General features: G+C 67.4%; 43 protein-coding genes (1 of these 43 running past the window's edge). 21 read left to right on the top strand and 22 right to left on the bottom strand.

The annotated features are described in order from the left end of the window. From EEY80_RS13465 to EEY80_RS13440, 6 genes are all read right to left on the bottom strand, one after another. Positions 1 to 450 (bottom strand): electron transfer flavoprotein subunit beta/FixA family protein (locus EEY80_RS13465; protein WP_164738256.1); only part of this gene is annotated, 450 nt, incomplete at its 3' end. A gap of 4 nt (positions 451 to 454) precedes the next feature. Continuing rightward, positions 455 to 1,192: an alpha/beta fold hydrolase gene (locus EEY80_RS13460; RefSeq protein ID WP_126977163.1), complete on the bottom strand. Its 738-nt coding sequence runs from the start codon at positions 1,190 to 1,192 to the stop codon at positions 455 to 457. Between the two features lie 3 nt (positions 1,193 to 1,195). Continuing rightward, positions 1,196 to 2,008: an HpcH/HpaI aldolase/citrate lyase family protein gene (locus tag EEY80_RS13455; protein WP_126977161.1), complete on the bottom strand. Its 813-nt coding sequence runs from the start codon at positions 2,006 to 2,008 to the stop codon at positions 1,196 to 1,198. Then, positions 2,002 to 2,844, bottom strand: a complete 843-nt coding sequence (locus tag EEY80_RS13450) for an FAS1-like dehydratase domain-containing protein (protein WP_126977159.1) — start codon at positions 2,842 to 2,844, stop codon at positions 2,002 to 2,004. The genes EEY80_RS13455 and EEY80_RS13450 overlap by 7 nt, the downstream gene beginning before the upstream one ends. Positions 2,845 to 2,846: 2 nt before the next feature. Then, entirely contained in the window at positions 2,847 to 3,968 is a 1,122-nt protein-coding gene (locus EEY80_RS13445) for a CaiB/BaiF CoA transferase family protein (protein WP_126977157.1), read from the bottom strand. After that, positions 3,968 to 5,131, bottom strand: coding sequence for an acyl-CoA dehydrogenase family protein (locus tag EEY80_RS13440; protein WP_126977155.1), 1,164 nt, complete (start codon positions 5,129 to 5,131; stop codon positions 3,968 to 3,970). Before EEY80_RS13440 ends, EEY80_RS13445 begins: the two co-directional genes overlap by 1 nt. Positions 5,132 to 5,252: 121 nt before the next feature. On the opposite strand from EEY80_RS13440, the gene EEY80_RS13435 reads away from it, so the two are divergent. Then, entirely contained in the window at positions 5,253 to 6,257 is a 1,005-nt protein-coding gene (locus EEY80_RS13435; protein WP_164738255.1) for a LysR family transcriptional regulator, read from the top strand. On the opposite strand, the gene EEY80_RS13430 is transcribed toward EEY80_RS13435, so the two are convergent. The 3 genes from EEY80_RS13430 to EEY80_RS13420 are packed head-to-tail and all read right to left on the bottom strand — an operon-like array spanning position 6,214 to position 8,848. Beyond that, positions 6,214 to 7,698: an aldehyde dehydrogenase gene (locus tag EEY80_RS13430; protein WP_235829842.1), complete on the bottom strand. Its 1,485-nt coding sequence runs from the start codon at positions 7,696 to 7,698 to the stop codon at positions 6,214 to 6,216. The two genes, EEY80_RS13435 and EEY80_RS13430, sit on opposite strands and share 44 nt — an antisense overlap. A gap of 23 nt (positions 7,699 to 7,721) precedes the next feature. After that, positions 7,722 to 8,318 (bottom strand): thiamine pyrophosphate-dependent enzyme, encoded by a 597-nt coding sequence (locus EEY80_RS20495; protein ID WP_126977151.1) that lies wholly within the window; start codon positions 8,316 to 8,318, stop codon positions 7,722 to 7,724. Continuing rightward, the gene (locus EEY80_RS13420) at positions 8,306 to 8,848 is read right to left on the bottom strand and encodes a thiamine pyrophosphate-binding protein (RefSeq protein ID WP_126977149.1); all 543 of its coding nucleotides are present in this window, start codon (positions 8,846 to 8,848) and stop codon (positions 8,306 to 8,308) included. Before EEY80_RS13420 ends, EEY80_RS20495 begins: the two co-directional genes overlap by 13 nt. Positions 8,849 to 9,128: 280 nt before the next feature. On the opposite strand from EEY80_RS13420, the gene EEY80_RS13415 reads away from it, so the two are divergent. From EEY80_RS13415 to EEY80_RS13400, 4 genes are all read left to right on the top strand, one after another. After that, a complete protein-coding gene (locus tag EEY80_RS13415; protein WP_205749117.1) occupies positions 9,129 to 10,061 on the top strand; it encodes a C4-dicarboxylate TRAP transporter substrate-binding protein in 933 nt (310 codons plus the stop codon). Positions 10,062 to 10,185: 124 nt separating this feature from the next. Beyond that, the gene (locus tag EEY80_RS13410) at positions 10,186 to 10,722 is read left to right on the top strand and encodes a TRAP transporter small permease (RefSeq protein WP_126977145.1); all 537 of its coding nucleotides are present in this window, start codon (positions 10,186 to 10,188) and stop codon (positions 10,720 to 10,722) included. Continuing rightward, the gene (locus tag EEY80_RS13405) at positions 10,715 to 12,025 is read left to right on the top strand and encodes a TRAP transporter large permease (RefSeq protein WP_126977143.1); all 1,311 of its coding nucleotides are present in this window, start codon (positions 10,715 to 10,717) and stop codon (positions 12,023 to 12,025) included. The genes EEY80_RS13410 and EEY80_RS13405 overlap by 8 nt, the downstream gene beginning before the upstream one ends. 12 nt (positions 12,026 to 12,037) lie before the next feature. Next, positions 12,038 to 12,841 (top strand): SDR family NAD(P)-dependent oxidoreductase, encoded by an 804-nt coding sequence (locus EEY80_RS13400; protein WP_126977141.1) that lies wholly within the window; start codon positions 12,038 to 12,040, stop codon positions 12,839 to 12,841. A gap of 7 nt (positions 12,842 to 12,848) precedes the next feature. Here EEY80_RS13400 and EEY80_RS13395 read toward each other — a convergent pair whose 3' ends face one another. Further along, the gene (locus EEY80_RS13395) at positions 12,849 to 13,757 is read right to left on the bottom strand and encodes a LysR family transcriptional regulator (RefSeq protein WP_126977139.1); all 909 of its coding nucleotides are present in this window, start codon (positions 13,755 to 13,757) and stop codon (positions 12,849 to 12,851) included. 163 nt (positions 13,758 to 13,920) lie between these two features. On the opposite strand from EEY80_RS13395, the gene EEY80_RS13390 reads away from it, so the two are divergent. The 6 genes from EEY80_RS13390 to EEY80_RS13365 are packed head-to-tail and all read left to right on the top strand — an operon-like array spanning position 13,921 to position 20,454. After that, positions 13,921 to 14,658: an NIPSNAP family protein gene (locus EEY80_RS13390; protein WP_126977137.1), complete on the top strand. Its 738-nt coding sequence runs from the start codon at positions 13,921 to 13,923 to the stop codon at positions 14,656 to 14,658. 23 nt (positions 14,659 to 14,681) lie between these two features. Further along, entirely contained in the window at positions 14,682 to 16,052 is a 1,371-nt protein-coding gene (locus tag EEY80_RS13385; RefSeq protein ID WP_126977135.1) for an MmgE/PrpD family protein, read from the top strand. Further along, the gene (locus tag EEY80_RS13380; RefSeq protein WP_126977133.1) at positions 16,045 to 16,935 is read left to right on the top strand and encodes an isocitrate lyase/PEP mutase family protein; all 891 of its coding nucleotides are present in this window, start codon (positions 16,045 to 16,047) and stop codon (positions 16,933 to 16,935) included. Before EEY80_RS13385 ends, EEY80_RS13380 begins: the two co-directional genes overlap by 8 nt. A 51-nt stretch (positions 16,936 to 16,986) precedes the next feature. Continuing rightward, complete coding sequence (locus EEY80_RS13375; protein ID WP_205749116.1) at positions 16,987 to 18,144, top strand: M24 family metallopeptidase; 1,158 nt, start codon at positions 16,987 to 16,989, stop codon at positions 18,142 to 18,144. A 2-nt stretch (positions 18,145 to 18,146) separates the two neighbouring features. Then, complete coding sequence (locus tag EEY80_RS13370; RefSeq protein WP_164738254.1) at positions 18,147 to 18,980, top strand: sugar phosphate isomerase/epimerase family protein; 834 nt, start codon at positions 18,147 to 18,149, stop codon at positions 18,978 to 18,980. A 49-nt stretch (positions 18,981 to 19,029) separates the two neighbouring features. Continuing rightward, positions 19,030 to 20,454: an amidohydrolase family protein gene (locus EEY80_RS13365; RefSeq protein WP_205749115.1), complete on the top strand. Its 1,425-nt coding sequence runs from the start codon at positions 19,030 to 19,032 to the stop codon at positions 20,452 to 20,454. A gap of 129 nt (positions 20,455 to 20,583) precedes the next feature. On the opposite strand, the gene EEY80_RS13360 is transcribed toward EEY80_RS13365, so the two are convergent. The 5 genes from EEY80_RS13360 to EEY80_RS20120 all read right to left on the bottom strand — a co-directional run bounded on the left by EEY80_RS13360 (position 20,584) and on the right by EEY80_RS20120 (position 24,854). After that, positions 20,584 to 21,207 carry a 3,4-dihydroxy-2-butanone-4-phosphate synthase gene (locus EEY80_RS13360; protein ID WP_126977125.1) on the bottom strand — a complete coding sequence of 208 codons (624 nt, stop codon included), beginning with the start codon at positions 21,205 to 21,207 and terminating at the stop codon, positions 20,584 to 20,586. An 85-nt stretch (positions 21,208 to 21,292) separates the two neighbouring features. Next, positions 21,293 to 22,327, bottom strand: coding sequence for a C4-dicarboxylate TRAP transporter substrate-binding protein (locus EEY80_RS13355; RefSeq protein WP_126977123.1), 1,035 nt, complete (start codon positions 22,325 to 22,327; stop codon positions 21,293 to 21,295). A gap of 59 nt (positions 22,328 to 22,386) precedes the next feature. Next, a complete protein-coding gene (locus EEY80_RS13350; RefSeq protein ID WP_126977121.1) occupies positions 22,387 to 22,905 on the bottom strand; it encodes a flavin reductase family protein in 519 nt (172 codons plus the stop codon). A gap of 8 nt (positions 22,906 to 22,913) precedes the next feature. Next, positions 22,914 to 24,251, bottom strand: a complete 1,338-nt coding sequence (locus tag EEY80_RS13345) for an NtaA/DmoA family FMN-dependent monooxygenase (protein ID WP_126977119.1) — start codon at positions 24,249 to 24,251, stop codon at positions 22,914 to 22,916. 183 nt (positions 24,252 to 24,434) lie between these two features. Beyond that, positions 24,435 to 24,854, bottom strand: coding sequence for a nuclear transport factor 2 family protein (locus EEY80_RS20120; protein ID WP_164738252.1), 420 nt, complete (start codon positions 24,852 to 24,854; stop codon positions 24,435 to 24,437). A gap of 129 nt (positions 24,855 to 24,983) precedes the next feature. Between EEY80_RS20120 and EEY80_RS13335 the strand changes: the two genes are divergently transcribed. From EEY80_RS13335 to EEY80_RS13325, 3 genes are all read left to right on the top strand, one after another. Further along, positions 24,984 to 25,613 carry a TetR/AcrR family transcriptional regulator gene (locus EEY80_RS13335; RefSeq protein ID WP_126977115.1) on the top strand — a complete coding sequence of 210 codons (630 nt, stop codon included), beginning with the start codon at positions 24,984 to 24,986 and terminating at the stop codon, positions 25,611 to 25,613. A 310-nt stretch (positions 25,614 to 25,923) separates the two neighbouring features. Then, positions 25,924 to 27,579 (top strand): GMC family oxidoreductase, encoded by a 1,656-nt coding sequence (locus EEY80_RS13330; RefSeq protein ID WP_164738251.1) that lies wholly within the window; start codon positions 25,924 to 25,926, stop codon positions 27,577 to 27,579. 43 nt (positions 27,580 to 27,622) lie between these two features. Next, on the top strand, positions 27,623 to 29,194 hold the full coding sequence (locus tag EEY80_RS13325) for an aldehyde dehydrogenase (protein WP_235829841.1): 1,572 nt from the start codon (positions 27,623 to 27,625) through the stop codon (positions 29,192 to 29,194). A gap of 127 nt (positions 29,195 to 29,321) precedes the next feature. Here the strand turns inward: EEY80_RS13325 and EEY80_RS13320 are convergent, their stop codons facing one another. Continuing rightward, a complete protein-coding gene (locus tag EEY80_RS13320) occupies positions 29,322 to 30,065 on the bottom strand; it encodes an SDR family NAD(P)-dependent oxidoreductase (protein WP_126977111.1) in 744 nt (247 codons plus the stop codon). Between the two features lie 84 nt (positions 30,066 to 30,149). Between EEY80_RS13320 and EEY80_RS13315 the strand changes: the two genes are divergently transcribed. Continuing rightward, a complete protein-coding gene (locus tag EEY80_RS13315) occupies positions 30,150 to 30,725 on the top strand; it encodes a TetR/AcrR family transcriptional regulator (protein ID WP_126977109.1) in 576 nt (191 codons plus the stop codon). Between the two features lie 36 nt (positions 30,726 to 30,761). Here the strand turns inward: EEY80_RS13315 and EEY80_RS13310 are convergent, their stop codons facing one another. Beyond that, positions 30,762 to 31,184, bottom strand: coding sequence for a hypothetical protein (locus tag EEY80_RS13310; protein ID WP_126977188.1), 423 nt, complete (start codon positions 31,182 to 31,184; stop codon positions 30,762 to 30,764). A 2-nt stretch (positions 31,185 to 31,186) separates the two neighbouring features. Continuing rightward, complete coding sequence (locus EEY80_RS13305) at positions 31,187 to 32,389, bottom strand: pyridoxal phosphate-dependent aminotransferase (protein WP_126977107.1); 1,203 nt, start codon at positions 32,387 to 32,389, stop codon at positions 31,187 to 31,189. 80 nt (positions 32,390 to 32,469) lie between these two features. On the opposite strand from EEY80_RS13305, the gene EEY80_RS13300 reads away from it, so the two are divergent. The 3 genes from EEY80_RS13300 to EEY80_RS13290 are packed head-to-tail and all read left to right on the top strand — an operon-like array spanning position 32,470 to position 33,742. Then, a complete protein-coding gene (locus EEY80_RS13300) occupies positions 32,470 to 32,883 on the top strand; it encodes a helix-turn-helix domain-containing protein (protein WP_126977105.1) in 414 nt (137 codons plus the stop codon). Beyond that, positions 32,880 to 33,188 (top strand): FAD assembly factor SdhE, encoded by a 309-nt coding sequence (locus tag EEY80_RS13295; protein ID WP_126977103.1) that lies wholly within the window; start codon positions 32,880 to 32,882, stop codon positions 33,186 to 33,188. Before EEY80_RS13300 ends, EEY80_RS13295 begins: the two co-directional genes overlap by 4 nt. Positions 33,189 to 33,244: 56 nt before the next feature. Continuing rightward, positions 33,245 to 33,742, top strand: a complete 498-nt coding sequence (locus EEY80_RS13290; protein ID WP_126977101.1) for a MarR family winged helix-turn-helix transcriptional regulator — start codon at positions 33,245 to 33,247, stop codon at positions 33,740 to 33,742. Positions 33,743 to 33,853: 111 nt separating this feature from the next. Here the strand turns inward: EEY80_RS13290 and EEY80_RS13285 are convergent, their stop codons facing one another. The 3 genes from EEY80_RS13285 to EEY80_RS13280 form a co-directional block, all read right to left on the bottom strand. Continuing rightward, positions 33,854 to 36,973, bottom strand: coding sequence for a valine--tRNA ligase (locus tag EEY80_RS13285; protein WP_126977099.1), 3,120 nt, complete (start codon positions 36,971 to 36,973; stop codon positions 33,854 to 33,856). Between the two features lie 84 nt (positions 36,974 to 37,057). Further along, positions 37,058 to 37,234, bottom strand: coding sequence for a hypothetical protein (locus tag EEY80_RS20115; protein WP_164738250.1), 177 nt, complete (start codon positions 37,232 to 37,234; stop codon positions 37,058 to 37,060). Positions 37,235 to 37,330: 96 nt separating this feature from the next. Then, the gene (locus tag EEY80_RS13280; protein WP_126977097.1) at positions 37,331 to 37,762 is read right to left on the bottom strand and encodes an Lrp/AsnC family transcriptional regulator; all 432 of its coding nucleotides are present in this window, start codon (positions 37,760 to 37,762) and stop codon (positions 37,331 to 37,333) included. A gap of 227 nt (positions 37,763 to 37,989) precedes the next feature. On the opposite strand from EEY80_RS13280, the gene EEY80_RS13275 reads away from it, so the two are divergent. Together EEY80_RS13275 and EEY80_RS13270 are read left to right on the top strand one after the other, a co-directional pair. Continuing rightward, positions 37,990 to 39,135 (top strand): type III PLP-dependent enzyme, encoded by a 1,146-nt coding sequence (locus EEY80_RS13275; RefSeq protein ID WP_126977095.1) that lies wholly within the window; start codon positions 37,990 to 37,992, stop codon positions 39,133 to 39,135. A gap of 229 nt (positions 39,136 to 39,364) precedes the next feature. Further along, positions 39,365 to 40,447: a DUF2235 domain-containing protein gene (locus EEY80_RS13270; protein ID WP_126977186.1), complete on the top strand. Its 1,083-nt coding sequence runs from the start codon at positions 39,365 to 39,367 to the stop codon at positions 40,445 to 40,447. A 26-nt stretch (positions 40,448 to 40,473) separates the two neighbouring features. On the opposite strand, the gene metF is transcribed toward EEY80_RS13270, so the two are convergent. Further along, complete coding sequence (gene metF, locus EEY80_RS13265; protein ID WP_126977093.1) at positions 40,474 to 41,343, bottom strand: methylenetetrahydrofolate reductase [NAD(P)H]; 870 nt, start codon at positions 41,341 to 41,343, stop codon at positions 40,474 to 40,476. A gap of 86 nt (positions 41,344 to 41,429) precedes the next feature. Between metF and EEY80_RS13260 the strand changes: the two genes are divergently transcribed. After that, positions 41,430 to 41,678 carry the 5' portion of a LysR family transcriptional regulator gene (locus EEY80_RS13260; protein WP_126977091.1) on the top strand. It continues 657 nt past the right edge of the window, so only the first 249 of its 906 coding nucleotides appear in the window; its start codon is at positions 41,430 to 41,432; its stop codon lies off the right edge, out of view.

Raw genomic sequence — 41,678 nt, 5'->3', positions numbered from 1 at the left:
GACCTTCGAGGCGAAGGTGGCGAGGCTCCAGCCCAGGAGCGCCGACAGCATCTGCCCGGTCGCGTTCATGTCGTTGTCGATCGCCTGCTTGCCGGCGATGACCAGCCCGGGCTGTTCCGCCTCGATCACCCGGGCGAGGATCTTCGCCACCGCCAGCGGCTCGATGTCCTGATGCACGTCCGAGGCCGCCTCGACCAGGATCGCCCGGTCCGCGCCCATCGCCAGCGCCGTGCGCAGCGTCTCGGACGCCTGCCTCACGCCGACCGACACCACCACGACCTCTTCCGCCGCGCCCTTCTCCTTCAGCCGGATCGCCTCTTCCACCGCGATCTCGTCGAAGGGGTTCATCGACATCTTCACATTCGCAAGATCGACGCCCGAACCGTCCGACTTCACCCGGACCTTCACGTTGTAGTCGATCACCCGCTTCACGGGTACGAGGATCTTCATCGGTTCATTCTCCTTCTGCCGCGATGTCGCGGGTGGACATGCCGGCCGGCTGGCCCAGCAGGCGCAGCAGTTCGCGCGCGACCTCGGGCCCCTTCTCCATGGGGGAGAGGTGCCCGGCGCCGGGCAGCACCACGAGCCGTGCATCGGGCAGCAGACCGGCCATTTCCCGATGGAGCCCGGGCGGGGTGATGCTGTCCTCCGCCCCGCACAGCACGAGGCTCGGGCAGCGGACGGCACGCAGCGACCTCCGGCTGTCGGGGCGCTGGACGAGGCTTTGCCTGACAAAGACCTCGGGGCCGAGCCGCGTGGTCATCTGCCGGATGCGCCGGACAAGGTCTTCGTTCGCCGCATTGCCGGCGGACAGATAGGCCCGCGCGATCCTGTCCCCGAAGCCGTGGAAATGGCCCGGCCGGCGGGCCAGAGCGGTCAGGCGGGCGCGCTCCTCGCGGCGGGCGTCGTCGTCCGGCCGGGCGGTGGTATCGAGCAGGGCGAGATGCGTCACCCGGTCGGGCGCCTTGCGCAGCACCTCCTGCGCGACGATGCCGCCCAGGGAAAAGCCCGCCAGCGCGAACCGCGGCCCGCCCGTCTCCAGCACCGCGTCGGCCAGGGCGGACAGCGTGTCGCCGCGCGTGATGTCGGCGACCACCGGATGCGCGACCCGGGCCAAGGCGGGGATCTGGTCGCGCCAGAGATCCGCGTCGTTCATCAGGCCGGGAACCAGGACGATCCGGGGAGGGGTCATCGGTCACTCCCGCCCGGCCGCGGCCAGAATGGCCCGGGCGCGGCGGCGGACGGGTTCGTCGATCATCTCGCCCTCCAGCGCGACGGCGCCGTCACCGGCGGCGAGCACCTTCCGCGCCCAGTCGAGCATCGCCTGGTCCGGCGCGAAGGCCTGACGCACCGGCTCGACCTGTCGCGGATGGATGCAGAGCTTGCCGGTCATCCCCAGCATTTTCGCGTGGAGCGCATCCCGGCGTGCCGCCTCGGACGAGCTGACATCCGTCGTCACGCCGTCGAGGGGCGCGGCACGCCGGGCCAGGCGCGCGGCAAGGACCAGTTCGCTTCGCGCCGCAAGCAGCGCCTCGGGGGTATGGGCACAGCCGAGATCGGCGCAGAAGTCGACCGACCCGAAGGCGAGGCGCGCGACGCAGGGCAGCGCGGCGATCGCCCGGGCCCGGGCCAGCCCGCAAGCCGTCTCGATCAGCGCGACAAGCGGCAGGACGGGCAGGGCATCGGCGACCTGCGCCAGAACCTCGGGGGTTTCGGCCTTGGGCAGCATGACCCCCGCCAGCGGCAGGTCGCGGACGGACGCGAGATCCTGCGCGTGCCAGGGCGTGCCCGCGGCGTTGATCCGCACGATGAGCGGAAGATCGGCGACCGGAAGGTCGGCGATGGCACGACCGAGCCCGGCGCGCGCTGCATCCTTGTCGGCAGGGGCCACGGCATCCTCGAGGTCGAGGATCACCGCGTCGGCGCCCGAGGCCGCCGCCTTGGCGAACCGTTCGGGACGGCTGGCGGGCACGAATAGCGGCGCGCGGATCAGGTCGAGCCCTACCATTCCGCCCGTGCCTCCATCGCCACGGGACCGTCCGCGGCTGCGGTCCACAGGTCCAGTCCGCCGCCGCTTTCGCTGGCGTTCAGGGTGAATCGGCCCGTGTCATGGATCGGCGACAGGCTGCGAAAGCTGAACCGGTGCGGCGGGACGCCCCGCAGATCGGTCGCGAACTGCGCCAGCAGCGTCGCCTGCAGCGGTCCATGCACGACCAGGCCCGGATAACCCTCTTCCCCGGTGGCATAGGGGCGGTCGTAGTGGATGCGGTGGCCGTTGAAGGTCAGCGCCGAGTAGCGGAACAGCAGGACCGGATCGGGGCGGATCGTCCGGACCTGCTGCCCCTGCGGCGCCCGGACCGGGGCGGGCGATGTGCCGGATGACGGCCCCCCCGGCGGATCGCGGTAGACGATGTCCTGCCGCTCCGTCACGAGGGCGCGGCCGTCCGCGCTCAGCTCATGCGCGACGGTGATGAAGCAGAGCCGGCCCGAGCGGCCCTCCTTGAGCGTCACATCCGCGATGGTCGACCGGCGGGTGATCGTCTCGCCCGACCGGGGCGCGGCGTGAAACTCGAAGACGCCGCCGGCCCACATCCTTCGGGGCAGGGGGACCGGAGGCAGGAAACCGCCCCGCGCGGGGTGGCCGTCATCACCAAGCGCGGCGGTCGCGGCGGCGGGCTGGCACAGGCACAGATGGATCAGAAGCGGCGCGTCGGTCCCGGGTTCCGACGGTCCGGTGCGGTCGAAGGTGGCGTTGAACCGGTCGATCAGCGCCGGCGTCAACGTCTCGTGCTGCAACTGGCTGCGGCCGATCCAACTCCGCAATTCGTCGATGTCGATGTCCATGCTCAATCGTCCCCTCCGCCGCGGTTCGCATTGCCCAGTGCCGGAACCGGACCGTAGGCCCGGCTTTCGCCCTTCCAGCGCGCGCCGGGCGCCGGGTACGAGACCGGCCCGTTCGGTGTCCCGACCTGGATCCGGCGCAGGTGGGGATGCCCCGCCAGCCCGGCCATGTCGTTGACGGCCGCCAGCGCGACATCCGCGCGCAGCAGGGCGGCAATCGCCTCCTCGCCCGTGCGGCGGGCGAAGCCTTCGGCGACCGCCGCATCTGTCGCGGCGCGATTGGCGACCCGCGCCACATTGGTGGCAAAGCGGGGATCCGTGCCCAGATCGCGCTTGCCCAGGAACGTGTCGCAGAGATTGCGCCATTCGCGGTCGCTTTGCACCGATATCAGCACAAGCGCACCGTCGCTGGCCTCGAAGACACCGTAGGGCGCGATGGAGGGGTGAGCCATCCCGACGCGCCGGGGCGACTTGCCGCCCTCGTGGTTCAGCAGCGGCACCGTCAGCCAGTCGGCCATGACGTCGAACATCGACACCGCGATCGCCGCGCCGCGGCCGGTGACCCCGCGCCGCAGCAGGGCTTCCAGAATTGCCGCATGCGCCGTGGCCCCGGTGGCGATGTCCACGATGGAGATGCCGACCCGCGCGGGCTCGTCCGGTCCCCCGGTGATCGAGCACAGGCCGGATTCGGCCTGGATCAGCAGGTCATAGGCCTTGCGTTCGGCCATCGGGCCGTCGCTGCCATAGCCGGTGATGGCACAGGAGATCAGGCGCGGATAGTCGCGTTCCAGCCGTTCGACGGGGAAGCCGAGCCGGTCGAGCGCGCCGTTCTTCAGGTTCTGGACCAGCACGTCGGCATCCGACAGCAGGTCCGCCAGCCGCGCCTTTCCCTCGGGGCTGGCGAGATCGAGCACCAGCGAGGTCTTGCCGCGGTTCAGCCAGACGAAATAGCTGGACTGGCCCGCCGCGACATCGTCATAGCCGCGTGCGAAATCGCCTTCGGGGCGCTCGATCTTGATGACCTCGGCCCCGGCATCCGCAAGGCGCGAGGTGGCAAACGGGGCGGCCACGGCCTGTTCGATGGCAATGACCCTGACCCCGGACAGCGGAAGCACATCGCTGCCCATCAGAAGCTCCTCGGCAGGCCGAGGATGTGTTCGGCCACGTAGGACAGGATCAGGTTGGTAGAGATCGGCGCCACCTGGTAGAGGCGGGTTTCGCGGAACTTGCGTTCGACATCGTATTCGCAGGCAAAGCCGAAACCGCCGTGGAACTGAAGACAGGCGTTCGCGGCTTCCCAGCTGGCCTTGGCGGCAAGATACTTGGCCATGTTCGCCTCGGCGCCGCAGGGCGCACCGGCGTCGTACAGGCGGCAGGCCTTCTGGCGCATGAGGTTCGCGGCCTCGATCTCGATAAAGGCCTCGGCGATGGGAAACTGCACGCCCTGGTTCTGACCGATGGGGCGGCCGAAGACCCGCCGTTCCGAGACGTATTTCACCACACGGTCGGTGAACCAGTAGCCGTCGCCGATGCACTCTGCCGCGATCAGCGTGCGTTCGGCGTTGAGCCCGGTCAGGATGTACTTGAAGCCCTTGCCCTCTTCGCCGATCAGGTCCTCTTCGGGGATCTCGAGGTTGTCGAAGAACAGCTCGTTGGTCTCGTGGTTGACCATGTTGAGGATCGGCCGGACCGTCATCCCGCTGGCCATGGCCTGCCTGACGTCGACGAGGAAGATCGACAGGCCTTCGGACTTCTTCGTCACCTCCGACAGCGGCGTGGTGCGGGCGAGCAGGATCATCAGGTCCGAATGCTGGACGCGGCTGATCCAGACTTTCTGGCCGTTGATGACGTAACGGTCGCCCTTCTTGACGGCGGTGGTCTTGAGCTGCGTGGTGTCGGTGCCGGTGGTGGGTTCGGTGACGCCCATCGACTGCAGGCGCAACTCGCCGCTGGCGAGCTTCGGCAGGATTTCGGCCTTCTGCCGTTCCGATCCGTGGCGCACCAGCGTGTTCATGTTGTACATCTGGCCGTGGCACGCGCCGGAATTGCCGCCCGCGCGGTTGATCTCTTCCATGATGACCGCGGCTTCTGTCAGGCCCAGGCCGGAACCGCCGTATTCCGCGGGGATCAGCGCCGCCATCCAGCCGGCGCGGGTCAGCGCATCGACGAATTCCTCGGGGTAGCCTCGCGCCTCGTCGATCCTGCGGTGATACTCGTCCGGGAAATCGCGACACAGGGCGCGCACGGCATCGCGGATGTCCTGGAATTCATCGCCGTCCTGACCGATCATCTGTTCCTCCATCGTGCGGGCGGCCCGTCCGCCCGCCCGTCTGTTCCGTGGACTTATGGTCGGCGCAGAGGTATACATCAAATATAGTATATGTCTCGACGCCATAACGATCGGATATAGCATGACGCAAGGCGGCACGGCGCTGGACGTCCGGCAGTTGCGGTACTTCCTCGCTATCGTCGAAGAGGGGTCGTTCTCGCGCGCGTCGTTGCGACTGCGGGTCGCGCAGCCGGCGCTGTCGCTGCATGTCCGCCGGATGGAGGAGGCCCTGGGCACGCAGCTTCTGCTGCGGGGGCCCCACGGCGTGTCCGCCACCGAGCCGGGGCAGGTGCTGGCGCGGCGGGCGGCGGCGATGCTGTCGGAACTGGAGCAGACCGAGGAAGAGATCCGCACTCTCGGGCGGGAACCCACCGGCGTCGTGAGACTGGGCCTTCCGGGCACGATCGGCGCGATGGTGTCCGTGCCGCTGATCTCGCTCTGCAAGGAGCGTCATCCCGGGGTGAAGATCATCGTGGCCGAAGCGATGAGCGGTTTCGTCCGGCAATGGCTGATGGAAGGCACCGTCGATCTGGGGATCCTCTATAACGATCCGCAGGGGCAGGGGCTGGCACATCGTCCCCTGCTGCAAGAGGAACTGGTCCTGCTCTGCCCGGCCGAAACTCGCGTCACGGGCGGCTCGCCGCTGGACGTGCTGTCCTCCCTGCCGCTGATCCTGCCGAGCGGCGCGCACGGACTGCGCAAGATGCTGGACAAGATCTTCCGCGACCGGGGCCTGCCGGTCGATCCGGCGTTCGAGGTCGACAGCTATTCGAGCATCAAGCAACTGGTCGAGGATGGTTTCGGCTGTTCCGTGCTGCCGCGACACGCGGTCGCCCGGGAGGCCGGGGTGGGGCGGCTTGTCCTGATCCGGTTCGATGACGCGGATCTGTGGCGCGCCGCGCATCTGGTCCATGCCACGCGCCTGCCCATGACACGCGCCTGCGGCGCGGTCCATGATCTGGTCGGCGAGGTCGTCGGCGGGCTGATCGAAAGCGGGTCCTGGGCGGGAGCGCGTTCCATCGCCCCGCCGCCCGAGTCCGAACCTAGCGCAGCACGAAGGGATTTGGCACGCCCCGCGACAGGCTGAGCCACACGCATTTCGTCTGCATGAACTCGTGGATCGCCTCCTGGCCGTTCTCCCGCCCGATCCCGCTTTGCTTGTAGCCCCCGAAGGGCGCGAGGAAGCTGACCGCGCGGTAGGTGTTCACCCAGACCGTTCCGGCCTGCAGCGCGTCGGCCATGGTGATGGCGCGCCTCATGTCCTGGGTCCAGACACCGGCGGCCAGCCCGTAGATCGTGTCATTCGCGATCCGGATCGCATCCGCCTCATCCTCGAACGGGATGATCGACAGGACGGGGCCGAAGACCTCTTCCCGGGCGATCCGCATGTCGTTCGAAACGTCGGCAAAGATCGTCGGCTCGACGAACCAGCCCTCGGCTAGCGACGGATCCTCGGGGACCTTGCCCCCCAGGACGCATCGCGCGCCTTCGTCGCGGGCGATGCGGATGTAGTCGAGCACCTTCTCGCGCTGCGCGGTCGTCGTGATTGGGCCCACCTGCGTGTCCGGCTGCATCGGATCGCCCATGCGGGCCGTGCTGGCGAACGCCACCACCCGGCTCGTCACCTCGTCATAGACCGACCGCTGCACCAGCAGTCGCGACCCGGCGATGCAGGTCTGTCCGGAGGCGGCGAAGATCCCCGAAATCGCCCCTTTCACCGCGTCATCCAGCACCGCATCCTCGAAGATGATGTTGGGGGACTTCCCCCCGAGTTCGAGCGCCACATGCTTCAGCGATTTTGCGGCGCCGGCATAGACCCTGGCGCCCGTCGCGTCGCCGCCGGTGAAGGCGATCTTGGCGACCTTCGGGTGCTGCACGAGGGCATCGCCGATCTCGTGGCCGTAGCCCGTGACGGTGTTGACGACCCCGTCGGGGAAGCCCGCCTCCCTGAACAGCCCGGCAAAGGCCAGGGTCGAGGCCGAGGTGAATTCGGACGGCTTGATCACGACGGTATTGCCGGCCGCCAGCGCCGCGGCCAGCTTCCAGGTCAGCAGCAGCAGGGGCGAGTTCCAGGGCGTGATGCACACCACGACGCCAAGCGGTTCATGCTTCGTGTAGGTGAACATGTCCGGCTTGTCGGAAGGCAGGACGCTGCCTTCCACCTTGTCGGCAAGGCCGCCGAAATAGTGGTAATATTCCGGCAGGTACTTCACCTGCCCAAGCATCTCGGCATGAAGCTTGCCGTTGTCGCGCACTTCCAGCGCGGCGAGCTTCGCGGCGTCCCGCTCGATCAGGTCCGCGAGACGGCGCAAGAGCTTGCCGCGCGCCGTCGCGGTCATCCGGGGCCAGTCGCCCGAGACGAATGCCGAATGCGCCGCCATGACGGCACGTTCGACGTCTTCGCTGTCGCATCGGGGAATGCGGGACCAGTCCTGACCGGTGAAGGGGTTGGCCGAAGCCAACCACCTGCCGGACGCGCTTTCGACCTCTTGGCCGGCGACGGTGTTTCTGAAGGTCTGCAGTTCCACGTGAGCGTCCTTCCTGGGCCGGATCAGATGGGTTCGAAGCCGAGCGCGGCGCGGAAGCGGTTCTTGATATAGACCCCGTCGCGCGGGGGGAGGACGCGCGGCGGATTTTCCGGACGCACCTTCACCGTGTAAAGCCCCAGGCCCGAGCGGGCCTCGAGACTTGCCTTGAGGTCGTTCACCCCCGCCATATCCGTGATGCAGCCGGTTTTCGGAAAGCCGCATGTCGCCGCGACCCGGTCGAGGTCGATGCCGGATCCGGCATGGCTGACCTGCATACCGGTTTCGCCGAAATGCCCGTTGTCGAGCACGACGATGGTCAGGTTCGGCGGCAGGCGCAGCGCGATGCTGGCCAGGGCGCCGAAGCCCATCATGGTTTCGCCGTCCCCGGTGATGACCGCGACGGGCCGTTCGGGCTGCGCCGTGGCCAGGCCGAGGCCGACCATGCAGGCCGACCCCATCGCCGCCCACAGGTAGTAGTTGTGGTCGTGATCGCCCGCCGCCATCACGTCGTAGGAGGCCGAGCCGAGCCCGGTCACGACCAGGAGATCCCGGCGATCCTCGAGCAGCGCGGCAACCACGGCGCGCCTGTCGAGATCCCCGCCGCGCTTCACTTCACCCATTTCTTCTCTCCGATCAGTCGTTGGCCAAGCAGGACCGCCGTCGCCGCGTCTCCGTTGAACGCCATCGTCGCCGCGCCGTGCAGCAGCGGGGCCACGTCCTCGGGCGCGTCAGCCTGCCAGGTCATGACTCCCATCAGCTTGAGCGCCTCGTCCGTGGCCCGGCCCATCGGCGTCTGCCAGCCGTTGAATTCGGCCCAATCGCCCCGCATGGTCACCGCCATCAGCAGGGGGAACCGCGCGCAGGCCTGCAGCGCAAGGGTATTGAGGCAATTGCCGACGCCCGAGCTTTGCATCAGCAGGGCGCCGCGCTCGCCGCCGAGCCAGGCTCCGGCCAGATAGCCGATGCCTTCCTCTTCAGTGGTCAGGACCACGGAATGCATCTCGTTGTCGGCCTCGGCCAGTTCGATGGCCACCGAGTGGCCTGCATCCGGCACGTACACCACGTGCTTCACCGCGTGCTCCTTCAGGACGCGGTAGACATCGTGGCGCCAATCCGCCGTGGCCGGCGGGCGCGTGTCCTCATCAAGCATGGAATCCTCCGAGTGTTACTGGGGACGCAATCCACATCATCTTGCGGCGGCGAGGAATTGGCTGACGAGGCGAACCGGATATGACTTTTTATCTGGTTCGGTCGGCGTGGCATTGATTTAAAGTGGCTTCGGGAGTCCGCAGTGCCCCGGCCCGCGGACAGGAGAAAAACATGGGAGGACCATCATGACCAAACACTTGTCCGGCAGCTTCCGGATTGCCGCTTCCGCTCTTGCGATCATGTGCAGCACGGCGGCGCATGCGCAGGAAGAATTTCCCCGCATGAACCTCAAGTTCGCGATGCCGCTGGCGGAAACGGTCGTTCAGTCCCAGAACGTGAAGCAATGGGCCGAGGACATTGCCGAGGCCAGCGGCGGGAACATCCAGATCCAGATCTTCTGGTCCGGCTCTCTGGGGGCGGCGACCGAGATGCTGGACCTGGTCTCGTCGGGTGCGGTGGAGATGGGGTCCCTGTCGCCCGCCTATTTCCCGAGCCAGATGCCGCTGACCGGCGTGACGCAGCTGCCGAACGTCTATCCCGACCCGGCCGCTGTCTCGGCCGTGGCGCATGCGATCGGCGAGACCGAAGCCCTGAAGGCGGAAAACGCGAAGAACAACCTCGTACCGCTGTTCTGGACGACGCTGCCCAACTATCACATCTACTGTGACAGCGCGATCGAGACGGTGGCCGACTTCAACGGCACCAAGCAGCGCGCCTACGGCGAGTACGTACCCCGGATGTGGGAGGCGGTCGGCGCCGTCGGTGTGGTGACGACCTCGACCGAGCAATACGAAGGGCTGCAGCGCGGGCTGATGGACTGCATCTACGGGCCCGCCGACTTCGCTCTCTCGTATCACTTCGACGAGGTCGCCGACTACTATATCGACCTGAACTTCGGCGCGATCACCCAGCTGCCCGTCTACGTGAACGCCTCGGTCTGGGAAAGCTGGCCCGAGAACGTGAAGACCCTGTTCCAGGAAGCGAGCGCGCGCGCGATCGAGCGGGACATCACCGAGGTTCCCGCGAAGGCCGAGGAAGCGCTGGCCACGATGACGTCGAACGGATTGCAGCAGGTGGCGTTCAAGGAAGAAGAGGCGTTTCGCGCGGCCGTGCCGAACTTCCTCGATGTCTGGGTCGACGAGCTGTCGAAGCGCGGCCTCGGCGCCGAGGCCGAGGAAGTCCGGGCGACCATCGACGCCGAACTCTCCCGATAACTCTGGCCAAGGTCCGGGTGCTTGAGGCGCGGCAGAGAGTTCGCTCTGCCGCGTATCCACAATTGCAACGCTGACGGCGTCGCTGCGACGATTGCGACCCGAGGGGAAATCGGTTCAACTCAAAATGAAACTTCTTTTGGTACTCGATAAGGCGATCTCCCGGCTCAGCGATGCCGGCCTGGCCGTATCGGCGCTGATCATGCTGTTCATCGCGCTGTTCGGTGCGACCGACGTGCTGATGACGTTTCTCGCCAACAAGCCCCTGCCGCTGGCACGGGAACTCAGCGGCGAGCTGCTGACCCTGCTGATCTTCGGGGGCATGGCGCGGGTCACTCGGGACAGGCGCCACATCGAGGTCGATCTCGTGATCAGCCATTTCGGACGGGGCCTGCAGTTCGTCAGCCGGTGCGTCGGTCTGGCCGTGGGGGCGCTGGTCTTCGCGCTGTTCTCCTACAGGGCGGTGATGCTCGCCGTGCACAGCTATCAGACCGGAGAGTTCGCCGCCGCGATCATCCGTTTCCCGATCTGGCCGATCAAGATCACGTTCGCGGCGGTGCTCTGCATCGCCTGCCTCGAGTTCCTGCGGCAGCTCGCCTGGTGCCTGGCCGAGGGGCCGTCCAGGCGTGTCGCATCGCTCGAAGAAGGAGCAACTCATGGATAACCTCCTTTCGGGCATCGCGATCATCGTCTCGCTGCTGGCGGCGATCGGCTTCGGCATCCCGGTCGGTATCGCCATGGCGGCCGTGGCCTTCGCCGGCATGTACCTGACGGTGGGGGTGCCCTTCCTGATGACGACGGTGGGCTCGCTGCCCTACGCGCTCAGCAGCGACTATGCCTTTGTCGTCGTGCCGATGTTCATCTTCATGGGCAGTCTCACCTCGGTGTCGGGCATCACCCAGGAGTTGTACTCCGCGGCGCACAAGTGGAACAGCGGCATCAAGGGCGGGCTCTACTACGCCACCACGCTCGCTTCGGGCGGGTTCGGCGCGATCAACGGCTCGACCGTGGTCAGCGCGACGCTCTTTACCCGCATCGCCCTGCCGGAAATGCTGCGCTACCAGTATTCCTCGGCCATCAGCGCCGGGTGCATCGCGGCCGCGGGCACCTTCGCGGCACTCATTCCGCCCTCCCTGGGAATGGTGATCTATGCGATCCTGACCGAGGCGAGCATCGGGGCCCTGCTGGTCGGCGGCCTGATGCCCGGCCTGCTGACCGTCGCGGTCTATTTCGTCGGGATATTCATCATCGTCCGCGTCAACAAGGACGCGGCACCGGCCATCGCCGAGCGATATTCCTGGGCGGAAAAGTTCGGCAGCCTCAAGGGCATCTGGGCCTTCATGACCCTGGCCTTCCTCGTTCTGGGAGGCATTTATTCCGGCGTGATGTTCCCCTCGGCGGCGGGGGCCGTCGGGGCCGCCGGCGCGCTGCTGATCAGCCTGTTGCGCGGAAGGCTGACGTTCCGCGGGCTGAACGACGCCGTGACCCAGTCGGTCCTGACGACGGCATCGCTGTTCCTGATCATCATCGGGGGCATGCTGCTGTCCCGCCTGCTGCTGGTGTCGGGGTTCATCGGCGACATCTCGTCCCTCGTCGAAAGCACGGACCTGAACGTCTGGCAATTCCTGGCCATCCTGATCGCCATCTACCTCGTGCTGGGGATGTTCGTCGAAGGCGTGTCGATGATGGTCATGACCATCCCCTTCGTGCATCCGGTCGCCACCAGCCTGGGGATCGATCCGATCTGGATGGGCGTCATCGTCATCAAGCTGGTCGAGATCGGCGCCCTGACGCCCCCGGTTGGGATCAACCTGTTCGCGGTGACCGGGGCGTCGGAGGGGCGCATCAACATGCAGACGATGTTCCGCGGCATCCTTCCCTTCCTCGTGATGGAAGCCTTCACGCTGGGTCTGATCATCGCGTTTCCGCTGATCTCGACCTGGTTGCCGTCGCAGATGTACAACTGACAAGAGACCGAAATGCGCCTTGAGAGCAAAACCATTCTCGTCACCGGTGCCGGAGGCGGCATCGGTGGCGCCATCGCCCGGGTGGCGGCGGCGCAGGGGGCCGCCGCTGTCGTGGCCGACCTTCGCCTCGATGCGGCGGAACGCACCGTCGCCGCGATCGAGGAGGCCGGGGGGCAGGCGATGGCGATCCAGATCGACGTCGCCGACGAACCGTCCTGGCAGCGCGCCGTCGAGGCAACGCTTGCCTGGCGCGGTCGGATCGACGGCCTCGTCAACAACGCCGCCGTGGTGAACCGAAGCGGGTTCCTCACGACGGCCCCCGGGGATTTCGACCGGCTGATGTCGGTGAACCTGCGCGGACCCTATCTCGGGATCCGGACGGTGGCGCCGCATCTGCACGATGCCGGCGGCGGCGCGATCGTGAACATCGGCTCGCACAGCGGCTTCACCGCCCATTACGACTTCGCCTACACGACCAGCAAATGGGGCCTGCGCGGGATGACCCGCGCTGCGGCCATGGAGTTCGCCGACTGGAACATCCGCGTCAACTCTGTCTGTCCCGGGGTGACGCCGACACCGATCAACGCGGGCGCCCCCCATATCCAGCCCCTGATCCGCAGAACTCCGCTCGGGCGGGGGGCGCGGCCCGAGGAGGTGGCGAATGTCGTCGTCTTCCTGCTGTCGGCCGAGGCGTCCTTCGTGACCGGAGAGGACATCGTCGTGGATGGCGGGTTCGTCGCGGGGGCGGCCTATCGGGATGCAGCGCTGGAAAGCGGGATGACATTCCCGCTCGGCGGGGCGGGCGAGGCGGACTGACGCCCGGTCAGGGCCTTTCCGCCCTCTTGTTGCTTTCCCGCAGGATGTTCGCGATCAGGCGGGTAACGACCGAGATGTTGGGCACCGGCGGGTGATTGGTCGGTGTCGCCAGCGCCATCGTCCGGGTCACGCCCGGGTCGACAAGTTCCGACGACCGCAATTCGCCGCGGGCGATCTCTTCGATGACGGCCGCCTGCGGCAGGATGGTGGCGCCCAGACCCGCCTTCACCAGGCCCAGGATCGATTCCAGCGAGTCGGCCTCGGCCTTGATCTGGATCTTGATACCGTGTTCCGCGCATTTGAGTTCGACAAGCCGCCGCAGGCTGTGGGCCGGGCTTGGCAGGATAAGGGGAATGTCGCCGAGCGTCCGGGTCGCCGTCTCCTCCGCCAGGCCGGGAAAGGCGGGTCCCGCGATCAGCGACAGTTTCTCGGTCACCAGGGATTCCGAGATGATGCGGCTGACGTCGCGCCCTTCGTACAGCACGGCGAGGTCGATCTTGTTGGTGTCCAGCGCCTCGACCAGTTCCGTCGAGAACCCCTCGACGAAGCGCAGCTGGATCGCGGGAAACATCGAACTGAGTTCGACGGCCACCGGCTTGACCAGCAGGCGCGCGACCGTGGGCGTGAAGCCCAGCACCAGCCGCTCCAGCCCCGAACTGCGGGCATTGGCCGCTTCCTGCCGGGCCAGCTCGATTTCCTCCAGCGCACGGCGCGCGCGCACCAGCAGCCGGTGGCCATGTTCGGTCACGACCGAGCCGCGCCCGTTGCGATACAGAAGATGCACGCCCAGCTCGTCCTCGAGGTTCCGGATGTGCCGGCTCAGCGCGGACTGATTGACGCCCAGATAGATCGCCGCCCGCGAAATACTGCCGTATTCCACGACCTTGCAGAAATATTCGAGGTGTTTGGAATGCACTGCCTGCCCCTGAATGCCTGCCCCGGCGAACCGTGGAATTGCATGATGATCAGTCGCATCAGTTATGTCAACTAGTCATGGGCAACGGTGTTGCAGTTGCCATTTTGTAATGAAATGATCTTCGCAAGGACGGCCAGCGACCTTTTGGCCGGAGGAGGGGGTCATACTTTTCGAGCGCCGTTTCTACACTCTCAAGCCCGGCGAGACCGGGCGGTTCTGGGAGTATCAGGAGCGCTGGAACGCTCCGCAGGACATCCCGCGCCTTCTGGAACGCAACATCGGCTACTTCGAGTCGTTGCATGACCAGGGCAGCCGGATCCTGATGCTCTACCGCTATGACGACTTCGACGACTGGCGCAGCCGGCTGTTCGGCGGGGTCGACGAGGAGCGGATGAAATACCTGACGGCGGGCCGGGCGATCATGATGTCGCAGGAAAACATGTTCCTGACCCTGTCGCCCGAAGACGAGCTGAACCCGGTGTGGAACGGCGCCAGCGACTGGCGTCCCGGCCATCCGCGGTTCGACGTGGCCGATCCGGAAACGGTCGTCCTGCGCGAGGAGCGGTTCGACCTGGCGCCCGGCGCCCTGCCGAGGTTCTGGGACAGTGCCCTGGCCCATGCCCGAGACGACGATGCGACGGCGCGCGACGGCCTGATCGGGTATTTTCCGGTGCTGGTGGGGCGTCAGCACAGGGTCTTCTGCTATCGCTGGCACGCCGATGCCGCCGATGTGCAGCGCCAAGACCAGCGCCTGACCGGGTCAGAGGCGTTCCGGACGTTCCAGCGGGCCTTCCGCGACGACATCGTCGCGCGCGAGGTGCGGCTGTTCCGGACGGCGCGGGTGCCGTGGATGCGCAACCTGTTCACGACACTGGACCTGCAGGCCCGGGTTCGGCCGTGATCGTCCTGGGAGGGGAGGAGGAGATGAAGGACCAGCGTTCCGGTGCGCCCGGCCAGACCGGCGGGATGACCGCGGTACTCGCCCGCTTCATCGTGGAACAGAAGGTGCCCGACGAGGTGCTGGAGGCGGCGCGCGGGCAGCTTCTGAACGGGCTGTCGAACCTGATGCAGGGATGCCGGGACCGCGACTTCCTGCAGTTCGAGCAGGCCGTCAGACCGCATCTTCCTGCGGGGTCCATCCGGGTCGCGGGCCTGTCCTTCCGGACGGATGCGCTGTCGGCCGCGGGTCTGGCCTGTGTGGCGGCCAATATCCTCGAGTTCGACGACACGCATCCCCAGACCCTGATCCATCCCACGGCACCGGTGCTGGGCGCGCTCTTGCCCCTGATGGTGGGGCCGGACTGCGCGGTCACCGACGTCCTGTCGGCGCTTGCCATCGGGACGGAAGTGGCGGTGCGCCTGGGGCTCGCCCTGGGGCCGTCGCATTACGAAAGGGGCTGGCACATCTCGGCAACCTGCGGGGCCTTCGGGGCCGCGGCCGCGGCGGCGCGGCTGATGGGGTTGCGTCCCGATCCGGCCTCTCATGCCCTGGCGATCGCCTGCGGCATGTCCTCGGGCCTGGTGATCAACCTGTCCTCGCCGGCCAAGGCGATCGGGATGATGCGCGCCGGCCGGAACGGGCTGGAAGCGGCGCTTCTGGCCGAAACCGGGATGGCGGGCGCGCCGAACGCGCTGGAGGGCAGGGGCGGGTTTCTCGAACTGACCAGTTCGGCCCCGGAACCCTCCGTCGCCCTCGCCGGGCTCGGCGCCGTCTGGCGGGGACTGGAGACGTCGGCGAAACCCTACCCGACCTGTGCCGTCATCCACCCGGTGCTCGACGGGCTCTTCGCGCTGCGGGACCAGATCGCGGAAGGCGAACGCGCGGCAACCTCCATCGAGGTGGAGGGCAATCCGCTGATGCTCGTGCGGGCCGACCGCCCCGCACCCGCGACGCCGCTGGAGGGAAAGCTGAGCCTCCAGCATTCCGTCGCCGCGGCCTGGCTCTACGGCAGCGCCAGCGTGGCAGAGTTCACGCCGGAGGCATTGCGCGACCCGGAGGTTCGTGCCCTCGCCGCCAGGGTCGTCGCACGCGCGGACGCCGACATGGCGCAGGGGACGGCGCGGGTTGCCGTACATCTCGCCGGTGGCCGCACCGAGCGGATCGAGATCCTGCATCCGAGGGGTTCGGTGGCACGCCCCATGAGCCGTGCCGAGATCGACGAGAAATGCCGCGAGCTTCTGCTGGGCGCGGACCGGGCATTCCCGGCAGATGCCTTCATCGCGCTGTGCCGGACCGGAACGGACCGCACGGACCTGCGGCGCCTGCTGGACATGATGGGGACGGACGATGCGTGATCGACAGGATGCAGGCCCGCGAGGGCGCCTTCGGGCACGGGTCGCCGAAGCGGGCTGCTTCTCGCCCGTCTCGGTCTTCGATCCGATGTCTGCCCGGATCGCCGAGGACCTCGGCGCCCCGGCCATCATGCTTGCGGGATCGGTCGCGGCGCTGTCGGTGCTCGCGGGACCGGATGACACGACGCTGACGCTGAGCGAACTCGCCGGACTTGTCCGCCGGATCTGCCGTGCCAGCGCCGTGCCGTTGATCGTCGATGCGGACCATGGCTATGGCAATGCGATGAACGTCATCCGCACGGTCGAGGAACTGGAACACGCGGGTGCCGCCGCGGTGACGATCGAGGATACGCTGTTGCCGCAGCCCTTCGGGGCCGAAGGCGGGGCGCAGCTTGTCACGATGGACGAGGCCTGCGGCAAGCTGGCGGCGGCGCTGTCCGCGCGCCAGGATCCGAACCTGATGATCATCGGCCGGACCGGCGGCGCGGGTCTCGCTGACCCGGACGAGGTGGCGCGCCGGATGCGAGCCTATGGCGATCTCGGGTGCGACATGGTCTTTGTGCGGGGCATCGAGACCCGCGAACAGGTCCTGCAGGTCACCGAAGGGATGACGGTCCCGGTCTTTCTCGGGACCTCGAACCCGGAACTGCGCGATCCCGACTGGCTTGCCGGGCGCAATGTCCGCATCGTCCTCAGGGGGCACCGGCCGATGGCCGCGGCCTATCATGCGGCCCGCGCGGCGATGGCTGCCGAACTCGGCGGCGGCGCACCGCCGGAGGCGATGACCGCATCGGAACTGAAGACGCTGTATCGCGGCGGAGAGGCCGAGGCGCGGGCGGCGAGGTTCCTCGGCGCGGCTTCGTCGCGATCCGCCCATCACACCTGACGCCGAACTCAGATGCCAATCGGGAGTATTACGATGTCGCTGGATAGCTCCGTGACCGCACCCTTCTCTTGCGACGAACTGGATGCCTGCCTGGACGAGGCCGGGATCGAGGTTCTGCTGGCCACCTCCAAGCACAGCATCCAGCATCTGCTCGGCGGACACCGGTCGACCTTCTTCAGCCACAAGGACGGGCTGGGACCAAGCCGGTATCTGCCGGTCTTCGTCTACGTCCGGGGGCGGCCGGAGGCGACGGCCTATATCGGCAGCCAGCTCGAGGCGCATCAGGCGAAGGTCGATCCGTTCTGGACGCCGAACGTGTCGCTCAAACCGGTGGGCACGCTCGATGCCATCGCCGAGGTGGTGGCGCATCTGCGCCACCTCGGCGTGCGACCGGTGCGCATCGGGATCGAGAAGGCCTATTTCCCGCTGGAGGCGGCGGAGGCCCTGGCGACTGCCTTCGAGCAGGCCGTGCTCGTGGATGCCATGCATCCGCTCGAACGGATGCGCCTGTTGAAGTCGCCGCACGAGATCGAACTGCTGCGCCTTGCATCGCAGAAGGTCATCGACAGCATGGTCGCGACATTCTCGCGCGCGGCCGTGGGCATGACCAAGCGCGGGATCGCGGAACTGCTGGTCGAAGAAGAGACGCGGCGGGGGCTGAATTACGAATACTGTTTCATGACGGTCGGGCGCGATCTGAACCGGGCGCTGTCGGATCAGGTGCTTCGCGACGGGGATATCGTCTCCATCGATTCCGGCGGCAACGAAAGCGGCTATATCGGCGACCTCGTGCGCATGGGGATCGCCGGAGACCCGGATCAGGAGCTGGTCGACATCCTCGGCGCAATCGACGCGGTGCAGCACAGCGCGTTCCGGACAATCCGGCCCGGCGTGACCGGCGATGACATCTATCGTGCCGCCGCGGAAACCCTGGAGCGCAGCGACATCGCGCGCCACACGCATTTCCTCGCCCACGGGATCGGGCTTGTGCAGCACGAGGCGCCGCGCCTGACCAGTTCCGGGCCGATTGCCTATCGCGGAACCCACACCGACAAGCCGATCCTCGAACGGATGTGCATCTCGGTCGAGACGACCTGTGCCCACCCGACCCGAGGGTTCATCAAGCTCGAGGACACCGTGGCGGTGACGGCCGACGGGTGCGAGCTTCTGGGGGAGGGCGCGCGCGGCTGGAACCGGATCGGGGGCTGAACGTGGCTCTGCCCCGGCTCGCCATCGGCCTGATCTCGTTCGGTCCCGGACGACCGCTGGCCGAGTCCCTCGCGGCCTGTGCGCGCCACGGCATCCGCCATGTCGGACTGACGCGCGAACTCGTGGCCTCGCCGGGGCCGGCCGAGGTTGCCCGGATACTGGCGGGGGAAGGGATCGCGGTGACCGGCTATGCGCGGGCCCCCCGGATTCCGCCCACGACGGGACCGGAGCGCGCGCAGGCGTTGTCCGAGGGGCGGCGCCTTCTGGACGAGGCCGCCACGGTCGGGGCCAGGCATCTGATCGCCACGGGAGGCGGCTTCGATCCGGCCGTCACCACGCTCGAACGGGCCTGGGATGCCTTCCTCGAGGGGATGCATGCCCTGCTTCCCGATGCCGCTGCCTGCGGCGTGGAGATTGTCATCGAGCCGCTGCATCCGATGTATGCCGGCGACCGGGGGCTGGTCTTCACACTCGCGCGGGCGGTCGAAGCCTGCGACGTGCTCGGACTGGAGCGCGGGCTGGTGGTGGATGCCTACCATGTCTGGTGGGAGCCGGGCCTGGCGGAGGCGCTCGCGGCGGCGCGGGGCCGCATTGCCGAGTTTCATATCTGCGACTGGCGGCTGCCGACGCGCGGCCCGACCGACCGCGCCATGATCGGCGAGGGCTGCATCGACCTGACCGGTCTGGCGCGGCGGGTCCGGGCCGCGGGCTTCGACGGACCCTACGAACTGGAGCTCTTCTCGTCGCAGGACTGGTGGCTTCGCAGTCCCGACGAACTGCTGACCACCGCCACCAGAAACTTCGCCGCGCTTTTCGCGGAGAGCGAAGACGCGTAGCCGGATGGCCGTCCGGCCGCCCCGGAATTCCCAAGCAAGGAGAACAGAGGTGAAACGAACTCTCGTCCGCAACGGTCTGGTTGTCACGCTGGACGGGCCCTCGGGCGACGGGCAGCGTCTCGACATCCTGATCGAGGGCAAGACGATCGCGGCGATCGGGAAGGACATCGCGGCGACCGATGCCGAAATCGTCGACGCGTCGTCCCATCTGGTCATGCCCGGCTTTGTCGATACCCACCGCCACACCTGGCAGACCATGCTGCGCGGACTGGCCAGCGACTGGTCGCTGGCGCAATACGCGAAGGGCGCGCACGGGACCTTCAAGCACCTCTACGGCCCGGCCGACATCTACCTCGGCAACCTCCTGGGCCGGATCGAGGCGCTGCATTCCGGCATCACGACCATGCTCGACTGGTCGCACGGGATCTCGTCGCCCGAACACGCCGATGCCGCGGCGCAGGGCCTGATCGACGCGCCGGGGCGTTCCGTCTTCGGCTACAGCGCGCATTTCGGCTTTCCGAACAATGCGCCGATCGACGAGGACCTGACCCGCCTTCGCAAGGGGCTGTTCGCCAGCAATGACGGGCTCGTGACGCTGGCTCTGGGGCTTCGGGGGCCGCAATACACGTCGATGGAGCGGACGGAAGCCGATGTGCGTCTGGCGCGGGCGCTCGACCTCGACGTGACGGTCCACGGCGGGTCCGCGGGATGGGGCAAGAACCGGCCCGTCGGGCGGATGTTCGAACGCGGGCTTCTGGACGAACGGACGACCGTGGTCCATGGCAACACCATTGCCGACGACGAGATCGGGATGATGCGGGACTGCGGGTGCTCGGCCTCGGTCAGCCCCTATGTCGAGATCCAGATGGGGTTCGGCTGGCCCGCGACCGGTCGTCTGCTGAAGGCCGGCATCCGCCCGAGCCTGTCCATCGACACTTGCACCGCCGTCTGCGGCGACATGTTCCGCACGATGAACACGGCGCTGATCGCGCAGCGCGGTCTCGACAACGAGGGCATCGAGAATGCCCCCGACCGTGTCGGCATGGACCTCGGCTGCCGCGACGTGGTCGAGTTCGCGACCATCGAAGGCGCGCGGGCCTGCAGGCTGGACCACAAGATCGGGACACTGGAGGTCGGAAAGGAGGCGGACATGATCTTCCTCGACATCGAGGATCCGACCGTGTTCCCCGTGAACAATCCGCTGGCGATGGTGGCCGTGTCCGCCCATCCGGGTCTGGTGGATCACGTCATGGTGGCCGGCTGTTTCGTCAAGCGCGATGGCAAGCTGCTGGGGATCGACCTGGCCGATCTGCGCCGGAAGGGCCTCGACTCCCAGGCCAGGCTTGTCGAAAGGGCGCTGGCGGAGGCCGGGGCCGATCCGGACATCTCGCTCGACGGCCGGTGGCATCCGCAGACGGGCGACTACTCGGCCGCTGCCGTGACCAACCGGAACCCGCATGACAAGAACGCCTGATCCGGGCCCTCTGCCCGGCAGAGCCGCCCTTGCCGGCGCGGCTCTTGCCGAGCGGGAGGGATCGACCGCGGGGAACGATGGGGCGGCCCGGCCGCTCTTGCCGACCGCCCAGAACGGACCTTCGAGCGGCTATCCGGCCGAGCCGCTCAGGGATTCGACGCGGACCAGAGGGATGCCGTGATGCCGCGCAAATTCCGCTGCCTCGGCGGCGGATGTCATGCCCCCGTCCCGGCCCAGCATGCTGCACAGCACGGCCGCCGGCGTCAGGCCGCCGACGCGGCACAGCTCGACCGAGGCTGACGCCGTGCCAGGCTTTCCCCTGAACTCGCCTTCCTCGACGCGCACGGCAAAGATGTGACCGGGGGATACCACGTCTTCCGGCGCGGCGTCGGGCCGGATGGCGGCGGCAATGGTAGCCGCGCGATCGGCGGCGGAAATCCCGGTGGAGACGCCCTCCCGGGCCTCGATGGATACCGTGAAGGCGGTCGCCAGCCGGCTCCGGTTGCTCTGCGGTGCCAGGGGAAGGCGGAGCCTGTCCACGATGCTGGCGTGCAGGATCAGCGAGACCAGACCCCGGCAATGCTTCGCCATGAAGTTCACCCGGTCGGCCGTGGCGAACTGCGCCGCGATGGCAAGATGATTGAACAGGGTCTTATCCCGCTCCTCGGAGAGGATCAGCATCCCGCCGTCCCGGAGACAGGAGGATGCCCGCAGGAGCGGCGATGAAACAGGGGCGTTCCGACTTTCAGGCATCGGCGTCGTCCTCACTCTTGCGGAATGTCCGCGACGGTTCGGCGGACGGCGCGATCGCGCGCCGTCCGTGGACCTTCCGGCCCCGTCAGTTGGCGGTGTTCGAGACGGTCTGGCGGATCACATCCGCAATGGACGACGCCTGCTCGCCCAAACCGCGTTCGGCGAGCTGTTCCACCCACATGTCGAGGAAGACGGGGGTGGCTGCGTCGAACGCCTCCGTTTCGGTGAACTCGACCATCTCCACCCCGGCCTCCAGCATGCTGTCCAGGGCCTGCCGCGAATTCTCGGGCACTTCGCGGCGATCTTCGGCGATCAGCTCGGCACCGGCCTCCAGGATCAGATCCCGGACATTCTGCGGCCAGCTGTTCCATGCGTCGAGGTTGACGAATGTCGGGACATGCATGATCGCGCCGAAGTTGAGGTCGCTGTAGTAGTCCGCAACCTCGTGCAGGCGGGCGTTGAACGCATAGTCATCGGCGGAATAAATGCAATCGACCAGCCCACGCTGCAGGCCCTCGTATTGCTCTGCTGCCGTCGTCACGACCGGAACGGCGCCCACCGCATCCCACATCCGGGGAATGTATTCCCCATAGGCGCGCTGCTTGGTGCCGGCGAAATCGGACACCTCGTCGATCTTCGTCGTGCACAGGATATGATAGCTGGGCAGGGTCGAGCCGAACAGCAGCCTGACGTTGTTCCGCTCCAGCTCGGCCTGGATCTCTTCGGTCTGGATCAGGGCCTCGATCACTTCCGAGGCCGCAAGCGGGGTGGGATAGGTGCGCGGCAGCTGCAGGACGCCGGTCAGCGGCATCTCGTTGGGGTAGTAGGCCGGAACCGCGGAAGACATCTCGACGCCGCCGCTGCTGACGATGGCCAGATCTTCCGTCGCACCCGCCAGCTGCGCGGACCAGAAGATGTTGATCTTAACTTTGCCCCCGCTGCGTTCGCGGATCGTGTCGGCCCAGTCCTGGATGTTCTGGGACTGAAGCAGGGTGCTGGGGTAGGGATAGGCGTAGCGTATGGTCAGGTCGGGATAGGTCTCCTGCGCGATGGCTGCACCCTGCGGCGCGACAAGCGCGGTTCCTGCGAACAGGCCGGCCTTGATGGTGTCTCTGAGCATGTCCACTCCTCCTTTGGACGGTTTCGTCTCGCGGGAGCCGACGCCGCGCGTTCAACGGTTCACGTTCGGCTTGCGGTGAATTCTCCGAATGTCCCGGCGCAATAGAGCAGCGGCCGGTTGACCTGCGTCGGCGCGACCATCGCGACCCTCGCCACCAGAAGGTGGTGGGTGCCGTATTCGAAGACGCGGTCGATCTCGCAGAAGAGGTTCGCCTGGGCCCCGCGCATGATCGGAAGGCCGTCGAGCGGGCCATCCTGTTCCAGCACGTCCCACCTGTCATGCTGGAACCGCTCGGCCTGGGGTGCCCGGGCGATGTGGCCGCCCTGGTCGATATTGTCGGCGCCGAGGATGGCCACGGTGAAGGCGCGGCGTTCAAGCAGGGCGTCATGCGCGGAGGCGGACTTGTTCACGCAGACCAGCAGCGCCGGCGGCTCGAGCGAGACGGAGGTGACCGATGTCACCACCATCGCGAGCCGTTCGTCCCCCAGCGATGTGGCGATCACGGTGACCGTCCCGGCATAGCCGCGCCAGATGGCCTTGAGCGCATCCGGCCCCGCCTGTTCGATGTCGATGATCATGGGGCGGCTCAGGATTTCTGATCGAGGTTCTGGCGGTAGGTGGTGCCGGCGTATCCGTCCCGCATGAGCCCGCGCTTCCTGAGGATCGGCGCGACCTCCTCGACGAAGTCGATGACGCTGGAGGGGTTGTTCGTCGGGCTGATGTTGAAGCCGTAGCAACCGCTTTCCCGCCAGTGGCGCTCGATCTCGTCGGCCACCTGCTCGGGCGTGCCGACGATCTGGCCCGATCCATAGGCGACACCCCAGTGCAGGGCGGCCTCGCGGACCGTCGGCGCACGGTCGCCGATCGAATCGAGGACGGCCATGAGGATCCCGCGGGAGGCCTCGGTCGAGACCTCCTCGAGAGGCTTGTCCGGGTCGTGCTTCGACAGATCGATGCCGATCATGGCCCCCAGGCGGCTCATCGCGACGTCGATCGGGACGCGCTGTTTCAGGGCCTCGGCGCGGGCGCGCGCCTCTTCCTCGGTGCCGCCGACAATCGGCTGCAGACCGAAGAAGATGCGCGGATCCCTCTTCTGCCCCAGCTTCGCGGCCGTTTCGCGGGCGCGGGTCACGAAGGCCGTCATGCTCGCCAGCCGGGATTGCAGCGCGTAGATCGCATCGGCATGGGTCGCGGCGAATTCCAGCCCCCGCCCGGACTGCCCCGCCTGGAAGATCAGCGGGCGCCCCTGCGGAGAACACATGGTCACCGGATAGGCGTCGCAGTTGAGATACTTGCCGCTGAACTCGACGCGGGAGATCTTGGTGGCGTCGACGAACATCCGCCGTTCGGCATCCATGACCAGCGCGTCGCGCGGGAACCCGTCCCACAGCCTGTAGCAGATCTCCATGTATTCATCGGCGACGTCATAGCGCGTGTCGTGGTCGGGCTGGCTCAGGCCGAGGGCGTCATAGTCGCTCTTGACGTGGCTGGTCACGACATTCCAGGCGACCCTGCCGCCCGTCATGTTGTCGAGCGTCGCGAGGCGCCGCGCCGCGAGAAAGGGGGGTGTTCCGGCGGTCGACAGCGTGGCACCGAACCCCAGATGCGAGGTGACCGAGGCCATGTAGGGGATCAGGGCGAACGGGTCCATCCGCGGAAAAAGCGCACCAGCTTCCATCGTGCGGCGCGCTTCGGCAGGGTCCCGATCCGCCAGCGAGAGCGTGTCGGCGAAGAAGACGCCGTCGAACCCGCCGGCTTCGAGCTTTTTCGCGATATCCTGCCAGTACTGGGGGGACACGAGACCCGAGGCCTGCCGGTCGGTCTCGTCCGTCCAGGTCATCTGCGTGTGAGTGATCGGACTGAAGACGAGTATCTGATTGAAATGAATCAAGCTCATCAGTGCACCTCCCTTGCTGAAGGACATGACTAAATTCGTCTGCCTGCGCTTAGAACAGCACTATCGGTCATATCCGATTGGACTTGGCTGCCCCTGACCGCGAAGGATCGGCTTGGGGCCGGGCGATGCAGGGAGCGCTTGCTCCCTGCACAGCCGGGCGCAAAACGGCCCGGCGGAACCGGCCGGCGCGGCCCGCACCGGATTGACCGGTCAGACCTTTACCCGATCGAGGATCTCGTAATAGGCGTTGAGGTCCAGCCACTCGATGCCGGAGACGACCTTTCCGTCCTTGATCGACATGATGTACATGTACCCGTTCGCATAGGGCTTGCCGTCCTTTGCGGTGGTGGCGCTGTCGATCCGGGCGAACACCTTGTCGCCATCCGCCCAGACCCCGCGCGGGGTGATCGCCAGCGGCTTTGCGAAGCGCGCGAACAGCGCCGCCTCGGCATTGGTAAAGAGGTCCTCCATACCGTTGTAGGTGCGTGCGACGGGGCCATGACCGGCGATGGTCCACTCCGCATCCTCGGCGAAGATGGCTTCGAAGAACTTCGTGAAATCGTCGGAAGCGGCCGTCAGGGCGCGGTTCACGAGGTCCAGATTGGCTTGCTCTTGCTCAGAATAGGGCACTGATGTCTCCTTGGGTTCGGGTGAACGGTCGGGCAGCACAAGGCGAAGCCAAGTTGCTATACCGATCGTTCCATAATAGGTAGAATGATCGTTCCAAAATGTCAATGCCGGGAAGGCAACGGGAAACGCATGAATTCGGACACATCCTCTGCCGAGCAGGCGGGACAGAAGACGCCGGGGCGGCCCCGGCAGTTCGACCGGGACGCGGCGCTTGCAGCGGCGATGCGGGTCTTCTGGGTGCATGGCTATGCCGGCGCCAGCATCGCCACGCTGATCGACGCGATGGGCATCAGCCGGGCAACGCTCTACGCCTCCTTCGGTGACAAGGAACATCTGTTCCGACATGTCATGGACCTCTACGAGCGCGAGAAGACCGCCTACATGCTCGATGCGCTCGATCAACCGACCGCCCGACGCGTGGCCGAGCACCTCCTCCGGGGCACGCTCGACCTGCAGACCGACACCGCGACACCGAAGGGCAGCATGGGCATCGTCCATTCGGTCAGCTACGCGCCCGGCGACGAGCGGATTCATGAGTTCGTGACCGAAAGGGGGAGGTTCTGGCGGGCCAAGCTGCTGGAGCGTTTCGAACAGGCCGCCCGCGACGGCGATTTTCCCGCCACCTACGACCCGCACGGTCTGGCCATGCTGCTGAAGTCGGCGACCGACGGACTGCTCGTCGCGGCAAGCAGTGGCGTCAGCGAGCAGGACCTGGACAAGGTCGTCTCGACCTTCCTGAAGATGTGGCCCGGACGCTAGCGGCAGCTCTTCTCCCAAGACGGGACCCGCATGGTGCCTGCGACAGTGGACCCATCTGCCTTTCGCAGGACCGTCGGCCATGTGCCGGCGGCCTGGTTCCACGAAGAAGAGCGGAAGGCAAATCCGATATGACCGGGCAAGAGTAGCGGGCAAAATCGAAATCTCCCACCGTCGCTGACGGAGCAGGCATGCCGGTCACGGGAGGACGCGGCCGCAGCCTGGACGGAACGGGAGGAAGAGCAGGGTGGTGAATGATCGCCGCAGGTCCATGCAATTGGACAGGTACGCACGTCTCTTTAGATCGGGGACGATGTCCAGAAGGGCACTCATCCAGGCAGGCATTGCCGCGGGCCTGAGCGCGCCGATGTCGCGGGCCTGGGCCCAGGCTGTCGATGTCGTGCAGGCCAGCGCGTTTTACGACAGCCGGCAACTCGAGGCGGAATACGACTATATCGTCTGCGGGTCCGGGTCGGCGGGCAGTGTGGTGGCGCGCCGCCTTGCGGAGGACGGCGATGCGACGGTGTTGCTGATCGAAGCCGGCGGCAGCGACAATCATCCCTCGATCCTCAATCCCTCCGTCTGGTTCACCAATGTCGGCACCGAGAGGGCCTGGAACTTCCATTCCGTCGCGCAGCCGGGCACGAATGGCCGAAATGTTGCCCTTCCGATGGGTCGCGCCATCGGCGGCGGCAGCAGCATCAATGGGATGGCCTATGTCCGCGGGCACAAGCTGGATTTCGACCGCTGGGCCGACATCACCGGCGATACGGGATGGAACTACGAAAACGCCCTGTCGACCTTCAGGCGCATCGAGAATTTCGACGGACCGGCAGACCCCGGGTATCGCGGCACCGGTGGCATCCTCACGATGCAGAAGGATAATGACATCCAGCCCGTCGCCAGGGCGCTGCGGGCGGCCGGGCCGGCGGCGGGGCTTGCCGCGTTCGACGATATCAACGGCGCGGCGATGGAGTCCGCGTCGTTCATCGGCCATCCCGATATCAAGGTGAGGGATCGTCAGCGGGTCAACGTCCCCGCGGACTATCTCTACCCCATCCTCGACCAGGGCAACATTACCGTCATAACCGGCGCGACGGTGTCCCGGGTGGAGGTGACCGGAGACCGGGCGACGGGAGTGTCCTTTGTCTGGAACGGGGAAACCCGAAGGGTCGGGGCGCGGGGCGAGATCATTCTGTCCATGGGCGCCATCCACACCCCGAAGGTGCTGATGCATTCGGGCATCGGCGATGAAAAGGTGCTCCGGAAGGCGGGGGTCCGGACGATCCTCGATCTGCCGGGGATCGGCAAGAACCTTCAGGATCACACGCAGGCGACCTGCATCTGGGAATTCAGGGAACATACGCCGCCCGCAGCGCTGCTGTTCTCTCAGTCCATCTATTTCACGAATGTCGGCGGGGGCGACCGTCCCGATATCAATGCGGTCCAGCTTCAGATCCCCTTCCCGTCGGAACGGACGGCGCAGGACTACGATATTCCTGAAACCGGATGGTCGATTCTGTCCGGACTGGCAAATCCCAGAAGCCGGGGAACGGTCGAGATCGTCGATGACAATCCGGAAACCGAGGTGCGCATCGTCAGCAACATCCTGACGGCCGATGAAGACATGCGCGCGATGAGGCATGGAATAGAGCTCGCGCGCGAACTCGGCGCCTCGCCGGAGATGCGGGATTTCGTCAAGCGCGAGGTGATGCCGGGTCCGATCACCGGGGCCGAGCTCGAGTCCTATATCAGGGACTCCGCCTCCTGCTACTTCCACATGTCCGGCACCTGCCAGATGGGCAACGGTCCGGACTCCGTGGTCACCCCGGACCTCAAGGTGAAGGGGATAGAGGGCCTGCGTATCGCGGACACCTCGATCATGCCCGAGATCACCATGGTCCCCACGATGCCGCCCGCCGTGTTCATCGGCGAGCGGGCAGGCCAGCTGATCCGGTCGTCATCCTGATCCGGTCAGGGCACCCGCCCCGCATCGGCGCCGCCCCCGGTCCTTGGGCGCGGCGGACAACGGCAGGCGGGACAGTCAGTTCACGAACAAGAACGCGAAGGAGCCAGGCATGGATCACATGAATCCTGTCAAACGATCCGAGATTCATCTGCAGCACGGAAACGAGTTCTTCATCGACGGCAGTTGGGTCGCGCCCAAGGGCAAGGGCAAGGTAGAGGTGCTGGACAGCACCACCGAAGAACCGTTTCTCGCCCTGCCTCTCGCCGGTGAAGCGGACATGGACGATGCGATCCGGTCTGCGCGGGCGGCCTTCGACAGCGGGGTCTGGCCCCGCATGTCGCCGCAGGAACGAGCGGGCTATCTGCGGGCCATCGCCAGGGCCATCCGCGCGCGGCAGGACCTGATGGCCGAGATCTGGGTTCGGGAATCGGGTGTTATCCTGCCGATCGCACAGGGCGGGATGAGCGGTCTGGTTCCGGCAATCTACGAACGCTATGCCGATCTGGCCGAAACCTTCCCCTTCGAGGAGGAAGCCGAGATCACCCAGGGCAAGGGCACGGACGCCTGGATCCTGCGGGAACCGGTGGGCGTGGTCGGGGCGATCGTGCCCTGGAACGCGCCGGCGCTGTTGACGGCACTGAAGCTGGCGCCCGCGCTGGCGGCAGGCTGCACGATGGTGTTGAAGGCCGCCCCGGAAGGTCCGGGTGCGATCAACCTCATGGCTGAAGTCGCCGAAGAGGCCGGATTGCCGCCCGGGGTGCTGAACATGGTGACGGCGGATCGGGACGTGTCCGAACGGCTGGTGCGCGACCCGCGGATCGACAAGATCGCGTTCACCGGCTCGACGGTCACCGGACGGCGCATTGCGAGCGTCCTCGGCGAGCGCATCGGCCGCTACACCCTCGAACTCGGGGGCAAGAGCGCCGCGGTCGTGCTGGATGATTTCGACGTCGGCCGTGCCGCCGAGATCATCAGCCGCGAAGAGTGCTTCCTTTCCGGTCAGGTCTGCTCGTCCCTGACCCGGATCATCGTCAGCCGGTCGCGTCATGACGACATGGTCGAGGCGCTGGCCTCCACCTTCTCGAAAGTCAGGGTCGGCGATCCCCTCGACCCGTCGACGCAGATGGGCCCGCTGATCTCGGAAAGGCAGCGTGACCGGGCTCTCGGGCTCGTGGAACGCGGAAAGCAGGAGGGTGCGCAGCTTGCGACGGGGGGCGGCCGGCCGGCCCATATCAACCGCGGCTGGTTCATGGAGCCCACCGTGTTCGGAAACGTCGACAACGCCTCCACCCTGGGACGGGAGGAGGTGTTCGGACCGGTGCTGTCGGTCATCGCCGCCGAGGACATGGACGATGCCGTGAACATCGCCAACGACACCATCTATGGCCTGAACGGCAGCGTCTTCACCAACGATCTGGACAAGGCGAAGCATGTTCTCCGCCGCTTCCGAAGCGGTACGGCCGGTCACAACGACCACCACACCGATCTGGGCATATCCTTCGGGGGCTACAAGCAGTCCGGCATCGGCCGCGAGGGCGGGCGCGAGGGGATCTATCCCTATCTCGAAACCAAGACCATGATCCTGGACAGCACGTCCCAAGGACAGGATCTGTAGCCGTCAAGGCAATCGCCGACCGCGTCCCCGACCACGGACATCTGCCGGGCAGGGCAGGAGACCACCTCCGCGCTGCCCGGCTTCCTTCGCGGATGCGGCCGTTCATGCCATCGAGGCTGCGGGCGCCTCAGACGGCGACGAAACCGCCGTCGACCAGCAGCTCTTCACCGCCGACGAAGCTGCTCTCGTCCGAGGCAAGGAACAGCACCGCCCTGGCCACTTCCTCGGTCCGGGCGAGCCGGCCGAAGGGAATGGCCTGCTGCATCCAGGCCTCGGCACCGTCGTTGTTGCGGAAATAGGTCGCCATCGCCGGGGTCAGCACCATGCCCGGAGATACGACGTTCACCCGAATTCCGCGGTCCTTCAGGTCGGTCGTCCAGCCGCGGGCGAGGGCGCGGATCGCCGCCTTGGTGGCACTGTAGATGGACAGGGCGGGAAAGCCTTTCAGGCCTGCGCCAGAGCCGGTCAGCACGATGGCACCACCTGCGGACATCAGCGGCAGCGCCTTCTGCACGGTGAAGACCGTGCCCTTGACGTTGATGTCGAAGAGGCGATCGACATGGGCCTCGTCGATGTCGCCAACGGCGGCCTGCTCGGAAATCCCGGCATTGGCGAAGACCACGTCGACGCGGCCGTGATCGCGCCGGATCCGGTCATAGAGGCGGTCGAGGTCGGCGGCCTTCGACACATCGCCCTGCACGCCGATCACGCCGTGCCCGATCTCGTCGACGGCAGTTTCGAGCCGCTCCTGGCTGCGGCCGGTGATGTAGACCTGCGCACCTTCCGCACCGAAGGATTTCGCCGTGGTCAGGCCGATGCCGTCGGTGCCGCCGGTCACAACCACGACCCTGTATTCGAATCTCTGCGCCATGTTCTGCGTCCTGTAAGTGGAGAGTTGCTCCACTTACCTATATGGAGTAACGCTCCACTTATCAAGCAGCCAAGAGATCCGCCCTTGACCGATGACCCGCCGCTGCGCGCCGATGCCCGGCACAACCGAGACAAGATCCTCGCTGCGGCCGAGGACATCTTCCTGGAACGGGGTGCGGCCGTTTCGATGAACGAGGTCGCGCGCCATGCCGGCGTCGGGATAGGAACGCTCTACCGGCGCTTCCCCACCCGCGAGGATCTGCTGGCGGCAGCCTATAGCGACCGCTTTGCGGCCTTCGCCGAAGGCATGCGCCTACGCGCCGAAGAGGCCGATCCGCTGTCGGTGCTGCGAACCTATCTTGAGGAGCTTGTGCGCCACACGGTCGTCTATCGCGGCTTCGCGACCTCGCTCGGTATCGTGCTGAAGACGGGGACAGCGGGGTGCATTGCCACCACCGCGGTCGGGCAGCGGCTGTTGCAGACCGCGCGGGACGCGGGCCGGGTTCGCGCCGATCTCGGCTTCGACGATCTCGTCTGCGTCGCCACGGCCATCTCGCTGACGGTCGAGCAGGGCGAAGGGGCGCCCGCCCGCATCGCCCATCTCGTCAGTGTGTTCATGGAGGGCATTGCCGTCCGGCCGCCCGGTCCGGCTGCATCCTAGGCGCGGGAGCCACGGATGGCCGGGGCCGGGGACCCCTCAGTCCTCCGCGGCTGGCGGCTGGTCGCGCATCAGGCGGTCGGCCTTCTTGCGGACCAGGACGCTGCGCAGGTCGTGCATCGCCAGCAGCAGCGGATCGGTGATCTCTTCCAGCTGCGCGTCGGTGGCGCGGGACTGCGCCCATTGCGCCGTCAGGTTCATGTGGTCGATGGCGCGGTGGATGTCGTCCATGTCCCGCCGCGCCAACAGCGCCTGACGCGCCGCCAGCCAAGTGCGGATTTCCCCCATATCCGCTTCGGTCAGCGTGCGGTCGCCATGCGGGCGGATCTCGCCGTTCTTGACGTTGACGAGGGCGATCTGCTCCATCTCGATGCGGCGCTGGCGGTTTTCCGTGTCGACACGGAAAACCGCCGCCCCGTTCTCGCGGATGCGGAAGTAGTAGTCGGGCAGATCGCCCGGCACGGTCACTGCAGCCCGGCGCAGAAGGCCTGGATGCGGCGGCAGGCCTCGGTCAGCAGGTCGTCCGAGGTCGCATAGCTGATGCGGAAGTTCGGCGACAGGCCGAAGGCCGACCCGAAGACCACCGCCACATCCGCCTCTTCCAGCAGGGCGGTGGCGAAGACCTCGTCATCGGTGATCTTCGTGCCCCCGGCCGAGGTCTTGCCGATGCAGCCCGCGATCGAGGGATAGACGTAGAAGGCACCTTCCGGGGTCGGGCATCGGATGCCCTCGGCCTCGTTCAGCATCCGCACCACAAGGTCGCGCCGGCGCTCGAAAGCGACACGGCTTTCCGCGATATAGTCCTGCGGCCCGTTCAGCGCCTCGACCGCGGCCCACTGGCTGATCGAGCAGGGGTTGGAGGTCGATTGCGACTGGATCTTGCCCATCGCCTTGATCAGGCTTTCGGGGCCGGCCGCATAGCCGATCCGCCAGCCGGTCATCGCATAGGCCTTGGACACGCCGTTGCAGGTCAGCGTGCGGTCATAGAGGTCGGGTTCGACCTGCGCGGGGGTGCAGAACTCGAAATCGCCATAGGTCAGGTGTTCGTACATGTCGTCGGTCATCACCCAGACATGGGGATGGCGCTTCAGCACGTCGGTCAGTTCCTTCAGCTCGGCCCGGTTGTAGCCCGCGCCCGAAGGGTTGGACGGCGAGTTGAAGATGAACCATTTGGTCTTGGGCGTGATCGCCGCTTCCAGCTGCTCGCCGGTGATCTTGTAGCCGGTCTGCATCTGCCCCTCGACGAAGACGGGCGTGCCGCCGGCGAGGTAGACCATGTCGGGATAGCTGACCCAGTAGGGCGCGGCGACGATCACCTCGTCGCCGGGGTTCAGCGTGGCCATCAGCGCGTTGTAGAGGATCTGCTTGCCGCCGGAGCCGACGGAGACCTGCGACGGCGCATAGGTCAGCCCGTTCTCGCGGGCGAACTTGGCGCAGATCGCCTTCTTCAGCTCGGGGATGCCGTCCACGGCGGTGTATTTCGTGCGGCCCTCGTCGATGGCGCGCTTCGCCGCCTCCTTGATGTTAGCGGGCGTGTCGAAATCCGGTTCGCCGGCCCCGAGGCCGATGACGTCGCGCCCCGCCGCCTTCAGCTCGGCCGCCTTCTGCGTGACCGCGATGGTCGGCGAGGGTTTGACGCGCGCGAGCGTGTCCGAGAGGAAGGCCATGAGGGGAACTCCGGTTTGTATCTGCCGGGGTCATGTCTTAGGCTTGGCGGCGAAGGCGATCAAGAACCAAAGGAAGACCGATGAGCGACGACCCTCCGGCCGCCACGCCCGCAGGCTGGTTCAGCGCCGAGGCCGCCACCTTCGGCGACCGCGTCACCGGCGCCCGCGAGGCGGCGGGCCTGACCCGCCGCGAACTCGCCTCGCGGCTGGGGGTGAAGCTGTCCAGCGTCGCCTCGTGGGAGGATGACCTGGCCGACCCCCGCGCCAACAAGCTGAAGTCCCTGGCGGGGATCCTCGGCGTGTCGATCCGCTGGCTGCTGACCGGCGAGGGCGAGGGGCTGGACGGCCCGCCCGACAGCGAGGCGCCGCGCGGGCAGGCGGCGCCCCTGCTGGCCGAGGTGCGCGCGCTGCGGACCGAGATGATGACGATGGCCGAACGTCTGGGCCGTCTGGAGAAGCGACTGCGCGTCCTGGCATCGGAGACCTCGGAATGACCGCAACACCCACTGCCCCCGCGGCAGAGTCCCCCGACGCGCGGCTGAAACGGATGCGGATGCGCAGCTGGCGGCGCGGCACCAAGGAGATGGACCTGATCCTCGGCCCCTGGGCCGATGCGCGCCTTGCGGGGATGGACGGGCCGACGCTCGACCTCTACGACCGGCTGCTGGAGGAAAACGACCAGGACCTCTACCCCTGGATCACCGGCGCGGCCGAACCGCCGGCCTGGATCGCGCCGCTGCTGGCCGAGATCGGCGCCTTCGCCCGGTCGCGCCTGTCGCCCTCCGCCGCCCGCGATTAACCCGATCTTCGATCTTCGCCCGCACTCTGCCCGGCAACGGACGAGGACGAGGCGACATGACCCTGCACAAGGCGCTGGAGGATGGCACGCGGCGCGGCTATCTGCTGACCTATCTCGACAGCCTCGCGCTGGTCGAACGGCTGCACCGGCTGCTGCTCGACCTCATCAAGGACGAATTCGAGCGGCTGGGGCAGGCGGAACTGACGCCGGTGCAGGCGCTGATGCTGTTCAACATCGGCGCGAACGAGGTCACGGCGGGCGAGCTGAAAAGCCGCGGCTACTATCAGGGCTCGAATGTCAGCTATAACCTGAAGAAGCTGGTCGAAACGGGGCACATGCACCATGAACGCTCGTCGATCGACCGGCGGTCGGTGCGGGTGCGGCTGACCGACCGCGGCCATGCGGTGCGCGTGGTGGTGGCCGATCTCTTCGCCCGCCATGCCGAGGCGCTGCAGGCCCGCGGCTCGGTCCCGCTCGACACGCTCGATCTGCTGAACGGCGCGCTGCGGCGGGTGGAACGGCACTGGACGGACCAGATCCGGTACATCTACTAGCCGTGCCCGATCCGCGGGCGAGGGCGGCGGCCCAGCCTCCGGGTTCGGCCACCGACCGGTGGCGGGGGCCGGCGGCCCCGGCCTCGCCTGCGTCAGTCTCGCCGCTCGCGGTCAGCCCAGGTCAGCCAGCCGAGACAGTGCCACGCGGATGCGGCCCGCCTCTTCCTCGCCCAGGGCCAGCTTCTCGCGGCTTTCCTCGACCACCTCGTCCGGCGCGCTGTCGACGAATTTCGGGTTGTTCAGCCGGCCGCGCAGCCCGCCCATGTCCTTTTCCAGCTTCTCCAGCGCCTTCGTCAGCCGTGTTTTTTCCGCCGCGACGTCGATCACGCCTTCCAGCGGCAGCGCATAGGTCGCGCCCTCGGCGGCGATGGTGATCGAGCCTTTCGGGGCCGGGGCCTCGGTCAGGCTGTTGATCCGGGCAAGGCGCTGGATCATCGGCGCGTTGGCCGACCAGGCGTCGCGGGCGGCGGCATCGGCCTCGACCAGCACCATCGGCAGTTTGAGCCCCACCGGCACGCCCATCTGCGCCCGGGCCGAGCGGATTTCGTCGATCAGCCCGATGACCCAGGTCATCTCGCGGTCGGCGGCGGCGTCGATCAGGTCCGGCCCGTAGTCGGGCCAGTCGGTATGGACCAGGGGCTTCGCCCGGCCCGCCGCGGGGGCGGTCACCGCCCACAACTCCTCGGTCAGGAAGGGCATGACCGGGTGGCAGAGGATCAGGCACTGGTCCAGCACCCAGGCCATCGTCGCCCGCGTCTCTTCCGCCTCCGGCCCGTCGAACAGCGGCTTGGCGAATTCCACATACCAGTCGCAGACCTTGCCCCAGACGAAGGCGTAAAGCGCATTGGCCGCGTCGTTGAACCGGTACTGCGCCAGCGCCTCGTCCACCGCGACGCGGGTGCGGGCGGTTTCCCCGATGATCCAGCGGTTGACAGTGTGCGCCGGCGCGGGCCGCGTCACCGCGCGGCCGCCGTCGAAGACTCCGTTCATCTCGGCAAAGCGGGTGGCGTTCCACAGCTTGGTGCCGAAGTTGCGATAGCCCGCGATCCGCTGTTCCGACAGTTTCAGGTCGCGCCCCATCGCCGCCATCGCGGTCAGGGTAAAGCGCACGGCATCAGCCCCGTACTGGTCGATCAGGTCCAGCGGGTCGAGCACGTTGCCGAGCGATTTCGACATCTTCTTGCCCTTCTCGTCGCGGACGAGGGCATGGACATAGACGGTGTGGAAGGGCACCTCGCCGGTCACGGCCAGCTGCATCATCATCATCCGGGCGACCCAGAAGAAGATGATGTCGAAGCCCGTCACCAGCACATCGGTCGGGAAATAGCGGGCCAGTTCGGGCGTGGGTTCGGGCCAGCCCAGCGTGCCGATGGGCCAGAGCCCCGACGAGAACCAGGTGTCGAGCACATCGGGATCGCGCCAGACCGGATAGACCAGTCCGGTCGGGTCCTGGCTGATGTTGTATTGCGCAAGGCTCGCGGCCAGCGTCTCGATCGCGGCCTGCTTGTCGGCGACCTCGACGATCCGCGCGCCGGACAGCGGCACCGGCAGGTCGGCAAGGCTGTCCCGGAAGGCCGCGACCACGGCGGCGAATTCGGCGGCGCAGTGATGCACGTCGCCCCGGTGCAGCATGCCGCCCTCGTTCAGCAGCCGGCCCAGTTCGACCTCGTCCAGATCGCCGTCGCCCTCGTCGTCGCGGAAGCCCTCGGCGCCCAGATCGAGCCCGTACCAGACCGGGATCTGGTGGCCCCACCACAGCTGGCGGCTGATGCACCAAGGTTCGATATTCTCCAGCCAGTGGAAATAGACCTTGGCGTCGCGCTCGGGCAGGATCGTGGTGCGCCCGTCGCGCACCGCGTCGATGGCGGGCTGGACGATCTTCGCCGTATCGACGAACCACTGGTCGGTCAGCATCGGCTCGATCACCACCTTCGAGCGGTCGCCGAAGGGCTGCATGATCGGCTTCGCCTCGACCAGCGGCAGCGTCTCGGCCGTCGTCTCGCCGGTCTCCTTGTCGGTGCGCACAACCTGATGCGTCACCGCCAGTCCCTCGCCGGTGATCTGCGCCACCACGCGCTTGCGCGCCTCCATCCGGTCGAGCCCGCGCAATTCGTCGGGGACGAGGTTCAGCGTATCGACCTCGGCCTCGGTGAAGGCGCTGCCGGTGGCGATTTCCTGCGCGCGGGCGGCGGCCTCGGCATAGGGCAGGCCGTCATCGCGCATCTGCGCCTTGGTGTCCATCAGCCGGTACATCGGGATGCCGGCACGCCGGGCCACCTGATAGTCGTTGAAGTCATGTGCGCCGGTGATCTTCACCGCGCCCGACCCGAAGGCGGGGTCGGGATAGTCGTCGGTGATAATCGGGATCAGCCGGCGATGCTCTTTCGGTCCCACCGGGATCTCGCACAGCTTGCCGACGATCGGCGCATAGCGTTCGTCCGAGGGATGCACCGCCACCGCGCCGTCGCCCAGCATCGTCTCGGGCCGCGTCGTGGCGATGGAGATGTAGTCGCGCCTCTCCTCGAAGGTCACGTTCCCGTCGGCATCCTTCTCGCGGTAGAGGTACGTTTCGCCCCCCGCCAGCGGATACTTGAAGTGCCACATATGGCCCGCGACCTCGAGATTCTCGACCTCGAGGTCGGAGATCGCCGTCTCGAAATGCGGGTCCCAGTTCACCAGCCGCTTGCCGCGATAGATCAGGCCCTTGGCATGCAGGTCGACGAAGACCTTGATCACCGCGTCATGGAAATTGCCGTCCTCGCCTTCCGGCGCGCCGGGGGCGCCCGACATGGTGAAGGCGTTGCGCGACCAGTCGCACGAGGCGCCGAGCCGCTTCAGCTGCTCGACGATGCGGCCGCCGGACTGGGCCTTCCATTCCCAGACCTTGCCGAGAAAGGCCTCGCGGCCCAGCTCGCGCCGCCCGGGCTGCTGGCTGCGGGCAAGCTCGCGTTCGACCACCATCTGGGTGGCGATCCCGGCATGGTCCTGCCCCGGCTGCCACAACGTGTCGAAGCCGCGCATCCGGTGCCAGCGCACGAGGATGTCCTGCAGGGTGTTGTTGAACGCATGGCCCATGTGCAGCGAGCCGGTGACGTTCGGCGGAGGGATCATGATGCAGAAGGTTTCGTCCCGCGACGCATTGGCCCCGGCGGCGAAGGCGCCGGCGCGTTCCCAGGCGGCATAGATCCTCGGTTCGGCCTCGGCGGCGTTGAAGGTCTTTTCCATCGGCATCGGCTGCATCCCCTCGTGTCTGCGGGGTGTTTAGCCGCCTGTGCGTGCGAGGGAAAGGCCGACGGGCCGGTGGGGCTGCGGCGGTCACGTCATCAGCACCACCGCCACGCCCGCCCACAGCACGGCCGCCGCGGCGCTGGCCAGCCCCAGCCAGGGCAGGCGCCGGGCAGGCGGCGCCGGGTCCGGGGCACGGGTGCCGGGCGGGCAGGCCCGGCCGTTGATATTGGGGCCGGGATCGCCGGCGAAGGGGGATGCGTCCATCCGCTGCTCCTGTCCGCGGCCGAGGGGGGCCGCGCGGGCAGGGTGGGGCAGGGGAGTTAAGACTTCGTTGCCGGCAGACGGAGGCCCGCGCCGCGCTCAGACGGACCGGTCGATCTTGGTCGACAGGTGGATCAGGCTTTCCGACGACCGGACCCCCTGCATCTCGCCGATCTGGTCCAGCACGCCGTCCAGAACCGCCGTCGAGGGTGCCGCGATCTGCAGCAGCAGGTCCACGCGGCCGCTGGTGGTGTGGACCCGCTCGACCTCGGGGACGGCGCGCAGGCGGGTCAGGATGCCGGCCTGCGCCCGCGGCTCCACCGTCAGCAGGACGGTGGCCCGGATCCGGCCCTGCCGCGCCGCCTCGCCCAGCTTGACGGTATAGCCCGCGATGATGCCGCCCGTCTCCATCCGCTCCAGCCGGGCCTGGATGGTCGAGCGGGCGACCTTCAGCCGCCGGGCCAGAACCGCCACCGACATCCGCGCATCCGCCCCCAGCAGGCCGATGATCGCGCGATCGAGGTCATCCATGCCGCCACCTTTCAGTTTGACCGAACCTGCCGGCAGTTTAACGACGACACGCCACATTTCTACTATTTTGATCGGTGAGTTTGTGCCCCATATCGCGCAGACTTCGTTTTCAGGAAAAGGGCGGCTCATACGCACCTGGCCTGGTTTGGAAACGCGTAAGCGTCCCGAACTGGTATTCCAGGGCTGGGGAAGGCTGCGCTCTGTTGGCAGCAGGAAAGGACACGCCGATGGGGCTCTCGAAAACGATCTGGTCGAACCCGACCGAACTTCTTCGCACGCAGCAGCCGGACAATCCGGTGATGTTCTTCGCGCCGACGGTGCTGCAGGCCACCGCGCGCCGCTTCATCGCGGGCTTCCCGGGGCTCGTCACCTATGCGGTGAAGTCGAACCCCGACGAGATGGTGATCCAGAACCTCGTCGCCGCCGGGATCAACGGCTTCGACGTGGCCTCGCCGTTCGAGATCGACATGATCCGCCGGCTGGCCCCGCAGGCGGCGCTGCACTACCACAACCCTGTCCGCGCCCGGGCCGAGATCGCCCATGCCGTCGCGGCCGAGGTGACGTCGTGGTCCGTGGACAGCCATTCCGAACTGGCCAAGCTGATCGAGATGGTGCCCGCCGAGGGCTGCGAGATCTCGGTCCGCTACAAGCTGCCGGTGTCGGGTGCGGCCTACAACTTCGGCGCCAAGTTCGGCGCGACGGTGGAAACCGCGGCAGAGCTGCTGCGCAAGGTGGCCGATGCGGGCTTCATCCCCTCGCTGACCTTCCATCCGGGCACGCAATGCACCGACCCGATGGCCTGGGACGCCTATATCCGCGCCGGGGCCGAGATCTGCCGCCTGTCGGGCGTGCAGGCGCGCCGGCTGAATGTCGGCGGTGGTTTCCCCTCGCACCGGCTGAACGCGGTGGCGCCCGATCTGGACGCGATTTTCGCGCTGATCGACCGTGTCGCGACCGAAGCCTTCGGCGAGGCCCGCCCCGCGCTGGTCTGCGAACCGGGCCGCGGCCTGGTGGGCGATGCCTTTGCGCTGGCGGCGCGGGTCAAGGCGGTGCGCGACGACAGCCATGTGTTCCTGAACGACGGCACCTATGGCAACCTCGTGGAACTGCCGATGATCGGCGTCATCGACCGGGTGTCGGTGATCGCGCCGGACGGCCGGCTGCGCGACGGCGGATCGCGCGACCGCATCGTCTTTGGCCCGACCTGCGATTCGGTGGACCGGCTGCCGGGCGAACTGCCGCTGGCGGGCGACATCGCGGAAGGCGACTATGTGCTGTTCCACGGCATGGGCGCCTATTCGACCGCGACCAACACCCGCTTCAACGGCTTCGGCGACATCCTTCTGGCCACCACGCTCAGCCTGAAGGTCTGATTCCGCCGCGGCGGGACCACCGCCTGACGGCCCGATGATGCCCGCCCCGGTCACGGGGTGGGCATTGTCGCATCAATCACGCCGGATTGCGGGCATTTCTCCGATTCACCGGCCCCCGCAGGGAACCGCGCGGCTGCGCCGCGACTAGGTTCATGCGATGATGAGGCCGCGGCGAAGTGCCGCGGCGGCAAGGCGCGCGCGGCGGAGGCGCAGGACGGCCATGACCCGGATGATCGACCTGCTGTGGGGCCTCTTCGGTCGCGGAACCCGGGTCGAGACCACGCAGACCGCCCCCGCGCCCGGCCCGGTCCGCCCGCCGCACGATCACATCATCCTGCTCGACGGCACCATGTCCTCGCTGAAGCCGGGCGAAGAGACGAATATCGGCCTGATGTGGAAGCTGCTGCGCGAACGCCCGCCGGGCGCGCACCAGATGGTCTATTACGAGGCCGGTGTGCAGTGGCGGCGCTGGAACCAGACCGGCGACGTGGCGATGGGCCGGGGCATCAACCGGCAGATCCGCCGCGCCTATGGCTGGCTGGCCACCCGCTACCGCCCCGGCGACCGCATCTTCCTGTTCGGCTATTCGCGCGGCGCCTATGCGGTGCGCTCGCTGGCGGGGGCCATCGACCGCGTCGGCCTGCTGCGCCATGACGAGGCGACCGAGCGCAACATCCGTCAGGCCTATCGCCATTATCAGCGCGCCCCCGATTCCCCCGCTGCCCGCGCCTTCGCCGCCGCCCATTGCCATGCCGAGGTCGGGATCGAGATGATCGGCGCCTTCGACACGGTCAAGGCCCTGGGGATCCGCCTGCCACTGCTGTGGCTGTTCACCGAACCGCGCCACCAGTTCCACAACCATCATCTGGGCGCCTCGGTGCGGCGGGGGCTGCATGCGCTGGCGCTCGACGAGACGCGGCAGGTCTATGCGCCGGTAATGTGGTCCAGCCCCGAAGGCTGGACCGGCCGGGTGGAGCAGGTATGGTTCCGGGGCAGCCATGGCGATATCGGCGGCCAACTGGGCGGCTTTCACGCCGCCCGCGGCCTGTCGAACATTCCGCTGAACTGGATCCTGACCGAGGCCGAAGGCGCCGGGCTGGCCCTGCCCGAGGGCTGGCGCGCGCGGTTCCCGATGGATGCCGATGCCCCGGCGGTCGGCAACTGGCAGGGGATCGGGCGGCTGTTCATGCATCGCCGCCGCCGCGTCGTCGGGCGCGACCCGTCGGAACGGGTGCATCCGACCGCACGGGGGCAGCACCGCCGCCGCTGGTCCTGGCGCCCGCACTGGCCGGGGTTGGCGAACCGCGCCTGACCCCCGCGGCGCCGGCGCGTCCGCGGTCAGGCGACCTGATCGAGCGCCGCGTCGGGCCGCAGGCCCAGGGCCTCGCAGACGTCGCGGGTCAGCTGCGGCCGGTTCAGCGTGTAGAAGTGCAGATCCTCCACGCCCTCGCGCAGCAGTGCCTCGCACAGGTCCACGCACAGCGCCTGCGCCAGCGCGTCCTGCCGGCCCTCGGCTCGCGCGCCGGCAAAGGCCTCGTCCATGCCCACCGGCACCCGGGTGCCGCATCGGCCGGCAAAACGCTTGGTGCCCTCCCAGTTCTCGATCGGCAGGATGCCCGGGATGATCGGCGCGGTGATGCCCGCCGCGGCGCAGGCATCGCGGAAGCGCAGGAAGGTGTCCGCCTGGAAGAAGAACTGGGTGATCGCGGAACTGGCGCCGGCGTCGATCTTGCGCTTCAGCCAGGCGATGTCCTGATCGCGGTCGGCGGCCTCGGGGTGACGCTCGGGATAGGCGCCGACGCGCAGGGTGAACTTGCCGGTCCCGGCCAGCGCCGCCACCAGCTCGACCGAATCGGCGAAGCCTTCGGGATGGGGGGTGAACCGCTCGGCCCCTTTCGGCGCGTCGCCGCGCAGGGCCACCAGTTCCGTCACGCCCGCCGCCGCATAGCTGTCGGCGATGGCCATCGTCTCGTCCCGGGTTGCGTCGACGCAGGTCAGGTGCGCCGCGACGTTCAGCCCGTAATTCTTGCCGATCGTCGTCACCGCCTCATGCGTCAGCTTGCGGGTGGTGCCGCCGGCGCCATAGGTGACCGACACGAAATTCGGCTTCAGCGGCGCCAGGACCTGCACGGTTTCCCACAGGCGAAAGCTCGCCTCCAGCGATTGCGGGGGAAAGAACTCGAACGAGATGCGGGGGCGGCGGGTCATGTCTGGTCCTCCTGCGTGGCCTCCCTTGTGCCAGATCGGCCAACGTGAGACAAATTCATAATCCTCAAGATCAACATGAGCCGGCCATGCATATCGAGCTGCGCCACCTGCGCACGATCCGCGCCATCCACCAGACCGGCGGTCTGGCCCGGGCGGCCGAGGTGCTGAACATCACCCAGTCGGCCCTGTCGCATCAGGTGAAGGGGATCGAGGATCAGGCGGGGGTGGAACTGTTCGTGCGCCGGTCGAAGCCGATGCGCCTGTCGCCCGCCGGGCAGCGGATGCTGCGCGCCGCCGAACGCATCCTGCCCGAGATCGACGCACTGGAAGAGGAA

The organism is Frigidibacter oleivorans (assembly GCF_003993775.1).
GTDB lineage: Bacteria > Pseudomonadota > Alphaproteobacteria > Rhodobacterales > Rhodobacteraceae > Frigidibacter > Frigidibacter oleivorans.
Note: the sequence above shows the minus strand (reverse complement) of the source record. Positions and strands in the feature narration are given on the sequence as shown.

What these genes read in the sequence shown, in the direction of transcription:
- EEY80_RS13460 (WP_126977163.1), bottom strand. Translation starts at nt 1,192, where the DNA reads ATGACCCCTCCCCGGATCGTCCTGGTTCCCGGCCTGATGAACGACGCG.
- EEY80_RS13455 (WP_126977161.1), bottom strand. Translation starts at nt 2,008, where the DNA reads ATGGTAGGGCTCGACCTGATCCGCGCGCCGCTATTCGTGCCCGCCAGC.
- EEY80_RS13450 (WP_126977159.1), bottom strand. Translation starts at nt 2,844, where the DNA reads ATGGACATCGACATCGACGAATTGCGGAGTTGGATCGGCCGCAGCCAG.
- EEY80_RS13445 (WP_126977157.1), bottom strand. Translation starts at nt 3,968, where the DNA reads ATGGGCAGCGATGTGCTTCCGCTGTCCGGGGTCAGGGTCATTGCCATC.
- EEY80_RS13440 (WP_126977155.1), bottom strand. Translation starts at nt 5,131, where the DNA reads ATGATCGGTCAGGACGGCGATGAATTCCAGGACATCCGCGATGCCGTG.
- EEY80_RS13435 (WP_164738255.1), top strand. Translation starts at nt 5,253, where the DNA reads ATGACGCAAGGCGGCACGGCGCTGGACGTCCGGCAGTTGCGGTACTTC.
- EEY80_RS20495 (WP_126977151.1), bottom strand. Translation starts at nt 8,318, where the DNA reads ATGGGTGAAGTGAAGCGCGGCGGGGATCTCGACAGGCGCGCCGTGGTT.
- EEY80_RS13420 (WP_126977149.1), bottom strand. Translation starts at nt 8,848, where the DNA reads ATGCTTGATGAGGACACGCGCCCGCCGGCCACGGCGGATTGGCGCCAC.
- EEY80_RS13415 (WP_205749117.1), top strand. Translation starts at nt 9,129, where the DNA reads ATGAACCTCAAGTTCGCGATGCCGCTGGCGGAAACGGTCGTTCAGTCC.
- EEY80_RS13410 (WP_126977145.1), top strand. Translation starts at nt 10,186, where the DNA reads ATGAAACTTCTTTTGGTACTCGATAAGGCGATCTCCCGGCTCAGCGAT.
- EEY80_RS13405 (WP_126977143.1), top strand. Translation starts at nt 10,715, where the DNA reads ATGGATAACCTCCTTTCGGGCATCGCGATCATCGTCTCGCTGCTGGCG.
- EEY80_RS13400 (WP_126977141.1), top strand. Translation starts at nt 12,038, where the DNA reads ATGCGCCTTGAGAGCAAAACCATTCTCGTCACCGGTGCCGGAGGCGGC.
- EEY80_RS13385 (WP_126977135.1), top strand. Translation starts at nt 14,682, where the DNA reads ATGAAGGACCAGCGTTCCGGTGCGCCCGGCCAGACCGGCGGGATGACC.
- EEY80_RS13380 (WP_126977133.1), top strand. Translation starts at nt 16,045, where the DNA reads ATGCGTGATCGACAGGATGCAGGCCCGCGAGGGCGCCTTCGGGCACGG.
- EEY80_RS13360 (WP_126977125.1), bottom strand. Translation starts at nt 21,207, where the DNA reads ATGCCTGAAAGTCGGAACGCCCCTGTTTCATCGCCGCTCCTGCGGGCA.
- EEY80_RS13355 (WP_126977123.1), bottom strand. Translation starts at nt 22,327, where the DNA reads ATGCTCAGAGACACCATCAAGGCCGGCCTGTTCGCAGGAACCGCGCTT.
- EEY80_RS13350 (WP_126977121.1), bottom strand. Translation starts at nt 22,905, where the DNA reads ATGATCATCGACATCGAACAGGCGGGGCCGGATGCGCTCAAGGCCATC.
- EEY80_RS13345 (WP_126977119.1), bottom strand. Translation starts at nt 24,251, where the DNA reads ATGTCCTTCAGCAAGGGAGGTGCACTGATGAGCTTGATTCATTTCAAT.
- EEY80_RS13335 (WP_126977115.1), top strand. Translation starts at nt 24,984, where the DNA reads ATGAATTCGGACACATCCTCTGCCGAGCAGGCGGGACAGAAGACGCCG.
- EEY80_RS13330 (WP_164738251.1), top strand. Translation starts at nt 25,924, where the DNA reads ATGTCCAGAAGGGCACTCATCCAGGCAGGCATTGCCGCGGGCCTGAGC.
- EEY80_RS13320 (WP_126977111.1), bottom strand. Translation starts at nt 30,065, where the DNA reads ATGGCGCAGAGATTCGAATACAGGGTCGTGGTTGTGACCGGCGGCACC.
- EEY80_RS13305 (WP_126977107.1), bottom strand. Translation starts at nt 32,389, where the DNA reads ATGGCCTTCCTCTCGGACACGCTCGCGCGCGTCAAACCCTCGCCGACC.
- EEY80_RS13300 (WP_126977105.1), top strand. Translation starts at nt 32,470, where the DNA reads ATGAGCGACGACCCTCCGGCCGCCACGCCCGCAGGCTGGTTCAGCGCC.
- EEY80_RS13295 (WP_126977103.1), top strand. Translation starts at nt 32,880, where the DNA reads ATGACCGCAACACCCACTGCCCCCGCGGCAGAGTCCCCCGACGCGCGG.
- EEY80_RS13290 (WP_126977101.1), top strand. Translation starts at nt 33,245, where the DNA reads ATGACCCTGCACAAGGCGCTGGAGGATGGCACGCGGCGCGGCTATCTG.
- EEY80_RS13285 (WP_126977099.1), bottom strand. Translation starts at nt 36,973, where the DNA reads ATGCCGATGGAAAAGACCTTCAACGCCGCCGAGGCCGAACCGAGGATC.
- EEY80_RS20115 (WP_164738250.1), bottom strand. Translation starts at nt 37,234, where the DNA reads ATGGACGCATCCCCCTTCGCCGGCGATCCCGGCCCCAATATCAACGGC.
- EEY80_RS13280 (WP_126977097.1), bottom strand. Translation starts at nt 37,762, where the DNA reads ATGGATGACCTCGATCGCGCGATCATCGGCCTGCTGGGGGCGGATGCG.
- EEY80_RS13275 (WP_126977095.1), top strand. Translation starts at nt 37,990, where the DNA reads ATGGGGCTCTCGAAAACGATCTGGTCGAACCCGACCGAACTTCTTCGC.
- EEY80_RS13270 (WP_126977186.1), top strand. Translation starts at nt 39,365, where the DNA reads ATGATCGACCTGCTGTGGGGCCTCTTCGGTCGCGGAACCCGGGTCGAG.
- metF (WP_126977093.1), bottom strand. Translation starts at nt 41,343, where the DNA reads ATGACCCGCCGCCCCCGCATCTCGTTCGAGTTCTTTCCCCCGCAATCG.